Below are 56,057 nucleotides of genomic sequence, written 5' to 3' on the forward strand. Positions count from 1 at the left end.
CGTAGTCATAGCGAATCAATCACTATCGCTTTCAAGCACAAAGTCCAAGCCAAACAAGCGCAAGAAATCCTCAAAAATGCGCCAAATATTGTGCTTATGGACGAGCCTTTGAATAAAATATATCCTATGCCATCAGTGGCTACGGATACAAATCACACTTATGTCGGCAGAATCCGAGTGGATAATTTTGATGATCACATTTTGCATTTGTGGTGCGTGGCTGATCAAATCCGCGTGGGAGCAGCGACAAATGCCGTGCGTATCGCGCAAAAATGGATAGAATTACAGGATTGAGATTGGATTCTTAATCATTCTTATTTAGCTGGCTACTTGCGATGATGCATTTTTTATCGTAGCTTTTTATCGCAACTTTGCTTTGTCATATCTTAGGCTTGCCGAAGAATCTAGAAAATACAAAATCTAGAATCTAGATTCTACAAGCCATAGAATACTAATAAATACCAATCATAGAACACCGCGCGAATGAAGCTTATATTGTCATTGCAATTTTTATTTCATTATTCTAAATTATTTTGTCATTATTCTAAATTATTTTGTCATTGCGAGCAGTTGCAAAACTGCGAAGCAATCCACAGAATCCACAAAGTATCCTTATTTTATTATTCCAAATCACCTTGTCATGTCTTAGGCTTTGCAAAAGCCGAAGAATCCAGACTTTACTTTTATAGACTTTTTTGGATTCTTCGTTCGTTTCACTCACTCAGAATGACTTTTTTTGATTCTGTGTTTTCTTTCTTAATTTATTTCTAGATTCTTCGCTGATGCTTAGAATGACGAAGGGTTATTTTGTGGTGAAGTGGCACAAAATGGATTCTGTGGATTGCCACGCAAGGATAAACCTTGCTCGCAATGACGGCTTGGTTTTAGATTACGCTTAAAAATGACGAGGTGGATTAAAATAATGATAAAGGCTACTTTTAGATTCTGCTTAGCAGATTCTAGGTAGAATCTCGCCTTGTGGGTATTCCATAAATCTTTTGCCGCCCCATTGGGTTTGAAGCACGACACGCGCATTTGGTCGCACTTGCGTGCTATTTTTGATGACTCTGCCGATGATTGAAGCTTTTGCGCCAAGCGGGTGGGATTGTAGTAGGGCGCATATCTCTTTTGCGCTAGATTCTGGGGCTGCTATCACGCACACGCCTTCATTAGCGAGCATATACGCCTCAAGCCCCAAAATCTCGCACACACCCTGCACCTCGTTTTCTATCATTAATGCCTGCTCGTTGATTTCAATCATCTTGTCAGAATCTCGCGCCCATTCATTCAAAACAGCCGAAAGCCCTCCACGAGTAGCGTCTCTTAGAGCGTGAATGCAAAGCTGCTTTTTAAAAATTGGCTCAAGCATTGGGTAGAGTTGCGCGCAGTCGCTTTTGAGATCGCCCTCAATCCCGATTTCCTCTCGCGCCATAAATATCGTTGCGCCATGTGAGCCTATAGGCGCGGAGAGGATTATCACATCGCCATTTTGCAAATGTTTGGAGGAGATGTTGGAGAGTTGTATTTCACCTAGGGCTGTTGTGTTGATGAAAAGTTTATCGACTCCGCCTTTTTGGACGACTTTTGTATCAGCACTTAGGATTTGGATTGAAGTTTTTTGAAGTTCTGTGGCGATACTTTTGATGACTGCTTCAAGCTCACTTAGTGCCAATCCCTCCTCGATGATAAATCCAAAGCTCATAAATCTAGGCTTTGCGCCCATCATCGCTACATCATTGCTACTTCCGCAAACGCTAAGCTTTCCTGTATCTCCGCCTGCAAAAAATAATGGCGTAATCACAAAGCTATCTGTGCTTAAAGCCATATTGCCGCGCGCTTCAAACACGCCTGCATCTTCGCCTTTTGAGAGAAACGCAGAATCTAAATGTTTCAAAAATACCTCATTTATAAGTTTATTTGTCGCCTCTCCGCCACTTCCTTGCGCAAGTTGTATGGTTTGCATTCTTACTCCTTTTGTGAATGATACGCCCCAAAAGCCGCCTGCCCAAACGAGATTCCATTGTCGTTTGTCGGCACTTTTGCGTGAAAGATGTATTGTATATGATGTTGGTTAAACAGCAGAGCGATTTTTTCGCATAATGCTTTGTTTTGAAACACCCCGCCACTTAAGCCTATGAGTTTGAGATTTGGGGTTTGTCGCAAAAATCGCAGGCTAAAGCTAAGTGCGATATGTGCGAGTGTGTTGATAAATTTTGTGGCGATGATATACGGGGCTATGTGATTTTGAGAATCTAAAATGATTTGTGAGATAAAATCAAGCGTGATTATCTCTTGATGTTTATTTGGCTTTTTTGCGTTATGTGTATCGCGCGTGCTTGTGCTTACTTCTTTGGTTTCTTTTATGTAAAACTCATAATAATCATTGATGTGGCTATCATACATTGCTTCAAAAATCCCGCCAGATTCTCCCTCATAGCTTGAATGCTCTAGCACGCCAATAAGTGCTGCCACGCCATCAAAAAGCCTGCCAACTGATGAAGTGTAAATGGTAGAAGTGCAAATGTTGGAAGTGTGAGTAGCGGAAGTGCAAGTGGTATAAAGTGCTTTGTTTGCCATAGATGTTAGCGCGTGCGGAAGCAGGGCTTGATATTTTTGGATCATTTGTGTGTTTTGTGATTGAAGTGCGAGGGCATAGGCTATATATTGTATGTTTTTTATCGCCCTCTCTCCGCCCAAAAGCAAAAACTCCTCAAAATGCCCGACTCGCTCAAATCCACCAAATCCACCATACAAAAACTCTCCACCCCAAATGCTGTTTTTTTTGTATTGGCTTTCTTTTTGACTTTCTCCATATCCGCTTCCGTCCCAGATAATCCCTAGAATCTGCTCGTCTTTTGGCAAGTTAGATTCTGCCAAAATCGCACATAAATGCGCGTGGTGATGGTAGATTTGCAAATGCGTTGGGGCTTGTGAATGCGTATTTTGCGGATTTTTGGTGTTTTGTAGTGCTGTTGTTTTTGGATTTGAGTTATTGTGCTGATTACAAAGATATGTGGCGATACCTGTGGTTTGGTATTGTGGGTGCGCATCACTTATGATAAATGCAGGCGTAAATGAGTAGATTTTTTTAAAAAATGCAAGATTTTGAAAATATTTGTTTTGCGTCTCAAGACTTGCCATATCGCCTATGTATGGGGTGATAAGGAAGTGATGAGCAGAGCCAAAGCATAGATTTACTTTATCTTGTGCGCCAAGTGCGAGGATATTATGATTGGCTTTGAGCGCGGGTGTGGTGATTGTGTGCGGGGTCGCTCCTCTAGCAAGGCGAAATGGGCGCATTTGATTATCAATAAGGCGAAAAATCGAATCATCAATGCCATGATAAATCGCTCTTTTGAAATCCAAAAAATATGGTGTGATAGCCTTAAGCTTTGTTTTTGCGCTTTTTAGCGTTGTGATGATAGGTTCTGATTTGAGATTTGCGCTTGTGTAGATGATAGGAAAGTCAATAAATCCAAACAAAATATGCAAAAGCGGGGTATTAGCAAGTAAGATTCCGATTGTATTAAGATGTGGCGCAATACTTTCAAAATCCACATTCAAAGGGTTTTGTGGGTTTTGGGTGGCGATGATAATCGGGGCAATTTGAGATTTGAGGTATTCTTGCTCAAGAGGCGATAAATTAGCTATATCTAATGCCATTTGTATATCTTTTGCCATAATGGCTAATGGCTTTGCTTCGCGATTTTTGGCTTGCCTTAGAGCCATAATGCTTGAGCGTGATTGCGCGTTGCAAATAAGCACAAATCCGCCTAATCCTTTGAGGCAGATGATTTGATTATCTTTTAGTAAATCCGCACATACGCGTATTGCTTGGCTGTCTTTAGCAAGGATTGAGTTATTTTTATAAAGCATAATTGGCACAGCGCAGTTGTTGCATGAGATAGGCTGGGCGTGATAATAGCGACTCATTGGGTTTGTGTAGTCATCTTGGCAGTCTTTGCAGAGTGTAAAATGCTTCATCGCAGTGTTGTAGCGATCATAAGGCAAGGATTTGATAATGCTATATCTAGCTCCGCAATTCGTGCAGGAAGTGAGGTGGTAGCCAAAGTGGCGGTTTTTGGGGTTGGAGATTTCATCTTGGCAGTCTTTGCATGTTGCCAAATCTTTTGGTAATGCAGAATCTAGCGTGATGTGTTGTTTGTCTGGTTGTTTGATTGAGTGCAAAATTTCAAAATATTGGGGAATGCGGATTTTAGGATAGGTTGGCATAGAGGAGATAGTAAGTTCTGTGATTTTGGCTATTGGCGGAAGTGCTTTGGTGAAAGTGCCTAAAAAAAGATCAAAAAAGCTTTGAAGTTTTGTGTTTGGAAGCAAGATATTTGGCGATTTGATTTGGACTGGATAAAATACGCGTATGTGTGGCATTTGCGCTTGTCGTGGTGATGTGATAAGTGGTGCATACTGCATATCACAAACAATAATCGCATCAGCCCCGATATTAAAAATATAGCCTTTGATGTCAAGCTTTGTGCAGAGCTGATACATAAAAGGTCGGAATCCAACCCCTTGAACGATACCTTTGACTCTAAGCTCAAACATTACACTAAGCTATTTTAGTAAAGCTGCATTGTTACGCAATGCAAACTTCCATGCTGGCGGATAAGCACACTGCAATCAATGCCTATAACTTGATGATTTGGGCATGCTTTAGAGAGGATACTAAGGGCGAGTTTGTCGTTTTTGTCGTTATAAGTTGGCACAAGCAAGGCGTCATTGATAAATAAAAAATTTGCATAGCTTGCTGGAAGTCGCTTGTTTTGGTAGAAAATCGGGCTTGTAAATGGAAGCTTGATGAGATTATAGGGTTTGTTGTCGCTACTTTTGAGTGCTTGTAATTGCTCTTCCATTTTTTTGAGTGCTTCATAGTGCAGGTCGTTTTTGTCATCACAGCTGATATAGGCTATCGTATCTTCACTGATAAAGCGCGCCAATGTATCGATATGGCTATCTGTATCATCGCCTTCCAAAAACCCATAATCAAGCCATAGCACTTGTGATATGCCAAGATTTTGTATGAGAAATTCTTGAATTGTATCTTGTGTGAATTGCGGATTGCGATGTGGCTCAAGGAGGCATTGCGTATTTGTAAGAAGCACGCCTTTGCCGTTTGTATCGATACTTCCACCCTCTAGCACAAATGGCAGTGATATAAGCTTGCCTTTGAGGATATTAAGATTATGGAGTTTTTGTGTGATTTGGTTATCTTGTGTGCTATCAAATTTATTGCCCCAACCATTAAAGATAAAATCCAAAAGCACAATTTCGCTTGTTTTGCTGTTATTGCCATTATCGCTACCATGCGCATCTTCAAGGCTTATCGCTCCAAAATCACGCGCCCAAGTATCATTTGTCTCTATGCCTACAAGCAAGATTCTATCATTAAGCTGCAAACTCTCCATAGCCTGCAATCCCCGCAAAGAAATTTGCGAGAATCTAGAAAACCTCGCAAGTGAAGGTGGCGCATCACAAAATGCCTGCTCCAAAAGTGCGAGTCCTTGTTTATCATCAGGGTGCATACAAATGATGACATCTTGAAACTGCGTGATTGTTTTGATAATGTTGATGAAGCAAATCTGTGCTTCGATAAGATAATGATCCCAATCGCTGTGCTGATGTGGAAATGCGAGTAATATAGCCCTTTGCCGCTCCCATTCTGCTTTGAGTCGCATACAATCTCCCATAAAATTTGATAAAAAATTATTATATCGCTACTTTTTTAAGGAAGTTAAGTTGTTTGTGTGTTTTGCTCTAAATTTTAGATTCTGCTAAATCTATCACAATGAGATTTTTACGCGATTGGATTCTTGCGCGGCATAGATTCTGCGAGATTTAAGATTCTGCGATTAGATTCTGGTATTATTTTGCGTTGTTTCACGCTCAATTCACTTTTTGTTTTTATGATTGCGTGTTTATTTTAGATTATAGTTTTAAAGGATTTATTTGAAATGGCTTGCTAGTGGTGCGCTTCTTATAAGTGCTGTAAGTGTTTTTTTTGTCGGTTGCTCGACTAAATTACCAAGCAATCAAGAATTGCAAGTGAAAAACCACATTCCACAATCATTTAAAAATTCGCTTACAATCCAAAACACAAATCATCAAAACGCAACTACTCAAAATAAAATCGCTCCAAATAAAACCACTCAAAATGTGGCAGACAAAAGCGCAAAGCAAGCAACCAAAAAAGACAATACCCTAGAGCAATTTATGCAACTCATTAGCGATGAGAAATTATCTGCATTACTTCAAATCGCGCTAGAGCGCAATACAAATGTTTTGACAATGGTTTCGCGTATCAATCAAGCCAAAGCGCAAGCCAAAATCTCTACAGCAAATATGTTTCCAACGATAAATGCAGGACTCAATACAAACTACACTGACAGAAGGACACAAAGCCAAAGCCTTGCGGTGCGTCCTGGGACAAATTCTGTAAATGCGAGCTTGAGCGTGAGCTGGGAGTTAGATTTATTTGGTAAGCTTAATGCCTTGCGTCAATCAAGCAAAAAAGCCTATGCACAGGCGCAAGATAATCTTGCTTTTGCGCAAATCTCTTTGATCGCTGAAGTTGGCACACTTTATTTTACGCTTAGAAATAACGCCTTTAGCATCGCTCAAGCCAAAGAAATGCTTGCTAATCTTGAGGAGATAGATTCTATCAATGCGCAAAAATACAACGATGGCTTGATTGATATAAACACTTATAAAACTGCCAAAGCCAATCTCATCACTCAAAAAAACACCCTTGAAACCCTCTCTTATACATACGAGCAAAATAAAAACGCGCTTTTGGTTTTGCTTGATATAAATCATGATGACTTAGAAAAGCAGATTGATTTTTTGGATTCTGGGTTTGAGCTGCCTTTGGTGAATGCGTTTGATATAAATACATTGCCAAGTGAAGTGATACTCAATCGTCCAGATGTCCGCGCAAGTGTAAATGCCCTATATGCGCAACTTTATAAGATCACAAACGCCAAAGCAGCTCGCTTGCCAAGTATTTCTTTGAGTGGTTCTGTCGGGCAGTTGCTTTATAGCAATATGGGCGGAAATTCTTTGGTATTTCAGATTGCAAATGCGATCACGACACCATTACTCAATCGAACGACTCTCAAGCAAACCTACATTATCCAGCAAGAGCTAGGAAAAGAAGCATACTATACCCTCCAAAATACCATAAACACAGCTCTTAGCGAAATAGAAAATGCCCTTTTTAATATGGATTCTCAAAGGCGACAAGTCGCAAACAATAAAATCGCACTTGACATCGGGCAGAGCGCGTATCAAACAGATGAGGTGCGATCTCAAAATGGTATGCTTGAGTTAAGTGAGTTTTTGACAAATAAAAATTCTTATCTTACCTTGCAAACGCAGCTTTTTACCTCCAAAACAAATGAGCTGATTTCTGCTATAACTTTATTTAAGGCATTTGGCGGTGAGATGTATTTTTTTGATGATACACATTTGGAATCTAAAGAAGATGAGACAAAAAATCAAAACAATAAGGAAGCACAATGAATGTTTATGAAACTTTACATGCAAAATCAAACAAAAATTATATCAAATGGGTGATTATTGCCGTTGTTGTCGTGATTATTGCAGGCGTTGGGATTTATTTTTGGAAATTCCATAAGCCAAGCATTGATTATGAGACAATAACCCCAATCCGCAAAGATATACAATCAAGCATTTCGGCTTCAGGCTCGCTCTCGCCGACAAATGAAGTAGAAATCGGAAGTGTTATCTCTGGAATCGTGCTTGAAGTGCTTGCAGAAGAAAACGATCATGTTACAAAAGGGCAGATTCTCGCTCGCATAAATCCTGAAACAATCAACCAAACCCTAGCGCGCTACAAAGCCCAGCTAAACTCCGCTCAAGCGCAACTCAAAGCAAGCGAGCAGACATTGGTTGATAAAAAATGGAATTATGATAGATTGCTTGATTTGTATAAAAAAACAGATGGCAAAGCACCATCAATGCTTGAACTTCAAAATGCCAAAACAGCTTATACTTCGGCATTATCTGATGTGGATATTAAAAAGGCATCGATTATTGAGATTCAAACAAATATCAAAAGCTCAAGCATTGATCTTAAAAATTCTCAAATCGTATCGCCAATTGATGGTGTAGTCCTCACAAAAAGCGTAGAAGTCGGGCAGAGTGTGGCAGCAAGCTTTCAAGCACCTGTGCTTTTTAAAGTCGCTGAGAATCTAGAAGAAATGGTGCTTAAAATCAATATTTCTGAAGCTGATATTGGCAAAATCCAAGAAGGGCAGAGCGTGAAATTTAGCGTCGATGCGTATCCAGATAGGGAATTTAGCGCAAAAGTCAATAAAGTCAATTATGGTTCAGGCGATGGAAGCACTAGCTCCTCTAGCTCTTCAAGCTCCTCAAAAAGCTCAAGTAGCTCAAGCACTTCATCAGATATTATCACCTATATTGCGCGTGTTGAGGTGGATAACAAATCTTTGCTTTTGCGACCAGATATGAGCGCGACAGCAGACATCATCATCGCAAGTGCCAAAAACGCGCTTTTGCTTCCAAGCTCTGTGTTGTATTTTGATCTCAATAAAGCCTTACAAAAATCAAATCCTAAAGCAAAAAATAGCTCTATTGCTTCTGTATTTACTCCTCCTCGCCCGCCACGACAGCAAAGTGGTGGCAATAAAGAATCTCAAAAAATCTCCAAAACAGCGACTTTGTGGATTCTGCAAGATAATGAGCCAAAAGCTATCAATGTCGAAGTTGGCATATCAGATGGGCAATATACGCAGATTCTAAGTGGCATTGATAGCAATACACAAGTCATTAGCGCGATTAAAATGGGGCAATAATGAGCGATTTTATCGTGCTTCGTGATATTCACAAAATCTATGGCAAAGGCGAGGGCGCATTTGAAGCCCTTAAGGGTGTGAGTTTGAGGATTGATAAAGGTGAGTTTGTCGCACTTATGGGACCAAGTGGTTCGGGTAAATCCACACTTGCTAATATTTTGGGCACGCTTGATGTTGGCACAAGCGGTGAGTATTTGTTTTGCGGGGTAAATGTCTTTAAATTAACACAAAATCAGCGTGCGCTTTTGCGTAGAAATTATATAGGCTTTATTTTTCAAGGCTTTAATCTCCTTGCTCGCACGACAGCCTTAGAAAATGTAGAGCTTCCGCTTATCTATCGAGGAATGAAAAAAGAGCAACGACATCAAATCGCCCTTGAAGCACTCGATCGAGTGGGGCTAAAAAATTGGGCGAGCCACACAAGCTCAAAGCTAAGTGGCGGACAGCAGCAACGCGTAGCAATCGCTAGAGCGATCGCTTCAAAGCCGTTGTTTTTGCTTGCTGATGAGCCTACTGGGAATCTTGACACAAAGCGAAGTGTAGAGATTATGGAGATTTTAAAAGATCTTAATACGACTTTGGGGATTACGATTTTGATGGTTACGCATGAGCCAGATATGGCAATGTATGCAAGTAGGGAATTGCACTTTTTGGACGGCAAACTAAGAAGTGATAGTCTTGAGAGTGCAGCCAAACCCATAAATAATCCAAATAACACAAACCACGCAAATAGCACAAATGGTGCAAAAAATAACACAAATAATCCAAATAACACAAAGGGTGCGCAATGATTCTAAATGCTTTTTTGCTTGCTTTGCGACAGATTAAACGCAATTTTTTGCGCGCATTTTTGACGATGCTTGGTGTGATTATTGGCGTTGGTGCTGTGGTTGTGATGATAAGTCTAGGCAATGGCACAACAAAAGCCATAAGCGATAGAGTTTCTTCTCTTGGAAGTAATTTGTTATTAGTCTCTCCTGCGCGCTCGCCAAATAGCTACCTTAGGCGTAATTTTAGCTTGCAAGATGCCAAACAGATAAAAAACCTTATGCGCGAATATATCGTAGCTCTAGCTCCCATATCGCAATCCTCTGTGGTGCTACAATACAAAGCCCAAAATGTCAATACAACCGCACAGGGTGTAGATTCTGATTTTTTTGTCGTAACGCAATGGAATACAAGCGATGGCAGGATATTTGAAGATAACGAATACAAAGTCGGAAGCAATGTATGTGTAATCGGAGAATCTGTGCGTAAAAATTTATTTCTTGATGAGAATCCATTAGGCAAAAAAATCAGACTAAGCACGATTGTGTGCGAGTGTATCGGGGTTTTGGAGACAAAAGGGCAGGGCGGAATGGGAAATGATCAAGATGATGTGATTTTGCTACCGATGAAAGCATTTTCGCGCTCCATTTCGCGCACAAGCTCTTTGCAATCTATCAATCGCTTTATGATTCGCATTCAAGACAATGTAGATTCTGCCGAAGTTACGCAAGTTTTGACAAAAAATTTGCGTAAAATCAGAAATGTCAGAGAAAACGACAAGGATTCTTTTGATATTATGGATACAAAAGAAATCGCTCAAACGCTCACTGCAACTACAAAAATGCTAACTGCTTTGCTTGGGTTTATCGCGGGGGTGAGCTTGATTGTTGGTGGAATTGGGATTATGAATATCATGCTTGTTTCAGTGACGGAGCGTACGCGTGAAATCGGCACAAGAATGGCGATTGGCGCATTGCAAAGTGAGGTATTGCTTCAGTTTTTGATCGAGGCGGTTACATTAAGTTCGCTAGGTGGGATTACAGGCATTGTGTGGGCGTTTTTTGCGTCATGGTTTTTAAGTGATTTTATGAGTATTCCATTTATTTTTGATATACCCACAGCTATTATTGCGTTTTTGTTTTCGGCGTTTATAGGGGTGTTGTTTGGGTATTTGCCCGCCAAACGAGCCTCAAAGCTTAATCCAATCGATGCCTTGCGACATGAGTGATTGCGGTGGTTACAGAGATTCTAAGAATCCAAATTGCAGATTCTAGAATCTAATTTCCAGAGAATGTAAATCCTCTCTTTTTTGCTATGCAACTCTAGGGCTTTGCCCGAACGCTTTGCTTGAGAAGCCACATTTCAGGGAGTTTGAAATTTTTAGCCTGCGATGAACTCTATTGTTACATTTTTTGTGTTTTTGCTTGTCTAAAAATTTCTACACAACCCTGACTAAATCTGCCTAAAAATAGAGGATTTCTTTACACTCTTTTGTGTTTGCATAGAATCTAGATTCTAGAACTCATTTTATGGATTGCCACGCTCGTTTCACTCACTCGCAATGACAAACCCGCCCCCTCAATTACGAGCAAAATTTTCAAATTTTGCGTGGTAATCCACTTTTTGAGTTTTTAGATTCTAGAATCTAGATTCTAGACTGCTTTGGGCTTTATCTCTTGCAGGGATAAAATAATCTTTACTAAAGTATTTCAAACCCCAAAATATTTGCCCATTGCGTATCTTTACCGCATTCTATGACTATGCCATGACCAACAAAGCTTAATAATGGAATATCACTAGAACAATCGCTATATGCATAGCTTTTTTGCAAATCAAATTCTGATACATTAATGCATTCTATAAGCTTATAGAGCTTTCTATGCTCCATAGTGTGGATTCCATCGATATTTCCACTCAAATATCCATTACACTCCTCTAATGCAACCGCTACTACATGAGTGATACCAAAATGTTGCGCAAAAAGTTTGATATATATCTCAAACCCACCAGAGACGATGACAATAGTGTGTTTATTGCGTTGGTGATACTGCAATCGCTCAATGACTTTTGGATTTACTCGTGGCAAAAGCTCGTTTGTTACAAACTCTTTAGCAATGCATTGAGCATCACTAACAGATAAGCCTTTTAATACCTCATAGCGCACTTGCTGCTTGGGAGGGAGATGTATGAATTTGCGTAAAATATTTTTGGATTTATTTGATATTTTGGTATAGAGATTATGAAGTTTGTGGCGCGTTTTCTTTTGGGCTACAAGCTCTAAATATCTCGCAGCACTTTGAAAATCTACTAATGTCTCACAAAAATCAAATAAAGCGAGAATCTTTTTATTATTTAGATTCTGGTTTGTATTGTTTTGAGGGGTGTTTATGTGCTTGTTTATTTGTTGCATTGGTATTCCTTTAGTGTTTGTGCTACATAATCCATTTGCTCTCTTGTGCCTATGCTGATACGACAATGGTTTGGCAAAATGTGTGAATAGTCTCGAATGAAAATCTGCCTTAATTGCAGAAAATCAAGAATCTTATGAATATATGGGTATTTGACAAGCACAAAATTTGCTTGTGATGGATAGATCTTAAAATCACTAAGCAATCGCAAATTTTTAGTAAATTGCTCTCTTGCCAAAGTGACTTCATCGACATATTTTGTCATATAATCAATATCTTGAAGTGCTACGTGTGCGGCGATTTGAGAGAAATGAGTAATGCTTTTTGGGTTTTTGAGCTTATTGAGAGAATCTATATTTGTTTTTGAGCTAAGGCAATAGCCTATGCGAAATGAAGCCAAGCCAAATGCCTTTGAAAATGTGCGCGTAATGATAAGATTATGCGTATGTGGAAGGAGGGCTATCACACTTTGCTTGCAAAACTCATAATACGCCTCATCAATGACAAATAATATATGCTTGTGTTTGGTGATTATATGTGTAAGCGCATTTATATCATGTAGCGTGCCTGTGGGGTTATTTGGATTGCAGAGATATACGATTTTGGGCTTATTGATACAAAGAAAAGAATCTAGGGCATCAAAATCAAGCATATAGTCATCTTGTGTTTGAAAGAAAAGTGTCTTAAGCCCTATACCCTCTGCTCTTGCCCTGAAATTATCATAAGTAGGCGCGATAATACATATCGTATCTTGTGGCATAGCAAATACTTGCAAGATAAATTCATGCGCGCAATCAGAGCTTGCAAATACTTCTATGCATTCTTGAGGAAGTTGAGTATAAAGGCTGATTTGCTCTAAAAGCTCTGTATTGTGCGTGTTTGGATACCAATGGAGGTTGCTTTCTGTGAGGGCATTTTGCAATGCGGCAAAAACTTTTGGTGAAGGGGGAATGGTTGATTCATTCCAATCAAGTTTTAAAACTTGATTAAGGTTTTTCATATTCCATATACTATGCGGAATGGGTCTGTAAGGTTTGAGTGCTGTGATATATTTATTTGGAGTCATTTTTACTCTCCGCATAGCAAGATGAAAAATAGATATATTTCCATAGATTTCCAAGATGTGTATCCCATTCATTTGGCACAACTTTTTCAGTTCCCCCACCATGAGTAAAGGTTAGCTCTCCGACCATAATGCACTCATTAGCATTGTAGAGATCAACTCTCACATATCCAAATGGTTGCGCTAAGATAGAGGCTATGTTTTGGAGCATAGAGAGATTTTTGGGTTTTGTGGGTATGTCATTTTTGGCATTGTCATACACAAAGCCAAATGGGGCAAGATTCCAATTACTATCTAAAATAATGCGTTTGTAGTTTGTAAATCTATCTGTGGTGAGCTGGATATAGCTTTCTTGAGAGGATTTGAAGATGTGAAATTTATATGTAGCTGGATCGCGTCCATTATCACTTATCATCTCCTCCACAAATACTCTAGGCTCTATATTATCATAATGCCACTCTCTAGTCTTTGTATAATAATTTGTATTTAAATGTTTTCTTAATTTATCCATAGATTCTTGAAATACTTTTTTATTATTTAAAAACTCATCTTTATCTTGCACTAAGACTACTCCTCCACAATCATGATTTGTTTTTAAAACAAAGCTTTGTGGAAGATGTGTAAAATCAATCTCTTCTACATTCTTATAGATTCCATAAATCTTTGGCAAAAACTCACAAGTATTTGTCTCAAAGAGTTTGTCTTGTATATCATCAATAGGCATAAAGAGTAAAGAAAGAGTTGCAGAATCTATGGAATGCAAATTAATAGAATCTAAGGAATTAGAATCTGAAAGATTTGAAACAGAATCTAAATTTTTAGAATCTAAATGATTAGAATAAGAAACAGAATCAAGAGATTGAGAATGCTTAGAATCTAAACTAACAGAATCCAACTTGTGAGTAGCAGAATCTAAACTAAAATCTAAATTTTTAGATTTTAAATGATTAGAAAGATTTGAATAATTTGAATTTAAAGAATCTAAGGAATTAGAATTAAAAGTTGCAGAATCTACTTTATGTAAAGATTCTAAATGATTTGAATAAGAAACAGAATCTGAAAGATTTGAATGCTTAGAATCTAAAGCATTACTTTTGCTCTGCCCCCCCCCCCATAGTATTAATAGATATAGTAGTATTAGACATAGTAGCAGATATGTTTGATGTATGAGATATATTTGCAGTATTTTGAAGCTCTTGCAAACAAGTAGCAATATAGATTCTAGCTTTGAGTTTATCAGCTAATGCACTATATATTGGATTTCTATCATAAAGCATTCTATGCACTATTTTTTCATTAAATGTTTGTGGATTCTTAAAATTAGGAATATAACCAAATATATGCTTATGTCTCATTGTTAAAAATGTTTCATCATCAAGTTTTGCAACTTTTTTTTGTTGATAATTTAAACGCCATGGCAAAATATACTCTGTATAGAATCTATTATGTCGCACTATATTCTTTAATGTATTTGGAATACATCGCTTTATACATTGTTGTAAGTAAAATAGCATAAATGCTCCTTTTAGAATAGAATTAAAGCTCTCAAACTTTAAACTTAAACTTAGACTTTAAACTTAAACTTAAATCTAAACTCAAGATTTTTAAACTTAAAATTTGAGATTCTGGATATAGGTGGGTATTGTAGCGTAAATGTGGTTAAAATATTTGGTGTTTTGGTTATTTCGTGGTTGTGATTTAGATTCTGCTTTGTTGTGTTTTTAGTAGGATTTTATTGTGGTAAGCTTTTAAAAATTCAAATAAAATTTATATTTTCATCAAAAAGTCAATAATTATTCAAGATTTAAAGATATTCTTAATATTTTTACCATAGAATCTCAGCATTATTTTTGCATTTGTTGCATAAAAAGGAGAAAAAATGAATGCTGTAAATACATCTTTTGTGATGTTGTGTGCGTTGCTTGTGTTGCTTATGACGCCTGCATTGGGAATGTTTTATTCAGGAATGGTGAGGACCAAAAATAGTCTCAATACCATTATGAATTGTTTTATCGTGTTTGGCGTGATTACGCTTCAGTGGGTTATTATAGGATTTTCACTTGCATTTGGGCAGGATTCTGGCTATGGCATTGTTGGGAATTTTTCAAATTTCGTCCTTGAGGGCATAAGTGGCTACAACGACGCTGGCGTGCCAAATATTTTGTTTGTAACTTTTCAGATGATGTTTGCGCTTATCGCTTCGGCTATTATCACTGGCTCTTTGGTAGGGCGGGTGAAGCTTGGGGTTTTGGTGATTTTTTTGATTGTGTGGAGCACGTTTGTGTATGATGTTTTGGCACATATGATTTGGAGTAGCGATGGGTTTTTACTTAATCGAGGAGGTTTGGATTTTGCTGGTGGCGGGGTCGTGCATATCAGCTCTGGGGTCGCTGGGCTTGTGGGAGCACTGCTTGTTGGCGCGAGAAAAGATAATCCCAAAAACGCTCAAGCGCACTCGATTCCGTATTCATTTTTGGGCGCGATTTTGCTTTTTATCGGCTGGCTTGGGTTTAACGCAGGAAGTGCGGGCGAGGTGAATGATATTGCCGTCAATGCTTTTGTTGTAACTATTTTGTCGGCAGCAAGTGGGTTTTTGGTTTGGGTGTTGGCAGAATGGGCTATCCATAAGCGACCAACGGTGTTAGGTAGCTTGTGTGGATTGGTCGCTGGGCTTGTGGCGATCACGCCTGCTTGTGGATATGTCGGAATCTGGCAAAGTATTGTAATCGGCGGATTTGGCGCGATGTTATGCTATATGGGATTAAGCTATATCAAATATAAACTCAAGTGGGACGATTCGCTTGATGCGTTTAGTTTGCATGGCATTGGAGGCGTTTGGGGAGGAATCGCCACAGGATTGTTTGCAGATTCTAGGATTAATCCACTCATCAAAGGCGAAAACTCTGCTGGCGATGGGCTGTTTGTGAGCGGATCGTTTCATTTGCTTCTTGAGCAATGCTTGGGAATTGTGATTTGTATCGGACTTTCGGCAGTTGTGAGCTTTGTGATTTTTAAAATTATTTCGTTATTTACAACTTTGCGAGTAGAAGATAGTGCAGAGGAAATGGGGCTTGATGTGGCTTTGCATGGTGAGGAGGCGTATAATCTCAACTAGATTTTGATGTTTTGGTTTGTTTTTTTGCGTTTGCTACGATTAGATTTTGTCTTAAGGAGGAATGATTGACAAAGTTTTTGATCATGGCGTGTAGCGCGTATATGTGCTACGCTGGGGCGATTTGTGATTTCAAAATCAAAAGCGCACAAGAAGGCTTGGAGGCGTTTCAAGCCTCACCCAAAAAAGATATCCAAAAAATCCAAAAAGCCAAAGAAGAGCTTGAATCTTTGCGTAAAAATTGCAAAGATGGGGAGATTTTGCAAGAAGTCGAAGAAAACATCAAAGCTACAAAAGCTCGGCTTGATCTAGCAAATCACAAACTCAAAGAAGCCTATCAAAGCCAAGATAATCATCAGATTTTTCAAGCTAAACTTCAGTATAAAATTGCTGAGAGTGAGTATATATCTGCCAAGCAAGAGCAGTTGCGATTTAGGGATTTGCTTAAGTAGTTTAAGTAATGGTAGCGCGAAATGCTCTGTTTGGATTCTAGAATCTAAAATAGATTCCAATTATATATTGTTTTATAGACAATATATAATGACGAGTTAGAGATAGAATCTAAATAAACTTAGATTCTGCTTCCAACTTCAATCATCATCTCACTATCTCACTTCACAATAAAGTGCCGTTTCTGCGATGATTGAATGATCGATTGGCTTGTGGATTTTGAATTTATATCCTAGATTCCAAGATTCTATAAGTGGTTTGATGTCAAAAAAATCACTTCCTTGATGATAGATACTAATAAGCATAGCGGGCTTGTCTCTTGCGATCGTCTCTTTTGCGCCTTTGAGGAATTCCATCTCAAAGCCCTCTATATCGACTTTTATAAAGCCTACTTCGATGTTGTTCTCTTTTGTGTAGCTATCAAGTGTGATGATGTGGGTTTGCTCAATGATGGCTAAATTTTGTGCTTGAGGTGTGGAAGTAATCACACTTGAGCAACCGCCATCTACGGCTATTTGAAGCATTTCATCTTTTGAGCCTAAGCCTTTATTGACAGGGATTATTTTTGTAGCATTGTTGAGTTGTAGTGTTTGGAGCAAAAGTTTATAGTTTGTTTGCGTGGCTTCAAAGGTATGGACGCTTTTATCGGTAAAATCCTGCAAAACAATCGCGCTATCACCTATATATCCGCCTACATCGATGATGTCTTTTTGGCGGAGTTTATCGAGGTTTTCGATGAGATGCATATCGTGCTTGTTGAGTAGGACATGCTCACTAATGTGATTGGTCGGAAAAAAGTATCCATTATAGCTATATATGTTTGGAAGAGGATTGATGACATTTGGGTAAAACTCTGTGTGGAGCTTTGCTAGCCCTTGTAACTCTTCTTGGGTTAAATTCATACAAAAATTGTCATTATCGTTTTTTGCTTGCAGAAGTCTTCCGCATATCCGATAAACGCACTGCTTGCTTGCATTATCAAGCCCGCGACAAAGTGATTCTAGTTTTTCTTTGGCATTGTTTCTCTGAAGTATATCAACGACAGAATCTCGCATCATATCATCGACATAGAGTGTCGCTAGTGAGATTGTCTCCATTCTGCTTGATATTTTGAGTCCGCATATTTTGATGACGACTGCACTAACAATGGTTAGTTCTTGCCCCCCCCCCCATAGAGCCTCTTTTATAGCGAATCCTTTGAATGATTGGTAAAGAAAAAAATCGCAATGTCATTTGACCCATAATTGTAGAATGAATGCCAAAGTTATTCAGCCGCTCGATTCCAAAAATTTTCATTTTTACTCCTTATTTGAGATGTGTAAGGGGGTATTATAGCTAAAATTTTGAGAATTGAGATTTTGCGCAGATAAGATTTGGATTCTAGAATCTAGATTCTGTGAAAACAAAAAGAGCGTGTAAAAAATTCTCTATTTTAAGATGAGTTTGCAAGGGCTTGCAAGGGCTTGATAGATTGTGAAATTTTGAGAAAGGAGATAAGGCTAGTCGCCTATCGACGAAACGAAAAACAAACTCGCAGCTCAAATCGCTTAAAAGCTAGAATTTAGAATCTATGGAAATTGGAATCCAGAATCTAAAATCCAGTAACGCGCACACCAAGCCCAATTCTATTAGACATCATATTGTATTCATACAAGCTATCGCCATAGCCATAGAAATATTGCGCATATAAAGAGATAAATTTCGTCATCGCAAAAGCATAGCCTAGTCGCACTGATGCATGGTATCGAGTATAATCAGAAATCAAAGGCGCAAAATGCACTTCAACAAGATTGCGCTTGTGGCGATAATATAATTTTACATTTGCGTATCCTAGGTATTGATCTAAATCAGGATTATCTCTTCGATCGCTTAGATAAGGCCACGCACTCAAATGCGCGCCAAACCCTTTGACTTCAAAAATAGCCTCAAACATAATGCGATTTGTCCCGCTTCGAGATCGGCAATTTGGTGAGCTATTGTTATTTGCGTCTCTTACGCACTCATCGCCCCCGATTCCATTGCTATAATGTAAAAATCCTATGCGCAATTCTTTGATTCCAAATCTCCCCTCAAACGGATACGAATAAAACACGCTTGGCTTATAATCTGTATCTCGAATAGGGCTAGAATAGCGAAAATTAAATTGCTGAAACCACATTGTTTGCGTATATCCAAAAAATATCGATCCTTTTGTCCAAAGTGCGTTTGTCCAAACCGGAATCTTTGCGCTGACTTGAAATTTTAACTCTGTATTCATATTGTTGCCATAAATATAATACGGACCTAAGCTTTGCCATAGGATCATATATGTGCCTTCATGCTCCAAAAGCTTCATAAGATTATCATAGGATTTGTCTTTTTGTTTGTGTTGTTTGGGTGGGGCTTCTTTAATGCTTTGTGTAGAATCTTGCTCTGCTAGTGTTGGCTGCAAATGAGTCATATTAATTTGTGATGTGTTTGTTTGCGTGTCAATAGCATTTGTGGTAGCATTCGTGGTAGTGGGCATATTTGATGTGGTGGCATGAGATTTTGTGCTAGGTTTTGTGTCAGATTCTACACTAGAATCTATGCTAGAGTCTTTAGATTCTGTGCTAGATTCTGAAGTTGAAGGTGTGGCAGATGATTGCGCTATTTGTGGTAGCAATGCAATAGCACAGACCAAAGCTCGTATATAATGCAGCATAAATTCCCTTTGATTGTCTGATTCTTTTGTGATTGTCTTTAATCTTTGTCAATATTCTTTGATTTTTTTATTTAATCTCTCAAAGTTTTTTATTTTTGTTTTTTATTATTTTTTTGCTTAAATTTTCTTGCTTGGTTTGCCTTAGAGCTTACTTCTGATAATAAGCTGATAACAAGCCGATAATAAGTATGGTTGAATTGTCTTTAGATACTGCTTTATCGCTTGAATAAATCTTGCAATTCTCCCAAAGAATCTTTAACTTTTGATTAATAATGTAGGCAAAATAAGACAAAGTTGCCTTAAAAAAAGATAAAAATATTTATAAAATAATTTGCAATTCCGGGATATTTTTGTATTCTTTAGCGACTTCGTGGAATCTATGCAGAAAAAATTTATTTCGATCTGCTAAATCCTTGACAATATCTTGAAGCATATAGCGAGGAAGTTCATTTGCAGCATTCAGGCAAGCCACAGCAAAAACCTGTTCATCGGGGTTTGTGAGAGAATCTTTGAGGGCTTTCATGTGATATGTGTAGAGTTGCTTTTGTTCTTTTTCTTTGTTTTGCTCTGTCTGAAGGAGCATAAGAAGCTCTTTGAGATCAGCGATAGTAGATGAGTTGAGATAGTGCATACCAAAGCCATGTGAAAGCTCTAAAATCTCTTGAATGAGGTTTGTTTTTTCTTCGCTTTTGTTGTAGAAGCTTTTATAATTTGCCTCAAGCTCGCTTGGTAGATGCTCTTTGATGATCTCAAGCTTTGTATCTGCAATGTCTTGAAGCTGTTGAATGTATTGTTTGTCTTTAGATTTTAGGTAGGTTTCTTTGAGGAGTTTGAGATTGGATTTTTGGCTTTGATAATAATCCATCAACTCATCTCTTTCTTCGATAGGCAAAGCATTGAGATTATTTTCTATTTGCTCAAGCCAAAACTCTTGCAATTCATAGACTTTGATTCTCACCATTTTTTCAAGCTGAGTCATTTTGATATTTTGCATACCCACATAGAGCAATTCAATGAGTTCATTTGGAGCATAAATATCCATAAAATCATCAAGTAATTCATAAAGTTTGATATGGTGCTGATTGATTATGCTAATGATTTGTGGTGTCAGCTCTTTTGGGGTTGTGTGTATGGAAATGCCTGATGGCTCATGACTGGATTCAAATGCTTGGAAGGATTGCTTGTAGTTATTTAGAAAAGTTGTGGCTTTTTGCTGATAGGCATTACTAATTTCTTCATCATTCATTTTTTCGATTTGCGCTTCAGTGAAGCCATTGTTTTTGAGATACGCGCTCATAAGTTGCGTATCATAATACTGCATTTTCATATTTGCTTTGTCCTTATATCCATTTTGTTTGTTTCTTTTGGGTTTAGTTAGGTTTTGGATTCTATCATTTTAGGTTTAAAGTAACTTTATATAACAACATGCTATATTTACGGGCTAGATTTTATATTTACTTAAAGGCTTGTGAAAGGTTTGTGATGTTTAGACGTATGCGTAGATTGCGGTTTAATGCGGGTATTCGTGATTTGGTTAGAGAGACAAGATTGGATATTTCAGATTTTATTTTTCCTCTTTTTGTAATCGAAGGCGAGGGGATAAAAAACGAAATCACCTCAATGCCGGGCATTTATCAAATGAGTATTGATGAGATTCTCAAAGAATGCGAGGAGTTAGAGAGATTGGGAATGACTCATATTTTGCTTTTTGGGATTCCATCACATAAAGATGCGAGCGGAAGAGAGGCGTTAAATCAAAACAATATCGTGTGTCAATGCATTAGAGCTATCAAAAATGCTTATCCAAAGTTTGTCATCACAGCGGATTTATGCTTTTGTGAATACACAGATCACGGGCATTGCGGGATACTTGATATGGGATTAAAATCTGTTGATAATGACAAGACATTGCAGATTCTAGCGCAGCAGGCTGTCGTGCTAGCTCGTGCTGGGGCTGATATTATCGCACCTAGCGCATCTATGGACGGCATGGTGCTTCATATCAGAAATGGACTTGATACGCATAATTTTACGCATATTCCGATTATGAGCTATTCGACAAAGTTTGCAAGCGCGTATTATGGACCATTTCGAGATGTGGCAAATTCTGCTCCAAGTTTTGGCGATAGAAAAAGCTATCAGCAAGACATCGCCAATCGCAGAGAAGCCATACTAGAATCTAAAATAGATGAACAAGAGGGCGCAGACATTATTATGGTAAAGCCCGCACTTGCTTTTTTGGATATCATACGAGATATTAGGGAGCAGAGCTTGCTTCCATTGGCTGCGTATAATGTCAGCGGAGAATACGCCATGCTTAAAGCCGCTCAAAAATCTGGTGTGATTGATTATGAGCGCGTGCTTTTGGAGACTTTGGTAGGATTTAAGAGAGCAGGGGCTGACATCATCATCTCATATCACGCCAAAGAAATAGCAAAGATACTTTCATAATGCGTCTTAATGTATATATATCTCATCATTCTGCGTATTCTAGACGTGAAGCAGATGAGCTCATCAAGCAAGGACGCGTCAATATCGAGAGACAAAAAGCAAATCTAGGCGATAGTATTGATGAGGGGCAGAGGGTTTTTATTGATGGTAAGCCACTTGCAAAGGCTAAAGAAGAGCAATACACAGCGATTGTGTACCATAAGCCAAAAGGTGAGCTTGTAAGCAAAAAAGACGATCGGGGTCGCAGGGTTATTTATCAGAGTTTGGGTAAAAAATACAACGGATTTGTGCCTGTTGGGAGGCTTGATTTTGCAAGTGAGGGGTTGCTTATTTTGAGTGATTCAAAAAAGGTCGTTCATGCGCTTATGCATAGTGATTTGGAGCGAGAGTATATCATCAAAATCGACACATTCATCACGCAAGAAATGATAGAATCTATGCAGCAGGGGCTAAGCCTTAAAGATACCAAAAATGGCGCACATAAATTAAGCAAAATCACAACAATGACTATCGCGCCTTTTGTGCGATATGAGATTTTGAAAAACACCCCTCATCATTCTCGACTCAAAGTAACGCTCACAGAAGGGCAGAATCGTGAGCTAAGAAGGTTTTTTGGACATTTTAAGGCAAATGTCTTGGATCTAAGGCGCGTGCGATATGGGTGGATTCATCTTAATCATTTGCCTGTGGGTAAAGTGCGGTTTTTGCAGAGAGATGAGTATAAGCAGTTGCGTGTATTTTTAGATTCTAGAATCTAATTTCCATGAGATATAAATCCTAGCTTTTAAGTGATTTGAGCTACGAGATTTGTTTTTCGCTTCGTCAATGAACCATGAGTTTTATTTCTTTGAAGTTCTATTTTCTCGCTCTCAAACTTCACAATCTATCAAACTCTTGCAAACTCATCTTAAAATCTAGAATTTTTTTATACGCTTTTGTGTTTGCATAGAATCTAAAATCAAAAAGTGGATTGCCACGCAAAATTTGAAAATTTTGCTCGCAATTGAGGGGGTAGGCTTGTCATTGCGAGCAAGGTTTATCCTTGCGTGGCAATCCAGAGAATCTAGAATCTAAAATATCTCGTCATTTTGAATTAGCAAAATAAAATCCTGCAAGATAAAATCCTGTGGGTTATTTGTATTTCAAAGAAGATTTTGCAAGGGCTATTTTTGCACTACATAATCACGCAATACTTTCAAACAAACGCGTATGGATTTTCTGTTTTTGGAAGAGAATGGCAAAAATTTGCCAAGTATCCAGAGCTGTCCAAAAATAAATGCTTTTATTGTGGGATTTAGTTGGTGTGAGCCCAAAAAAAGCTTATCGCGCGAATCTTTGATAGGGTAAAATCTATCAAAATTCTTAAGTTTATAGATTTTATTTAGCACACTCCAAATGCTTTGATCATGCCTGTTTTCAATGAAGGTTTTATCGTTTGGAATCGAGGAAGGGATTCTGATAAAATCATCAAATAATCCTATTTATAGTGTTTTATAAGACTTTAATTGTAAGAAGTTCCCTTAAAAGTTCCCAAATGACAAAAGTTTTAATTCAGCAAGATAAAAGCTTAAAATTACATTAAATATATAATTTAAGATAAAATCTAAAATTAGATTTTATCTTAAAAATCCTAATCGGTCAAGTAATTTTGCGTAAAGTCAAAATTACCAACATATTTTGTGTGGCAGATACCACACAAATAAATATTGCTTTGATAAATGCCTCGCATTTCTAAAAGCAGAGGAAAAACTCCAAAATAAAAAGTTATTAGGGTAAAGCAGGGTGATTATCAATACCAAATTCTTTTTTGGTGTTTTATTACCATTTTTAGAAAAGCGAAGCTTTTATCAAAATGCCATAATCAAGCCCTATTCTCATCACGCACTTAACTAAAATTTGTTACAATGCTTTACACATATAAAAACAAAGGGGAACTATGACAGTATCCACGACATTTTTTGGCACAATAATCTTTAATTATGAATAACAAATTTGTTCCCCCAAGCTTTTATCAAAAAGCTTTTACTTGTCCATATTGTAAAGTATTAGCTCAAATAGAATGGCAAGCCTTATATGATGGAAATGCTTATAAATTAGGCTATTCTATCCATATTGCGATATGCCAAGTATGCAAGAATTATAGTCTTTGGCAAAGATGTGGATTCTCGCAAAATGGTAAGCCACAATTAGTAGAGGAAATGCTCTATCCCAAATCATCTGCCATTCCTCCAGCAGAGGATATGCCTGAATCCATTAAGGCAATCTATCAGGAAGCCTCTAATGTCTTAGGGGATTCTCCTAGAGCAGCTTGTGCTTTGTTGCGTCTAGCTTTGCAGGAGCTAATGGTGTATTTAAGGGATAATTTTGCAGAATACAAAAGTCTTAAGGGTAAAAATATTAATGAGGATATTAAAGAACTTGTCAAATTGGGACTTTCTCCAAAGGTGCAAAAAGCCTTAGATATTGTGCGTATCGCAGGAAATAATGCGGTGCATTCTACAAAAGAGCTAGATATAAATGATAATCCACGCATTGCCTATAAACTCTTTGAAATGTTGAATTTTATTGTGCAGGAGATGATAACGCGTCCTAAGGAAATTGATAACCTTTTTGAGGATAATATACCAGAGGGTGCAAAAGAAGCAATTGAGAAAAGAGATAAAAAGTAGATGTAAATCTTAAGCCTTTTTTTAACCTCAATTATTTTTCAATTATTTTCTTTGAGTGTATGCTATAATAATTTTATGAAAAAAGTTTATAATTCAAAAAAATATTGTTATTATTGTAATAAAATAAGAGCGAAATATCAGGAAAAAAGACAACGAAAAAGAACAAATAGGGTTCGGAGCAACAATAAACAGGACAATTCATTTGGTTATAAGTCATTAGAGCTTAACCAAAAAGATATACATAAAATTATAAAAGATACAATAGCTCTTTCAAAGAATCCTAAAGGCTTTAAAATTAGCTTTAGAAAATTAAAAAGGTTTGATTTGGGTTTATGCTTGCTTTTTACAAGTTTATTAGAGTATTTCAGTGAAAGCAAGGATATTTCATTCAGATTTAGAGAAGATTTAATGCCTAAAGACAAAAACATAAAAAATATGTTTATCCAAACAGGAATCTTTCAAATTTTATGCAATAAGCCTACCCAAAATCAAGCAGGAAAATTGTGTATCTTAAAAATTTCCCTTGATAACCAAAAAAAATTAAAGCAGGCACTTCTAAGAATCTCTAAAGAGATAGTTCATTTTTCTCTTAATCAAATTAGAGCTGATAATAAAAAAGCAAGAGATTATTTAATGAAAATATTTTTAGAGCTTATGGTTAATATACAACAACACGCTGACACTAATAAAACAATATATCTAGCTGGCGAGGTTCAGCGAGAAGTGATAAAGTTTGCCCTTTTAGATAAGGGAATAGGTTTTGCTGCTGCTATCAAAAAGCGAAGTAGTGTGAAAGATTCTATTAAAGACAGCTTTGATGAAGGAGCTATTCGGAAAAATTATGTAAAGATTATATTTGAATCTAATAATGAAAGGCACAGAAACTATGATGGAGAAAATATTAAAAGAGGTAATGGAACAAAAAGACTAGAAGAGAGCATAAAAAAATGTAAAGGAGCAAAAATGCAAATCGTATCTAAGAAAGACTTTTATGAATTAAATTTTAACAAAGATGAGTTAAAATACTGCTCCAATAGTGATAGGATTAAGGAACATAAAGCAATCGGTACTTTGATAAGCTTTGAATTACCAATAAGAGAGTTTTTGAAAGGATTTCAAGATGATAACATTTAATTTTAACGAATACACTTCAACGCCTTATGCTAGAAATGCAGAGCACGATGAGGAGAGAAATGGTGAGGATTTTGAAAAAAAATATCTCTCTCAATGGATTAAAGATAAACAAGAGACTTTAATCAAGGTTGATAATCTTGAATTGCCATTTTCTGATTCCTTTGTGGATGCAAGTTTTTGCAAATTAATACGACAAGATAGAGAATCATTTGACAAATACATTAAAATAGACGATAAAACAGAAGACGAAAAAGATTTGCTTACTACTATTAAAGAAGTTTTAGCTAGAGATTAAGGCTATGGATTTTATAGTAAATTTAGGTTTTACTCTTGGTGGAGTTATTGACGGTTGGCTAATTACTCATTGTTATTATAGAAGAGTTCAAAAAGAAAATCATAAACAAAAAATTATAGATAAGTTAGAAAGCTTAAATAAAGACATAATGTTTGCATATAAAGAAAAAAATTCAAGCAAGAGAAAAGATAAACTTCAAACCATTGCTTATATAAGCATTCAAAACCAAAGAATCTTGTTTAAGAGTGCAGTAATTAGTGATTTGCAAGATATTCTTTTTAAAAATTTAAACAATGAAGAACAGACAATAGTTGAAATGACACAGGTATTCAAAAAACATTTTGTTGGATATTTTGATTAAAAGTTTCTAATGCCCATATTTTTGCCCACAGCTTGTATCTTTCTTTTGCGATTAGATTAATAGCGTCAAGGATTTCTTTATCTAGAGTGCTGGTTTCTTTGAATACCTCTTTTAGATTCTGATTGTTTTCCTCAATCTCCTCTTGTAACGCTACATAGGCATTAATCGTATCTTTATTGACATCTTTGCCTGATAAAGCTTGTCTGTATGAACTCATTAAGGCGTATTCTTCCTCTTTCTTGTTGGTTTTATTAAAGAATATTTCATCTATTAATGCCAACAGCAAAGGCATTTTTACCTTGTTTGGCTGGATTTCTCCTTGTTTATTTCTTATATCACATATGCTAGCTATTTCCTCTCTCAATGTATCTTCTCTATTTATTTTGAGTATATCAAGTCCAGCTCTGTGATTATAAAGATTTTCAAGCTTTGATAGAAGCTCTTTTGCCTCCTGCTTTTGTGCTTGTGTTAAATTCATCTTAATTCTCCTTGATTGTGGTTTTTCCTTATCAAATTCTGCATTACTGCTTTAAATTAGAATCTTACAGCTTCATTTCCCATCTCCTTATCTTGAGATTTGTATTGCATTTGCGTTGCTGCTAGTTGTGATTTAACATCTGCTCTTGCCACTGCTACACCCTTAAGCCGCATTAAGTCGTTAAAATCACTAATATTTTTATCCGCCATACTTGGCTTAATAACATTGATTTGAGGATACTTTTCTTTACACTTTAATGCGGCATTAAGTCCTGTATTGACTTTATTTTTTAAATCATTATCCGCGCAGATAGTAATTTGTTTATGGGGGTATTTTTCAAGTAGTGCCTCGCATACATTTATTAAATTTCCAGAATCTACCGCCATTATGCTTGGCTTATCAAGCAGAATTTCTATACTCTTAGCAGTTGCAAAGCCCTCGCAGATATAAAACTGATCGTGCAAATCTAATGGTTCAGAGCTGTAAAAGCACCCTTTTTTCCTTGCTGAGTATTCCTCGCCATTTTCTCTTTCTTTTTGAGTTTTGATTACACCGATAATCTTATTGCTATTAGCAGCAATTCGTTGCACACTCCACATCTTACCATCACTATCACTCAAAGGAATAAGTAAATTACCAAATCTATCCACCCTTAAATTTTGAACTTCAATGCCCTTTGCCTTCAAGTAGGGGTGATTGACTTGCGCTATCTGTGCATTATCGTATTCATCTTTTAATCGTGCAGCTGTTTTTTCATTAAGTCTTAACTGCTCTTCCTTTCTTTGAGCTGCTCTTAATTCATTTGTTTTTTTAATGGCTTCAATTTCTGCATTACTTAGAGATTTAACTTGAACTTCTTGTTCTAACTTAAATTTCCAATTAACTCTTTCTCCTGTTTTAAAATTCTCAATATATCCAGCAGGATATCCATCTATATATCCAACATAAGCCCCACTTTTTTCGCTCCCCTTATCGCCACTGACTTTTACTCGTTTGATTTTGCCATCCATTATAGGCAATCCATCAATAATTAATCCGCTCTCACTCAAAGCCTTGTTAAATTGTTTGTATGCTTCATTGATGTCAATTTCATTTTCTTGTGGATATTTCCATTTATTAAATTGATGCAAATCAGTATTGCCAGATACATACCATTTTTTAGATTCGCTATCCCATTTTGCACCAAGACTTTTGGCTTCTTCCTTATCCTTATATGGAACATAAAGATAGTGTTTTTGTATTGGTGGGCGAGGCATTACCTATCCTTTCCTAAACTTGGATTCTGATTGCTTCGCTCCCTTGCTTTACTTTTACTTTTTTTTTGATTTTTAATTGCAATCTCGCTTTTCTTTTTGATCTCATCAATCTTTTCTTGCGAAACTTCAATTTTAGATTCCGTATTTGATTTTTTTTCTATGGTATCTTTTTGATTTTGGGCGTTATCTATAATTTGTCTTGCCTCTTGTGGAGAGATGTTTAATTTTTTTGACATAAGTTGTGCAAACTTATTATTGTCTATTTCAGCTTGACTGCTTGGTGTTTTGTGGTGAGCTTCTCTAATTGCTCCTTGAAATCCAGCTAAAAAACCTGCTAACTCAGGACTAGACAATCCTTTTGCCAAATCTGCCATTTTGCCTATAGTATCCCAGCCTTTTTCATCTAATTCATCTAAGCTTAGTGTCGGTGGCATTTTTAAAGCAGAGCAAAATTTATCTAGTCTAGTATCAGTATGCTCCTTTTCTTTTTGTGCTACTTTGGATTCTAAATCCACTCCAAAATTTTCGCGCAAATGGTTTATACCTTTTTCAAAATGTCCCATACCCAATGGCACAGACATATATTCCTCTACTCTCCTGCCATTTAATCCATAGGCAATACTAAATTCTATATTTGGTGTGTCTATATTGCCATTACTTTTTATATTTTCTTTGCGTGCAACATCAAGTGCGACTAGATGAGAAAGCACACTATCAATTTCATCTTTATTATTGTTTTGTCCATAAGTATCTTTATGTTCATTCACTAAGCTAAGTGTTTTATTGGTCTCATTAGATTCAAAGCTGATTTCAAAAAAATCATCGTCTGTCTTTTTTAAATTATTGAAAATGCTCATTCTTTATCCTTTATATTAGATTTTGTATTTTTTGGTGTAGTTTCATTAAATATTGCTACCAACTTTTGAAAAGATTCGTTGATTTTTGGAGAAGACTTGATAATGTTATTAAGCTCTTCATTGTTTTGTGCCTCATTAAAAATGCTAAGTGAAAGATTTTTATACAAAGTATTGAGCTTTGCATTTTCTTTTGCAATTGCTTTTTTCATAGCAGCCGCATACTGTTCCCTCAAAGATTTAATATATGGCGTCTCCATTTTAAGTTACCTTTCCTTTAGTGTTATATAAAAATAATATCAATTTATATCATAAATTTAAAAATATATAGATATAAAATATCAAAAATACTTGACTATTTGATATTTATATGAAATAATGCGTTTTTAAGAATATGTAGAATATGTAGAATATGTAGAATATGTAGGATAGGGAAAAAGGTGCAAAATGTAATACATTTTTAAGCCTTTTTTCCACAAATTTAAAAATTTGTCCTGTGTCTTGCGAAGCTCTTAAGTCTCAATTTTGTAAAACACAAATTTGAGAAAAGTCCTAGCAAAGATTTTGCTAGGAAGTCGTTTTGAAAAATCAAAACGAAGTGTTTTTATTTGATAATACTTTTGCATTACCAAACAAAATAGCAAACACCAAACATAAGGATGAGGGTAGGGAAGTGGCAAACAAAAATACGATTATTTCATTTAGAATCTCTTTGCAAAATGCAGATGTTTTAAATCAATTATCCAAAGAATTGCATATGTCAAAATCAAGCATACTTAATGATTTGCTGTATAAACATTTGCAAGGCTCACAACACTTTAAAAGAATAGAATCTGTCAAAGAGTCTTCTAAAGAAGTTTATAAGACTATTAAAATCTCATTCACAAGGAAAGAATACGATTTGCTGAAATGTATAGCGCAAAATACAACTACAAGCTCCGTGCCAAAGTTTATAAAATTCCATACACTTAATATGATTTACAATTCCAAAATCCTTGACAATAAAGAGATTGAAGCACTTGCACTTACTCGAAGCGAACTTAATAAAATTGGTGTCAATATCAATCAAATTGCGCGAGTGTTAAACACACAAAGTGAAGCAGACATAGCTTCTAATCTGCTTACAACATTAGAGCACTTAGATAGCAAACTTACACAAATGTCTAGTGAGATTAAAGCACTATGTCATAATTCACAAGGAATTTTACAATGAGTGTTACTCCAAAAAGATTTAGCGATGATGAACTTGAGTGGAAAGCAAAGAAAATAAAAAATGTGCGAATTGAGCACGCCAAAATTAATCAAATCAATCTCGCAAGAAAAAAATCAAAACCACTTGTCTCTTTCAAGCAAATTGTCCAAAGCAATCCAGCAAAAGCTAAGCTTTTAAAGCGTGAAAAATTATCAAACAATGGCTATGAAGTAGTATTTAAAATTACTTCAAACGCAAAAAATACAAAGCAATTGAGCGCACATATTAACTATATTTCAAGGCAAGGGAGTTTAGAGCTAATAGATTCTGATTTGAATATTTATACCAACAAAAAAGACCTTGTGTATTGCCTTGAAAATTATCAAAATGGCTATGTTATCCCAAATGAAAATGAAAATAAAACAGAGCGGAGAGAAACTTACAATATGGTTTTTTCAATGCGTGATTATGATGACTGCGATGAGAGTTCGCTTAGAAATGCTGCATTTGAAACGATAAAAAATCTCTATCCAAACACACATTTTACACTTGCCTTTCACAATGATACAGATAATCCTCACTGCCATATTTGTTTAAAGGCTACCAACAACGATGGTTCGCGCATTGATATTAAAAAGGCAGATTGCTTGAAAATTCGTAAGAGCTTTGCCGACAATCTTAACAAGCGTGGAATCTATGCTCTCGCCACAAGCAGAAGAGATAAGGTTCGCGGAAGACAAATCGCAAACAATAATCTAGAATATGTAGAACCAAAAACCTTGCACGAACATAATGCCAAACCACATTATTATAGAGTGCTAGATTTTGGTGAAGCACCATACAATAATGATATTCTCAATAAACCTAGCTATTTTATTAGCTATTACACACGCAAAGGCAATGCAACCATTTGGGGAGAGAATCTGCGGCAGATTGTAGAGGATTCTAAATTACAAAAAGGAGAATATGTGCGCATTGCAAAAATAGGCTATGAGTTGCGTCCTTATGAGTTTGAGAAAAAAATTAAAGGCAGACTTTATACTATTAGCACAGCAACAAAGGTTGCTAAGTGGGATATATCTGTAATGAATCGCGCAGAAAAAAGCTTCATAAAGCTCCCTAAGGTTAAAGTAGTAACGACTATGAAGCTAAAAGAAAGCAATATAAAAAGCACAGATTCTACAAACATCACAGAGAATGCACCAAAACGCTATACTAAACAAGAGTGGGCAAATTATTACGCCAAAAAAGCAAATTTAACACAAAGGATAGAAAATGCAAAACCTAAGTCAAGAAAATACACAAGAGAACAATGGGCAAAATACAATGCAGAACGAAAACTTGGAGGACAAGGAGGCATCATTAAACCAAATTCCACTTTATACAAGTCCAACGCTCCTTCTCTTAGAAATCGACCCAAATCCTATGCCGATATGTGCGGAATGTCCAAGGGCAATGTGGCATATAAGCAAAGTAGCAGACCAAGCAATGATAAGGTGCTTTTGCCAAGCAATGCACAGCATAACCTACGAAGCAATACAAAGCAAGAATCCAAAGGGCGAAATGATAATAGAGAATTGCGATGGACAACTAGCGGCGATACAGGAACTACTAGAGAATGATGATAATTGTTAGATTTTATTATCTCAAGATAAATGGGGGGGGGGTAAATACTAACAAATTGCACTGAATAACCTACTAGCTATACAAAGATAGCTGGTAGGTTAAGGTTAATTACCTGAAACAATGGTTGTATAAGTGCTATAAATGCCAAGCACACTAAATGCTTTAGTATCTACAGCCTTAATTGATTGAATGCGCCCATTTTTTGCTGCTGTCTCAATAGAACAATCACCAATAGCTACAAGAGCTAAAATGCTTGTGCAAGTCGCCTCTCCTTTTTCAACCTCGTTCCAATAAAGCGTGCTTTTCCCAGCACCATTAACACCAGCAAAGATAAAGGCTGTTTTATTTTGATTCATCTTTGTCTTCCTTGTTTTCAAACCCCTTACTATCCAGCCACGCATTGAGTGCTTGAGTGAAAATATATGTTTGTGTCTCTATTCTTTTGGCATTTTCACTATTTTGGTAGCGTTTTAGACGCTCTATGAGCTCTATGGGTAGCAAAACGCTAAAAACTTTAGTTTTTACTACACCCTTTGTTTCAGCCCTACCGCCATTTTCAAATTCACTCTCACTTACACCTTTACTTTGTAGAGGCTGTGCTGTTTGTTTTTTAAATCCACCCATTTTTATTCCTTAATTAAAATATTTAAAACATTTTACAATAATTTTATTTACAATATTTTATAAGTATTTATAATGTTTTTCCAAATGCCACGATTTCCTCGCATAAAGCTTGAAATTCGTTCTCTGCCTTATCATCGTTAAACTCATCTAGACTTTTACCATCTATTACAGCCCTCTTATATGCTCTGCGCTCATAAATCAATGATTTTAGAATGGCTACTTCCTCCAAGCTCTTATCTTTAATAGCAGATTCTACAAACTCCTTTAACTCATCTAACTCTTTATGCAAAAATGGATTTGGACTAATTTTGTTAAAGAGAATAAGACAATGAAGCTTTGGATTATTCTCTTTTGCCAAGTTAAACACTTCTAGCATTCTATCTAGCACCACTACATCATATTGTGATGGGATTGTGGGGATAATAAGCAAATTTGCCCTATTCATAGCTATTCGCATCTCTTTACTATCAGCTCCTCCTGTATCAATAATTACACAATCGTTTTTGCTTTCTTGCAAAGTGATTTCATCTTTTAATGAACTGCCCAATTTACTTATATTTGAAAACAACGGCTTTAATTCACTATCGCTTCTATTATTGCTAAAAACTTCACTGCTCCGCTGTGGGTCTGCGTCAATAAGTGTTACTTTATCACCTTGTTTGGCTAGATAGCACGCTAGATTTACTGCCATTGTAGTTTTGCCACTACCACTCTTTTCATTTGCTATGGCAATTATCATTCCTGCTCCTTTGCTTTAATATTTTTTACACACTCTTTAATGAGCATTTCCATATCAATGTTTTCACAACCAGCATTGAGCCTACTGCCAATTTCTCTTAAAATATCTCTTTGCAACACTTCCTCAAATCTCTCACTTAATTTTTCTCTATCAAGCCCAGAGAATCCTTCCCACTCTTCATCATTTATATATACAGCTATGCTGTTTATCACACCATTGTCTGTATAAACTTCAAGGTTAATTCGCTTAATATGATATATACTAAACAAATCATTTGTATATTTGCTCTCCAACACGACAAAGTCATTTTTTTGTTTATTCATTTTTTATCCTTTATTTTACAATTATTTATAATTTTATAAAATAAAAATAAATGAAAATAAATTATTTAAATCTAAATATAAATAATTATAATTTAATATTTTTAAATATATATAAATAATTTAAAAAAATTTAATATAAAATATATTACTTGTTAATACTTTTTAATTTATTTTTCTACTTGTATTTTTCTGGCAGTTTCATTTATAGCTTTAATTTCAAATGATTTGGGCGCAAAAGTGCTTACATAGCCTTTCTGTTGGCTCATTTTTTGGATTTCTTTTATTATTTGGTTGTTATCTCTGCGTAAAGCGTCTAAATATGTGGCGTTTGGATATTCATTGTGCTTGATTTGCTCACTTAAATATTCTATAATTTCTGTATTTTTTAGCAATTTTACTTCTTGGCTTTGTATGTGTTCGTAGATATTGGAGAAAAAATTATTAATTCTCGCCCACAATCCATTAAACTTAATCACACTTCTAAAATCGTTCTCTAGTATGTTGCTTGTGTTGATTCTATATGATAGATTATCAGGCTCAATATAGTTATAGCGGCGATATTTGCCTCAAATCTAGTTCGTAAGCCTTTAACAACTATATCTTCACCTAATTTATAATTTTCCCCAACAACAATGTGTTCTTCTTCGGCTATCAAGCTTGGAGCTTCACCCCTTTGCCTTGTGGCTACGAAATTTGGTATTTGTGTGGATTGTGGAATATTTGTAGTTTGCGAATTAGAATCTGCTTTTTGCTCTGTCTCATCAGTTCTTTGGGTTTGATTTTTGGTAATATCCTGTAGTTCTTGCGTGGTAGCATCGCCACGCATTGAATTTTCTAATAATTCCCCTCTGTTAGATTCTCTTTGTGTTCGCTCATTAGAATGTCCCATATATTGTTGTGATTGGGACTCATACGCATTTGTTGCTTCATCCACTCTAGGCAATGTTGATTGGGGCTTACTCCCATCACTTCCAACACTCCATAAGGTGTTAGGTTCGCTATGTTGGGTAGAAGTGATGCCTGCATAAACGCTTCTATCTCCACTTCCAGCTGCTTCTCCGCTAAATAAGTCAGTCTGTCGTAATCCGCCACCTTTATTGCTTTGGGATAGAGATGTTTCGCCCACCGCAAGAGTATTACCATTATCCATCTGTGATGATAGTTCGCTTGTATTGCCGAGTTGAGATCTTCCCACGCTAGTGGATTGAGATATTGGGGCAGAATCTGCCAATCGTCCTCTATTATCGTCCAAATCCTCCTGTCGAAATAAAACTCTATCGGTGGATTGACTAGAATCTGAGGCAGTTTTCTCTCCAATTTGCTCACTTCTATCTCCCATATCTCCTCGTGTATGGTCATATTCCCATACCCGTCGTATCCCTCCTCCTTCACTTTCTTTAGAAATGCTTCCTGCTCTTGCTGTGTCGCCTGAAAGTTCCCTCTGCTTTTGAGGAGTTCCGCTAGTCTCTCCTTGTCCTTGAAATACTGCTCTATCTGCTCTTTGGTCTCTATATCTATTACTTGGGTTGAAGACATCATTTTGAAGCTCTCCTTTCTCATCATAGTAGTCAAAGACACTAAAAAGAGTTGGTCCATTTTGCACTTTTTGTGTTTTTGCCATTATAACTCCTTTAAAGTAAATAAAATTAAATATAAGTAAATATAAGTAAATATAAGTAAATATAAGTAAAATATTTTATTTACTTATTGTATTTAAAACAGGTTTGCCATTTTTCTCTACCGCAGTAAATTTGCAGCCATTGCTAAACTCACTGCACCCATAAAATGCACTCTTGCCACTTTTAATTCTACGTAAATGCCCTTTTTTGCATTGTGGGCATACAATCGCTCCTGAGATTTTTATCTCTAGATTTGCCTTTTTGATATTCTCAATCTCAAGCCTTACAGAATCCAATACATCACGCAAGAACTCTTCTTTACTCATCTCACCCTTTTCAATGCTTTTTTGGTATTCAAACCATAAAGCAGTCATATCAGGGTTTGAGAGCATAGGACTTACGCATTTAATCAAATCACGTCCTAGTTGAGTGGATTTGATACTTTGCTTTTTATCACTGCTGCAAGTGATAAAGCCTTGTGTGATAAGCTTGTCTATCATTTCACTTCGTGTTGCAGGTGTGCCAATTCCACCACTTTCGCCTTTCTTATCTTTATCTTTTTCCACAAGAAGCTTTTTAATTTTTTCATTTTTGACATATTTTGCGACTTGATTGAGGTCTTTTAAAAGTGTGGTCATTGTGTATTGTGGCAGTGGCTTTGTTTGGAGTGTCTTTATCTCGCTAGATTGCAAAGTAGCGGTATTACTTGTGATGTTTTCTAAATCTAGCTCTATTTCACTCTCTTCCTCACTAGATTCAGTAAAGATAGCCTTAAAGCCGCTTTTTGTAGTTTTAGAAGCACTTGTGTTAAACTTTATGCCACTATATTCTAGCTCTACACTATATGCGATATACTCCCTTGCTTCATAAAACTGCATAGCAAAACGTTTAGCTATCAGCATATAAATGTTCTTTTCTGCTTCACTTAATCCTGAAAAATCAAACTTGCTATTGAGCGGAATTATTCCATAGTGAGCAGAGAGATTTTTATCGTTAAATGCTTTGCTTTTAATGCTTAGATTGGCTTTGCTTAAAAAGTCTTGTTCGCCTATGTTTGCTTTTAATGCTTCTAAAATTCCTTTACTTTGCTCATAAATCTTTTCAGGCAGATATTGGCAATCGCTTCTGTTGTAGCTTATGGCTTTATATTTTTCTCGCAGTGTTTGTGTATAGGTTAATGTATCTTTTGGAGAATAGCCATAGAGCTTTGCCGCTTCAGTTTGCAAAATCAAAAGATTATAGGGCAGAGGAGGATTTTCTTTTTTTGGTGTTTTGTTAATCTTAATATTGAATTGCTTAGATTCTGTAGCTGCCTTTATGTTTTCAATTTCAGCTTTAACTAAAATTTTTTGTTCCGTCTTTAGATTGGCTTTAATCTTTAAAGAATCTACTACAAACTCACCACTCAAACTATAATAATCTATGCTTTTAAAATTCTCATTTTGTAAATCTCTTTCTACAATGAGGCTTAAAATAGGTGTCATCACACGACCAACCCTTAGTGTAGTATTGCCTCCCTTAGCACGATAGGCACAAGTGTATGCTCTTGTAAGGTTTATACCTACAATCCAATCTGCAATACTTCTAGCAAAGCCTCTATCGCTCATTGTTTTAAACTCAGCATTAGGTCTTGCTTTTTGAATCTCCTCACGCACTGCTTCAGGCGTGATGTCATTGATTAACACACGTTTTATAGGCTTTGTGTTTTTAGCATAGTCTAAAATCTCATCAACAAGAATCTGTCCCTCATCATCAGCATCACCGCAGTGCATAATCTGCGTTATTTCTTTTTTATTGATTAGCTTGATTATTTCTTTAAGTTGTTCTTTGGTCTGCTCTTTTGGTTTGTGTTTGTATGTATCTATCTTAAATGGCAAGTGTTCTATTTGCCATTTCTGCCACTCTTTATTGTAATCGTGAGGCTCACAAAGCTCTAATAGATGACCAAAGCTCCAAGTTATATAGTCATCGCCTTTTGTGTAATATCCAATACCTTTATTTGAATGGCTCTCAAATTTGCCATTTAAGGCAGATACAATTGCTTTTGCCAAATCTGGTTTTTCTGCTATAAAAAGTCTCATTTGCTCTCCTTTTGTGTGATTAAATTTGCACATTTCATCTATCTTTTCCTTTGTCAATAGATTGTTCTTTAGCGTTTGTGTTAGGTATAAAGCCTTTTTGTACAAACTTTTCTATCTTTTGCTTCATTTTGACAATGGCAGATTCTGAAACATTAGGCAAGGTTACATTTGTATTTTTATTATTTTGTGCTATAGTTTCGTTAGCAGAGCCACGAAAATCGGGGTCATTAAAATAGGTAGCAGAGCTGACCCTGTCTGCTTGCCTCTGCGTTCTTTCCCCTCTTTCTGTTTTACTATGGGCTGTTAAAAGCCTATTGATTTCCTTATCATCTTTGATATACTCTCTGCTTCCATAAGCCAAAACACTTTCATCATTTGCTTTTACTTTCCAAGTGTGGTCATTAATTTCTGCGTTATATTCCGCTTCCACATTCTTAGCTACTTTAGGATAAGGGAGCATTTCTTCTGTGGTTACCATTCCTCTTAATGCTGGATTATCAAGATGTTTGTGTATTTCTTTTTCCATAAACTCCCTATCTACAACCACATCTCCAACATTGCTTCTTACAATAGTGCTGGGCTTATCATTCTCTAGCACTTTATACATCTTGCTGCTTTCTTTTTTGGATTCTCTCTCCCAAGCAATGTCTTTAAGATTTTGGATTCTTTCTTTGATAGATTGAATAATCTCTTTAGTAGAATCTTCTAGTCTTTTGACTTCATTTTCTAAAGCTAGGATTTCTTGTTCTAATTCTTTATCACTCATTGCTGTTTTTATCCTACCAACTTCTTTATTAGCTCTTTAAGTTCTAATAGCTCTTCTTTACCTTTTGTTTCTTTGATTTCATATCCTCCCTTTACAAGCTCATCATTCAAATGAAGCTTATATTCATCTTTTAATAGAGCATTCAGTGCGTCTAAAATCTCTTTAGAAAGAATTGAGCTTTCTTTATAGACTTCCTTGATAGAATCATTATTTTCCTTAATGCTCTCATCGCTGCTTATGTAGCTCTTAATGCAATCTTCATTGACTTCTTTATTGTTAATAGCAAGCTTATAATCTTCCATAGTGCTTGCTTTGATTTCCTCTTTGTTAGGCTTATCTCTATAAAGCTCATCTAAAATGGCATTTACCAAAGGCATTTTGACTTTTGAGCTTTGCGTTTCTCCTTGTTTGTTGATAATATTGCAAGCACTTGCTATTTCTTCTTTAAGATTTTCTTCTCTATCTTTTTTAAGCACTTCTAGTTTTGCTCTCTCTTTATAGAGATTGCTTAGCTTTGCATAGAGACCTTTAAGCTCTTTTTGCTCTTCTTGGTTTAAGTTGATTGTATTGTTATTCATAGTCGCCCTCCTTTGTCAATAGATTGTTCTTTAGTCTTTGTGTTAGACATAAAACCTTTTTGTGCAAATGCATCTATTTTTTGCTGCATTCTTTTAAGTGCAGATTCTGAAACTTTTGTGAGATTGGTTTTGTTTTCTAATGGTTGAGATAAATATTCTTCGTTTTTAGTTCCATAACTTATCTAGCTTTAGGAGCAATCATAATGAAAAAAATCTTAACATTTGCCACAATACTTGGATTGATACTTACATTAAGCGGTTGCGGAGATTCGCCAAGAAGCATAGAAGATCTACAAAAGCTTTCAAAGGCTGAGCTTAAGTCGATGGGTGAAGAGTGCTTAGGCTTTTATTATGGTACGGGTTTTAAATCAAAAAAAGAAGCAGAGGAACAATGGGGGGAGATAGAGAAGATAGCCGCAAATATTAGTCAATTTCGTGGAAAAGAGTTACGTAGTGCCAAAAGTTTTTCGTATAAGAGTGTAACCGATGACGAATTTGCTAAATTTGGCAATGGCAACGAATTTTTTAAAAAAATCATAGAATGCGGTAGATTGCCGAAATAATAGCGGAAGCAAAAACAATGGGAGCAGATATAACGTGTCAGAAAAATACAAAAATGTAGGCAAAGATAAAGAATAAAAAACATTTAAATTAAAACATTATATTTACTTATAAATACAATATTTTAAAATAAACTTTCCGCCCTTTCCACGATTTATCAGAATCTGATAGCAACAAATAATCTCACCGCTCAATGTCTTTCTTAGTTGCTTTTATAGAATCTTTATTTAGATTCTGTGATTTAGCCATATTATCTATTTTTTGCTGCATTCTCTTAATGGCTAAGTCTTGTTTGCCTTCCAGCCTTAAATCTTGTGCGATAAATTTATCTTGTAATTGTTGTGTGTAGTCAATCATTACAGGTTGGTCATAGCCTCTTATACTTTTGACACATTGAGGTAGCCAAGTGAGTGTATCACTCATTTTCAAAATTAATACGCCCAATTCATCATCATTAAACTTGGTTGTAGAATCATACACAGAGCCTTGCGTGTGCTCAAAATGATGTTTATGCAAAAAACTGCCTATATCATTATAGGCGTTATGCCAATCACCCTTAGTATAATGCTCTTGTAAGACTTTGGTATCTAAGTCAAAGGCTATGGATTTAAGCTTTTTCTCACTCACGCCCAAACACCTATTTTTTCCTTTTTAAGCAATGCAATCATATCCCCCACATAGTTTTCATTATTGCTATCCCCTAGCCATTCCCAGCTTTTGACATTTGTAGTGAACCAATCACATTTTGATAAGCAATTAAACACTAAAATCCCCAAATGTGCTTGAGCATTCTTTTCCCCTCTAAACTCATAGTGATTCTTAGAGACTTTTGTTAGCCCAGCTCTTTTTGTGGCAAACTCCTCTATCTTTGTATACATCATATCAAGGTCATATATGTTCTCTCTTAAGATTTTCTCCTCGTCAAGTTCAAATCGTGTGCCAAATATTGCCTTTTGTGTCGCAGGTGCTGTCATAAGTTCTCCTCATAATTTCAAAATATATAGGCAATTATAGCAAATTAACCCACCATTATTTCACTATTCATACTTTTATTGGAATCTAGCAGTGGCAAATATATTTTAGTAATACCATAACCACTTTTTCTATATGTCTTTTCTGCCCTATAAAATACTCCATCATACTTATCAAGTAGCTTCCATAATGAATTTTTGCCCACGATTTCTAAGTTGTTTGTCGCCTTTTTGCAAACTAGCTCTGCTAAATCTTTTTGTGCAATTCCATTTTTAGATTCCGTGATGACTGCTTTAATGAGATTGAGCGTATTTTCTATTTTAGTTTCAATTTTATTTGATGTTTTAGATTCTATGGCAGTATTAAGTGGAGTGTAGATTTTTCGCACACCACCACCTTTTGGCGTGAAAGTATGGATTTTAAAGAGTTTGTTTTCAAATTCAGCAAGTAAATTCCATAATGAATTTTTACCTACAATCTCATAGTAATTTGCATTTGCAATCTTTACTATTTGTCTCGCTAAATCACTTTGAATAATGCCATTTGGATTAGCATTAATAACTTCTTGAGCAAGTTCAAGTGTTATTTGCTGCTTTTGACTTAGTCCTATCCTAATATCATCACGAAAAAATATCGTATGTGTCTTATTATCTATAATTGCTCTTTGTGCTTTTGTATCTAACCTATATTTTTGTGGCTCTAAATCTAGGCTAAGAGTTTTGGAGTTACTATTTTGAATAAAGGATTTTGATACATACCACGCTTCATCTACGCTATCTATAAAGGCTGTTGCACCTTTATACATCTTATTATTCTCTTCACCATATTGTTTTGGTTGATGGTGCAAGAAAATAATAGTCGCTCCTTTGCTTCTAAGTTTTTGCAATCTTTGCAGATAGCGAGTTACCTTGATGTCATCTTTAATATCAAAATTAATAAAGTTGCGAATGCTATCTATGATAAGCACGACATTTTCTAGGTTGTATTCTTTGAGTTTATTAAAGATACTAAAATATTTATGAGGATTTACAAAGTAATACTCCAGCTTTGCACCGCTAGATTCTACAATCTCATTTAACCCGCGTGCAGTTAATGCAGCTTCACTATTATCGCCATCTAGGTAAATGACTTTTGATACATTTGGCTTTTTAGCTAAAAAATAGGCTAATTCAAGTGATAAAAGTGATTTGCCCACTCCTGCAGAGGCATAAACCATATTTAAACTGCCGCGCATTAAAAAGTTATCTATTAACCATTTTGACCTTTCTGTTGCCTGAGCCATATATTCCTTATTAGCCAACTTGGCACAATTGCTAAATATTCCATTTACCAGAGGTAAATTTTCTACTTTTTCTGTTTTCATTGTATCTCCTTTATATTGAAATTCATATCTATTTGCTCTTTACCAAATAGCTCAATCTCTTGTGGATTCTCTGCTTGGATAGTAAATTTCTCTTTTGCCTTTAGATTGAGTGATTCTCTTATTTGAAAATCATCTAGCATATAGAGGATTCTTTTTTATCTCTTGACAAGAATAGATGAATTGTTGCTATTCTCTTATTTTTAGTATCAAGTAAATCCCAAATTTTAAAGGATTTTGTATCCTTTGCCATCAAGAATCCTACACATTCTTGTTTTTCATTGTAGATTTTCATTTCACTCCCTTAACAACTTACTATTCTTGTGGATATTACCTATTACTTCAACCTCATAATATTCAAAATCAAAAACATCATTATTATTTGTTGTTTTATACATCATAAAATACAAAGGTATAGAATCATCGTGATATTTCTTGACTATTGCTATAAATGGCTCTGCTTCCTTTGGATAATCTGGGTCTATAATTCTTTCTTTAGCCTTTACAATATCCCCTTCATAAATCTTTACACCATTTTTATCTTTAAGCCTTATCCATAGTTCAATTTCACAATCTTTAATTTCTTGATGTCCAAGAAGCTCATTAAATTCTGTTACGAAAGGCTGTTTGCTACACTCTGAAATTCCTATCGCAATAGGTTCATTCCCTGCATACAAAAGCCTTTTATTCTTATTATCCCAAATCCTAAAGTCAAGTTCTTGTGGTTTCATTCTTTACTCCTTAAAAAATACACAAAAATGTGAGGTCTTACTCGTCTTTTGCATAAGCAAAGGCTCTTTATTAAAACAATTTAGAATCTCACTTAAACTAATTTGTGCTTCACTCCACTTAAAAATCAAAGTGCCATTTACCTTTAGCACTCGCATACATTCCTTAAAGCCCTTAGCTAAATCCTCTTTATAAGTTTTATTCAATTTGCCATACTTTTGCACCATAAAGGATTTATCACTACCATTTTTTATATGTGGAGGGTCAAATATTACAAGAGAGAAACTCTCATTTTCAAAAGGTAAATCTCTAAAATCTGCTATCACATCTGGCTTAACACTAAAATGCTCATCTTTTTGCTTACTCTTTTTAAAGATAGTTTCAAACTCACGCTTATCGCAGAATAACACATTAGGATTTTGTTTATCTGCATAAAACATCTTGCCACCACAGCATACATCAAGGATAGGTTTCATTTTGTATTTCCCTTTTCTTGCCTTCATTCTACAACATTAGTTTGATTTGTTTCCCTTTCTTGCAGTTTAGAAAACCAATCCATAATTGCCTCGCGCTGATAGCAAACCTTGTTTCCTACCTTGAAGAATGGTATTGCGTAGTCGCCATCGTTTTTCTTGCTTTTACGTGTTCTTAGTTTGGATTGTGTAGCCACACTGATACCAAATTCTATCTCAAATTGTTTTGGGCTTAGTACAGCTGGGTTGTTAGGCTCTCTCCTCGTTCTTACCAACATATTATCTCCTTTTTATATCTGCTATTAAGATATTAAATGATATTATTTTAACTATACCTAAAGAAAATTAACAAATTAATTTGTTAAGATATAATTATGTTAAAAATACGCAAGAGGAAATTATGGAAACAAAGCAGACAGAACAAATCAATAAAGCTGAAAAGTTGCGTAATCTACGCTTATTTTTTGGAATCTCACAAAAAGAGTTTGGTAAAAAGCTTGGTTATACAAGAGAAACACTAAATGCCTATGAGCGAAAAGTCAATCCTGTGCCACCTATCTTAATTGAAAAGATTAATAAAACTATGGGGATAGGGCGAGAATATTTTGAAACTGATATGACCCTACAAGAAGCAGTAGAGAAATATCATATAAAACCTAGCGATATTGATATGCTAGGTGATTTTGGTGAGACAAACTGCTTTGTCTATGATGGCATTGAAAATTATGCTAAAAATACTTCCATAGAAAAAAATAATCTAAAATTACATTTTTTTGAGCTACTTTTTAGGCTAAACTACAAGTCTAGCTATCATTTCATAAGACTAAATGATACCACCAATGAGCCATTTGCAAGCAATGGAGATATTTTAATTGTGCTAAAAGATACAGCGGCTGTCAATGGAGACTTTGTTATTGTTTGTTTCAAGCGAAGCTATATCATTTTTCAATATTTTATATCTGGGCTTGATGAAGTGTTATTAAAAGGTAACAATGGCATAGAAATTAAATTAAGTGGTAATGATATTGATAAAGTAGAGATTCTAGGGATAATAAAACAAAAGGTTGTTGTGTCAATGTAAAAAGTGCTAATATAGACTTTTAAGCTGGTTTCTTGCTATCTTTCCCCAATCCAGCTCACAGCAGTGATTTGCAAAGTTTCTTTATAATATACAACTTTTAATGAGTTGGTTTTGACACGAAAGATTCCTGGTGGATATTCATGTTCATTGTCTAAAATCTCTTTCGCTTGCCTTTTGATACCCCCACATATTCCAGCGAATGGTTTTAAAAATTTCTCTTTATGTGTATTGTAGAGCTGATGTATTGATGTCTCGCAATCTTTTGAAATATTATCAAAGTATTTCCACAAATCATTAGGATTATCAATTTTAGCCATTTACGTCATCTTGTGTTGCAGGAATAATATCCTGTAAGAATACTGATTCTAAGGGCATTATTTTTCCTTGCTCTATGGAGTTCCATAACTCATCGTGCGTTTGGTTAGAGATTTGTTTTGCAGATTTATTTTGCAATTCCACAATAACCTTGTCTAATATACTTATCTCTTGTGCGCTAAATTGGTTTAAATCAGGCTCTTTTAAGCACAAAAAACATTGTTGCTTATATCCATACTTTGAAGTATCAAATGGCTTGATAATGCCCTTTTCTTGCATATTTTTTAGAATCTTTTCTATATTTGTAGGCATAGGACCTTGTGGCATTTTTCTATACTCTAAATCGGTGAGTTGTTTATAGTATTTATACATAAACTCCCTATCTGCAAACCACAGAATTTTAACAAGCTTAACCTTGCCTAGCTTATTTGCTATGCCGCTACACTGAAAATAATTAATAATATAAGCAATGATTGCTTTTGTTTTATCTGATACAATTTGTGATTTTGTCATTTTGCACACCTCTTTTAGTCCTCATATATGAGGAATGTAACTCAACTTTGAGATATAAAGAAAATATTAAAGTAAAGACCGCCTTAAGAAATCTTGGTGCATATGCTAATATAAAAGGCTTTGCTAAAATGGTAACATATTTTGTAAAATAAATGCTTAAATTATGTTTATTTTGGTCGTGTGTAAAGAGTTTTGATACATACAAGAAAATATAGACTTTAAAAAATGTGAGTTAGAAATAAAGGGATAAAAGACTAGAAAATAAGCTTTTATATATTTTAGCTCTATGTCTTGCAGAATTGCTTTCTATTAATACACCTTTGCACACGCTTATAGACAAAAAGTACTTTTTCAATACTTTTATATGCTTAAAACATCAATAAATAGGCACTTTTAGGCTTTAAAATTATTACTACCTACACACATATATATAAAAAGTGTAGATTTTTACACCCTATAAATACTGCCATATATGTAATTTTGCACCTTTTGTTTTTTATAAATTGTGTCATAAATACGCGTAAAATAGGGCAGGGCAATTAAAATGTGCTTAGAGCTTAAAATCACACAAAGCATTCAAATAATCCCCATACCATTGCATTAGAATCCTCTGCTGTTGCAGTGTGCTTTTTTCTCGCTCATACGCATATTTAATACTATTTGTCTCTTTATGTGCCAAACAAACCTCAATCACTTCATCACTAATACCCATTTGTAATAATTCCGCTTTATGTAAAGTGCATATAGTTCTAAATGTGGCTCTAAATCCGTGAGTAGTAACCTTACCTTGCCATTTGCCTTTATTTAGTCGTCTTAAAGCCTTGCTTAGTGTGTCTCTATGAATATGTCCCTCTTTGCTAAGAGTAGGGAATACAAATGAGCTATTAAGCATACCAAAGTCTGCTTTTTGTAGCTCTAGGATTCTTAAGGCATAAGAGCTAAGAGCAATAGTAAAAGGCTCTCGCATTTTCATTTCTTTGGCAGGTATGCTCCACACTTTAGTTTCTAAATCTATGTGTTGCCATTTGCTACCTGCAGTATTTGCTGGGCGATTTACACATAGAATCTGCAAATATAATGCCCTCTTAATTTGTTTTTCTATATGTGCCGCACTTAAATCTTGCAAAAACTCACGCAAATCATTCTCTTTAGTCAATGCTGCAAGGCGTGGGTCAATATCATTGTCTATGTAATACCTCTTAATGCTTGGAAATTCTTTTTCTAGCCCTAGTGTTGGGTCATACTCTATATAGCGGTCTTTTAATGCAGGGGCTAGGATATTTCGCAAGGCAGTCTTTGCTCTTTTAATTGTCTCTAGTCTAGGTAAGCGTGGATTGTTAGAATCAAATATCGTATTAAAGACTGATAGAATATTTGAATACTTAATCTCTCTTGCGTCCAAATGTCCAAAATGAGGCAATAAATGCCTATTGCATAAATTTTCTACAACTCTAATTGTTCTTTGAGTTTGTCCTTTTTTACGCTTTTGTGCGATGAAATCCTTGTAAAGATTCTAAAGAGATACTTGTCTGTATCTAACTCACCACCACTTTCAATAATTCTAAGCTTTTCTGTAGCTTCCTTTCTTGCTTCTGCTACACTATAAATACCTTGCCTAAATCGTTTGAGTGGGATATTTTTTTCCTTATTACCATTTCTCAAACGCAGTGCAAAGGTTTTTGTGCCACTTGGATACACAAACAAGATGAGCTCACTAGGATTACCTACAACTACACGATATTTCTTTTCTTTTGGTTGTAATGCTCTTATATCTTTATCAAAAAGGATTGTTTTGGCTATGCGGCTCATTACTTACCTCTCTTAAATAAAACTTTTAAGATAGTATAAACAAGTTCCCTTAAAAGTTCCCAAATAAAAAGAAATCAACTGATATTAAACCATATTCAAATGAAAAAATAAAAGCTAAAAATAGTGCTATTTGTGTAGTTTTTGAAAACAAAAAGAAATAAAAGGAAAGTAGTCGTGGCAGAGAGCTTGGGGAGTCTGCAACAAGATCAAAGTGATTTACAAAGCAATCAAGCCATTTTTGGATAATTTCAAGCGTTTTTGGGGTTTTTTCATATATATGATTGTAGTGTGATGTATCAGTGATTTTTGGATTATTAAGGACGCCAAAGTGAGCAAAAATATCTGATTTTGTCCAAGTTTTTGCTTTATGCTCTAATAAATCAATGCTCATCATTTCATTTTTATCAACTTCTGCGATTTGCTCTAGCAACACCTCTCTGCCTTTTTTATCAAAACTGCACCCAATATCAGCATAGATTAAAATATCATTATCGCGTATTTGTCGTAGCGTCTGTAAGATAATCTGCGGCTTCCAGCACCAATAGCCATAGCCTCTACTTATTTGCCCCCCCCCCTAAATAGATCTTATCTTTCATTTGCTCTCTAAAGCTTAAATCAAGATTTGTTTCATTATAGAGAAAAATCTCATCAAAAACCCTCAATTCCTTTGCTTCTTGGTAGAATCTAAAGCTTGATAAACAAAGCCTGCTATCACCAAAACTGCATAGATAAACTTTTTGATTCATTGTTTTTCCTTATTTTTTGCTTGATTTATTTCTGCAAGAATTTATTTTTTTGCTAGATAAATTAAAGCCATTGCTCTTGGCAATGACTTGAGTAAGATAAATTGTCGGAGGATTAATGTAGATCGTTCCAGATTTTTCTTTTCCAAAGGTATGCCAAAATAGACATAACGACGAAAAATATAATAATCTTAAAGCCTAAACTCTCTCGCTCTGCTTTTTTGGAGTCGCCCACAGATTCTAGATAAGCAATGATTTGTTTTTCAGCTTTTTGGGTAGCTCCTACGCGTGGCATAGAAGTATTTGCCAAAAGCTTTTGTGGATCATTTATAAATTTCTCCAAATAATCCGCACCTCGTGATCGAATCATCATAGAAAGATCAGGAGCTTTTTTGCCAAGGTATCGCTCAACATCGCTAGGATTACTAAGTGCGGGCACAGAATCATAATTCACACTATGGCAACGTGCGCAAGATTGCTCAAATGCTTCTTTGTCGCTTAGTTCTTTTGGTGCGATAGATTCTAGATAGACTACAACATCTGCAAGCTCTTTATCGCTGAAGTGCATGTAAGGAGGCATAGCGTGGTTAAAGTCATCTTTTTCCCAAAGCTTAGAAGCAAGGATTGGGTTTTTTATAAAATGCGCAAGATAATTTCTATCTAGCACAGATGCGATATTTGAGAGATCAGGAGGTAGCACTCCATAGGCTGCTGCCACTTCTTCATCAGACTGACCAGTAATGCGTGTGAGCCCCTGTGAAGCAACATTATGGCAAGTAAGGCATTGCTCCATTATGATTGCTTTGCCTTCTTGTGCGTTTCCTTGAGAGAAATCAATATCATTCCAAAATGCTTCAAGCTGTGCTAAATTGTTTTGTAATTTATCAAGCTTTTTTTGCGCTTGCTTGATTTCTTTGTCATCTTTTGCCTCTTTAGCTGCTTGAAGTTTTTGCTCTGCTAGAGGTATTTGCTTTTTGATTTGCTCTATCGCTTCTGCGTCAGCTTCTTTGAAATCATAATTTGCTGCGCTTACTTTTGGGTGCATAATGCTATGTGCAAGAGGTTCTACACCCCAATATATAATCCCCACAACAACTGCAACAATGACTAAAATCTTAAACTCTCTCATTGTGCACCTCCTTGTTTTTTGCGCTCACATATAGTGATAAGCGGTAGAGCGACAAAAATAAGCAACAAAAATGAGATTGAAGCTACACAGCCGATGTAGGTATTGATCCCTTCTGGTGGAAGTTTGCCATAAATAGTCAGCACAATAAGATCAACAACAAGAGCCCAAAACCATATAAAATAGCCATTTCTTTGATGAGCAGGGCGCACTACAGGGCTTCTATCAAGCCAAGGCAAAAAGAGGAATGCAACTTGTGCGATTCCAAATGCTACAAGCCCTATATCTGCCGCTTTAATCGGTCCTACATTAAAGAAAAATCCACGCAACACTTCATAACTCCATAAGAAATACCATTCAGGATAAATATGTGTCGGAGTGGCGAGCTGATCGGCTGGATCGAAGTTAATAGGATCCATAGCAAAATCAAAGTGATAGCACACAAGATAGAAAAACAAAATCATAAAAAGACATATCACAAAAATATCTTTTGAGAGAAACACTGGCCAAAATGGAATAACTCTAGATTCTGCTTTTTTGCCTTCTTGGTATTTTTTTGCTTCAGCTTCAAAGTCGATTTCTTCGCCTTCTTGGTTATTGACATGAGGAAAACGCAAAGAATAAAAGTGAAATGCAATAAGAAGCATAATCACCACTGGCAAAAGCACGACATGGAGCATAAAAAATCGAGTCAATGTAGCGTCTGCTACGACATAATTTCCTCGTATCCATTCTGCAAGCTCAGCCCCGATAAATGGCACGCCTGCAAAAATTTGTGTAATAACCGTTGCAGCCCAATAGCTCATCTGTCCCCAAGGAAGCATATATCCACTAAATGCTTCTGCAGAGAATATCACAAAAAGCAACATTCCGCCAATCCATACCATTTCGCGACCTTTTTTGTATGAGCCATAATAAATCGCTACAAACATATGGATATAGATGATCACAAATATCACACTTGCTGCCACTGCGTGAATATGTCGCCATAGCCAACCATATTCGACTTCTTTCATAATCGTGTAATTCACACTATAAAATGCCAAATTTGCATCAGGTTTGTAATACATCAGCAAAAACAATCCGCTAATAACAAGCAATGTAAAAAGAACCAACAAAACAACCCCCATTGCCCAAAGGAAATTGATGTTTTTTGGAATCCAATATTCTGTCATCATCACCTTAAAAAATGACTTGATAGCAAGCCGCTGATCAAGCCAATCTACAAAGCCATTTGCTTTTTTTATCTGTGCCATTGTCTCTCCTTATGCTTGCGCGATCATTTTTTCGTATTCTGCACCACTTACACCGAGTGTTAAGATTGTGCCTTCTATCTTAAAGGGTGGAATATCAAGCGGTCGAGGAGGAGGCGTGCCAGCTATATTGATACCATCAGTTGTGAATCGTCCCCCATGACAAGGGCACAAAAACTCACCCTCATCGGCTTTATAAAAAGGTATGCACCCCAAATGTGTGCAAATTTGCAGTCCTAAGGTATAAATATCCTCACCGATTTTAAAATCTCGCTTTTCATCAAAATGATCGCCTTTGATTTTTTTGATGATAAATACAGGTTTTCCTCGCCACTCTACTCGAGAAAAATCCCCTTCTTTCATATTTCCAATATCAATTGTGGTAATCCCCGCTGAGATGACACTTGGAAGCGGATCCCAAGTTTTTTTCATCGCAATGAGCGAAGCGATAGCACCCACAGCAGTAACTCCGCCTAATGTCATGCCTAAGAAATCGCGTCTTTTGACTTCAGCCATTTTGCATTTTCTCCTTTTCCTTTAGGTTTGTATAAACTAGCTATTTTAGCCCTAAAGTCTTAAAACTATCTTTAAAATAACAAAGAAAGCGATGAGAATAAGAGATGAATTTACACATTTTGTGTTTTTTGTTTTTAAGCGTTTGCGCGCATTTGATAATGGCTAAAAACGCTCTTTATTCCAGATTCTAGTGTGATTTGTGGGCTCCAGCCTAGAGCGTTGATTTTACTAGAATCTAAAAGTTTTTGATATGTGCCATCGGGTTTTGATGTATCAAACACCAACTCACCCTCAAAGCCTATGATATTTTGGATAAGCATAGCAAGCTCTTTAATGCTTAAATCCGAACCAAAGCCGATATTTATATGTGTATTTTTGACTTCAGTGTTTTGGGTTGCTACATCGCTAAAGTCGATATTTTCCATGATATACACGCATGCTTTTGCCATATCCAAAGCATGCAAAAATTCTCGTCTTGGATTCCCGCTTCCCCAGATTTTGACAGAATCTTTATCAATGCCAAATGAACGCAAGTAATCTTGAAGTGATGAGCCACTGAGTTTGGTATTTTGCTCGATGGTTTTTGTGTTGTTTTGGCTTAGGAGTTTGGCAAGATAGATTTTGCGTATAAGTGCAGGCAAAACATGTGAGGTTGCAAGATCAAAATTATCATTATTGCCATATAAATTTGTCGGCATCACGCTTAAAAAATTACAACCATATTGTAATGAAAAACTCTCGCACATTTTGAGCCCCGCGATTTTGGCTATCGCGTAGGGTTCGTTTGTGTATTCAAGCTCGTTTGTGAGGAGATATTGTTCTTTGATTGGTTGGGGTGCGTTTTTGGGGTAGATACAAGAGCTTCCCAAAAATAGCAATTTTTTTGCATTATATTTATAAGCATTAAAAATAATATTGTTTTGGATAGTGAGATTCTGATAGATAAAATCCGCACGAAAGGTGTTATTAGCATGTATGCCACCGACTTTGGCTGCTGCCAAAAAAACATATTCAGGCGCAAGGGTTTTAAAAAATTCCTCTGTCGCGACAGAATCTATCAAATCAAGCTCGCTATGTGAGCGCGTGATGAGATTTGTATAGCCTTTTTGTTTTAAAACCTCTATGATACTCGAGCCGACAAGTCCATTATGCCCAGCTACAAAAATTGCAGAATCTTTCTTCATGTGATTGTCTCTAAATTTAAGATTAAGGCTGAATTATAGCGTAAAAGCGTGTGATTTATTGTATAATTCTAACCTTTTAAATTTTGTCATTTATTGTGTTTGGAGATTGAGATATGGGACAGACAATTACAGAAAAAATTTTTTCTCAGCATTGCGGAAGAGAAGTGTATGCAAATGAGATCATAGAATGCGATATTGATATGGTGATTGGCAATGATATTACAACGCCACTCTCCATTCGTGCATTTGAAAACTCAAAAGCAAAAGCCCTTGCAAAGCCCGATAATTTCTGTATTGTTATGGATCACTTCATTCCAGCCAAAGATATTGCCTCTGCAAATCAAGCGCGTATTAGCCGAGATTTTGCCAAAAAACATCAGCTGAAGTATTTTTTTGATGAGCGAGATATGGGGATTGAGCATGCGCTATTGCCAGAGAAAGGATTGGTTGTAAGCGGAGATGTGATTATCGGGGCTGATTCACACACTTGCACGCATGGCGCATTGGGCGCATTTAGCACAGGAATGGGAAGCGCAGATTTGGCATACGCGATGATTACAGGTAAAAATTGGTTTAAGATTCCAGAGAGCATTAAGGTTGTGTTTGTAGGAGTGTTACCAGATAAAATCTATGGCAAAGATTTAATCCTTGAAGTGATCCGACAGATTGGGGTTGATGGTGCGCTTTATAGGAGTTTGGAATTTTGTGGCGAGGCGATTGAAAATCTCAGTATGGACGATCGTTTTTCATTGTGTAATATGGCGATTGAAGCGGGTGCAAAAAATGGTATCATCGCTCCAGATTCTGTAACAAAAGCATTTTTGGCTCAAGTTGAGAAAGACAATAAATCTTTGCGCGCAGCACCGAGATTTTTCCAAAGCGATACAAATGCGCACTATGTCAAAGAAATCGTGATTGATGTATCAAAAATGGAGCCTATGGTTGCATATCCATTCCTTCCTAGCAATGGCAAAACAATCTCTCAAGCTGTGCGCGATAATCTAAAAATCGATCAGGCTTTTATCGGAAGTTGCACAAATGGGCGATTGAGCGATCTTAAAATCGCTTCAGAAGTGTTGAAAAACAAAAAAATCCATCAAGATGTCCGACTTATCGTAACTCCGGGCACTCAAAAAATCTACAAACAAGCTTTAGAAAAAGGATATATCGATATTTTGCTTGAAGCAGGCGCGCTTATCTCTAATCCTACTTGTGGTGCGTGCTTAGGTGGCTATATGGGGATACTTGGCGATAATGAGCGATGTATCTCAACGACAAATCGTAATTTTATCGGGAGAATGGGATCGCGAAGCTCTGAGGTGTATTTGGCAAATTCAGCTGTGGTCGCGCAATCCGCAATACTCGGGAAAATCGCCGATCCAAGGGAGCCATAAGAGATTATGATGAATTTTTCTGCTGTGCTAAAGATTTTGATTGGGCTTGTGGTGGTGCTTGTTGCTTGTTTTATTTATACATTTGATTTTGAGACAAAACCCCTAAGCTTAGAGGCACGCATTTATGTGGATTCTACGACAGAAATTCCTTTAGATGAAATGAGCGCGTGGAATCCAAAGAGAAAAATAGCCATTTATGCTCAAGATTCCGTAGGAATTAAATCCTATAAAATAAAAGCAACGACACAAGATGGGCTTGTGGTGTATGACAAAGAAGAAATTGTTTTAAACAAGCCAAAATCTATTAAATTTTGGCTTCCAAAGCCAGAAGTCGCCTTGCCAAACAGAACAAAACTCCATTATCAGATTTCTGTTACAGATTGGAGTAATGCAAATTTTTTTAGTGGCAACACAATAACAAAACATTTTGAGCTCACGATAAATACCAAAACGCCCGTTATTAATGTCATTGCTAATTCAAATAGAATCAGTTATGGTGGAAGTGCGTTGCTTGTATTTCAAGTCAAAAGTGTGGATATAAAAGAGATTCAAATCAGCAATGGCAAGCAGTTTTTCACGCCATTTCAATTTATCAAAGACGGATATTATGCAGTGATTTTGGCTTGGCCTATTGGTAATCCTCAATTTACCGGCACAATAAGCATAACAGATACCGCACTCAATACCCAAAAAATAACCATTCCTTTTGTGCGCGATAATTCCGTGCGCTATGCAAATGCAACTATTCAGCTCAAAGATGATTTTTTGGATAGCAAAATGGATTCTCTAATGCAAGATATTCATCACACATACCCAAGCCATATCACAAACAACTTTGATAAATTTAAATATATCAACGAAACGATACGGCTTGATGATGAAAAGACTATCACCAAAGCTATGATCGAGAATCCATATTTGGATTTTGGGCTAGATTCTTGGGGAATGTGGCGGGCTTTTGCTCCATTGAAGGGATATGTCGTGGTTGGCAAATTTGGCGAAAAGCGCACATACATAGCATCTGATAAGCAAAAAAGCCAATCCGTGCATTTGGGATTAGATATGGCAAGTATCAAAAACGATCAAATCATCGCCACAAATCGTGGCAAAGTGATTTTGCAGCAGCAGCTTGGAGTCTATGGAAGGACATTGCTTTTGTATCATGGCTTTGGGCTTTCTACGCTATATTCTCATCTTGAGCATTTTTATACCACTTTGCATCAAGATATTGCAAGCGGGGATATTTTGGGATTGACAGGGCAGAGTGGTTGGGCTTTTGGCGATCATTTGCATTTTGGGGTTTATGTGCAAGGATTAAGCGTCAAAAATTCTGAATGGATGGATCAAAAATGGGTGAAAAACAATGTTTTAGATGTATTTGAAAAAGCAAAAAAACTAATCGAGTTACAACAATGAAAATGCGACAAAAACAGCAAAAAATGTTTATTTTTGAAGATGGCACAGAACAAGAGTATGAAACATTTATTCAGAGCAATACCGCGCTTTTAGAATCTGGCTTGATTTGCTTTCAGACAGAGATTTCTCAAGAGCTAGAGCAAAAGCTTAGAAATCTTTCATTGAGCTTTTTGGTGCAAAATGTAGGATTTATGCAGCCTACAATAGATTCTACATTAGATTCCGCAAAATCTACCATAGAATCTAATGCGCCCAAAGATGAGATTTTTTATAAAGTGCGAAGTGGTGAGGAGATAGAATCAAAAGGTAATGTGATTGTTGTAGGAGATATTGCAAGTGGTGCAAATATTAAATCCAATCACAATATTATTATCTTTGGAGATTGTTATGGGGTGATTGAATCGGGCGGAGAGTTTGTGATTTTGAAGCAACTTAAATCAGGGCATATCAGCTTTGGTGGCGAGGTTTTACCAAAAGAAGTGCTTGCAAAAATAAATATTAATTCTTGTTTAAAAATTATTGTCAAAAAAGGCGATAATATTTTAATAAAGGAAATCATATGAAACAAAGAAGTATTCAAAGGCGCGTAGAGCTTACTGGGATAGGATTGCATAAAGGTGTGCCAGTTACTATGGTTTTAGAGCCATTAGAAGCAGAGGGTGGCATAGTATTTTATCGGAGTGATTTAGGCGTAACTATACCTATGAATCCTCAAAATATTATCGATACAACAATGGCTACGGTTATTGGCAAAGACAATGCCAAAATATCTACAATAGAGCATTTGATGTCTGCGATATATGCGTATGGGATCGATAATATCAAAATAAGTGTCGATAATGAGGAGATTCCGATTATGGACGGAAGCTCGATTTCGTATTGTATGCTTCTTGATGAGGCGGGTATCACAGAGTTTGACACACCGCGAAAGCTTATTGAGATCAAAAAGCCAATCGAAGTGCGAGAAGGAGATAAATTTGTGCGTTTAGAGCCAAGCGCAAAAACGATTTTTGATTTTGCTATTGATTTTAAGCACCCAGCGATTAAAGAGCAGCACTACACTTTTACATTTTCAAAAAAAGCATATATTGATGAAATAGCCAAAGCCCGGACATTTGGGTTTTTGGAAGAAGTAAATTATCTGCGATCTATTGGTTTGGCAAAAGGTGGCAATCTCAATAATTGCATTGTGCTTGATGAATCAGGCATCATGAATAAAGATGGATTGCGCTATACAGAAGAATTTGTCAGGCATAAGATTTTAGATGCTATCGGCGATATGGCGATACTTGGAATTCCACTCCTTGGAAGCTATATCTCTTTTGCAGGAAGCCATAAGCTTAATTCACTTTTGACCCAAAAGCTCTTAAGCCAAAGCGATGCGTATGAAGTTGTGAGCGTTGAGGGAAGCGAAAAAGTCATAGAATTTGAAAAAGCACTTGCCATTAATTAATGTGTGAATTATTGATTTTTTGCGTGCATTCTCCTTTGTATTATGGAATCTACAAAGACAAAAAGCTAGATTCTACTTATACATTAAGCGAGAAAACCTCACGCGCACTTTTGCAGCTTTATACACATACCAAAAAAGAATACAAGATCCAAAATATTTATTATGCAAATGGTCCGGGAAATCTAAGCACACTCAAGCTTTTGCATACTTTTTTGCATACTTGGGCTTTGATAGAGGATATAGGGCTTTTTGCAGCAGATAGTTTTACACTTATGCCAAATGCACCAATTTATGCGTTTGGCAATAAATATTTTGTCAAAAATGATGAAAAAATCGAGTTTGTCGCACTTGATATGACGCCCCAATGCGCGTTTTTGTTTCCACAAATACTCAATCCTGCACTTTTTGACAAAAAGCCCGAGCCTTTTTATGTGCTACCCGCGATTTGATTTTGTGCGATTTGATTTTGGCTTTGTGAATTTTGTTATAATACAAATTAAAAAGGCTTAAAATGACTATAAGCGTTCCTGCGACGACAGCAAATTTAGGACCGGGTTTTGATTGTTTGGGGTTGAGTTTAGAATTTCGCAATGAATTTAAATTGCTTCCTGCGCAAAATACAAGCGTGCAGATTTATGGAGAAGGAGAGGGTGTTGAGCGGTTTTTGATTGATAATATGTTTGTAAAAATTTTTCGAAAAACACTCAAAGAACTTAGTATTCCAAAGCAGCATTTTAGCTTTATTTTTACAAATCAGATTCCAGTCTCTCGCGGAAT

Annotated in this window: 66 protein-coding genes (2 of these 66 cut by a window edge); 23 read left to right on the forward strand and 43 right to left on the reverse strand. The window is 36.1% G+C overall.

The window, feature by feature from the left end; translation table 11 throughout:
• On the forward strand, positions 1–294 hold the 3' portion of the coding sequence (locus DY109_RS05660; RefSeq protein ID WP_023945919.1) for an aspartate-semialdehyde dehydrogenase. 732 nt of this gene lie to the left of the window's left edge; only the last 294 of its 1,026 coding nucleotides appear in the window; its start codon lies off the left edge, out of view; the stop codon is at positions 292–294.
• 250 nt (positions 295–544) lie between these two features.
• Here DY109_RS05660 and DY109_RS11465 read toward each other — a convergent pair whose 3' ends face one another.
• The 4 genes from DY109_RS11465 to DY109_RS05675 all read right to left on the reverse strand — a co-directional run bounded on the left by DY109_RS11465 (position 545) and on the right by DY109_RS05675 (position 5,705).
• Positions 545–721: a hypothetical protein gene (locus DY109_RS11465; RefSeq protein ID WP_158412999.1), complete on the reverse strand. Its 177-nt coding sequence runs from the start codon at positions 719–721 to the stop codon at positions 545–547.
• A gap of 228 nt (positions 722–949) precedes the next feature.
• Complete coding sequence (hypE, locus tag DY109_RS05665) at positions 950–1,963, reverse strand: hydrogenase expression/formation protein HypE (protein ID WP_115737819.1); 1,014 nt, start codon at positions 1,961–1,963, stop codon at positions 950–952.
• A gap of 2 nt (positions 1,964–1,965) precedes the next feature.
• Positions 1,966–4,563, reverse strand: coding sequence for a carbamoyltransferase HypF (gene hypF, locus DY109_RS05670; protein WP_023945922.1), 2,598 nt, complete (start codon positions 4,561–4,563; stop codon positions 1,966–1,968).
• 14 nt (positions 4,564–4,577) lie between these two features.
• Positions 4,578–5,705 carry an agmatine deiminase family protein gene (locus tag DY109_RS05675; RefSeq protein WP_034548933.1) on the reverse strand — a complete coding sequence of 376 codons (1,128 nt, stop codon included), beginning with the start codon at positions 5,703–5,705 and terminating at the stop codon, positions 4,578–4,580.
• 259 nt (positions 5,706–5,964) lie between these two features.
• On the opposite strand from DY109_RS05675, the gene DY109_RS05680 reads away from it, so the two are divergent.
• The 4 genes from DY109_RS05680 to DY109_RS05695 are packed head-to-tail and all read left to right on the forward strand — an operon-like array spanning position 5,965 to position 10,848.
• Positions 5,965–7,536, forward strand: a complete 1,572-nt coding sequence (locus DY109_RS05680) for a TolC family protein (protein ID WP_023945925.1) — start codon at positions 5,965–5,967, stop codon at positions 7,534–7,536.
• Positions 7,533–8,852, forward strand: a complete 1,320-nt coding sequence (locus tag DY109_RS05685) for an efflux RND transporter periplasmic adaptor subunit (RefSeq protein ID WP_023945926.1) — start codon at positions 7,533–7,535, stop codon at positions 8,850–8,852. Before DY109_RS05680 ends, DY109_RS05685 begins: the two co-directional genes overlap by 4 nt.
• Entirely contained in the window at positions 8,852–9,643 is a 792-nt protein-coding gene (locus DY109_RS05690) for an ABC transporter ATP-binding protein (protein WP_023945927.1), read from the forward strand. The genes DY109_RS05685 and DY109_RS05690 overlap by 1 nt, the downstream gene beginning before the upstream one ends.
• Positions 9,640–10,848, forward strand: a complete 1,209-nt coding sequence (locus DY109_RS05695) for an ABC transporter permease (RefSeq protein WP_023945928.1) — start codon at positions 9,640–9,642, stop codon at positions 10,846–10,848. The genes DY109_RS05690 and DY109_RS05695 overlap by 4 nt, the downstream gene beginning before the upstream one ends.
• Before the next feature lie 471 nt (positions 10,849–11,319).
• On the opposite strand, the gene DY109_RS05700 is transcribed toward DY109_RS05695, so the two are convergent.
• The 4 genes from DY109_RS05700 to DY109_RS05715 all read right to left on the reverse strand — a co-directional run bounded on the left by DY109_RS05700 (position 11,320) and on the right by DY109_RS05715 (position 14,605).
• Positions 11,320–12,030, reverse strand: a complete 711-nt coding sequence (locus tag DY109_RS05700) for an HAD-IB family hydrolase (RefSeq protein WP_023945929.1) — start codon at positions 12,028–12,030, stop codon at positions 11,320–11,322.
• Complete coding sequence (locus tag DY109_RS05705) at positions 12,018–13,094, reverse strand: pyridoxal phosphate-dependent aminotransferase (protein ID WP_023945930.1); 1,077 nt, start codon at positions 13,092–13,094, stop codon at positions 12,018–12,020. Before DY109_RS05705 ends, DY109_RS05700 begins: the two co-directional genes overlap by 13 nt.
• Complete coding sequence (locus tag DY109_RS05710; RefSeq protein ID WP_081714837.1) at positions 13,081–13,815, reverse strand: ATP-grasp fold amidoligase family protein; 735 nt, start codon at positions 13,813–13,815, stop codon at positions 13,081–13,083. The genes DY109_RS05705 and DY109_RS05710 overlap by 14 nt, the downstream gene beginning before the upstream one ends.
• A 364-nt stretch (positions 13,816–14,179) precedes the next feature.
• Entirely contained in the window at positions 14,180–14,605 is a 426-nt protein-coding gene (locus DY109_RS05715) for a hypothetical protein (RefSeq protein WP_235148491.1), read from the reverse strand.
• A gap of 365 nt (positions 14,606–14,970) precedes the next feature.
• Between DY109_RS05715 and DY109_RS05720 the strand changes: the two genes are divergently transcribed.
• Positions 14,971–16,206 carry an ammonium transporter gene (locus tag DY109_RS05720; RefSeq protein WP_023945933.1) on the forward strand — a complete coding sequence of 412 codons (1,236 nt, stop codon included), beginning with the start codon at positions 14,971–14,973 and terminating at the stop codon, positions 16,204–16,206.
• A 65-nt stretch (positions 16,207–16,271) separates the two neighbouring features.
• A complete protein-coding gene (locus DY109_RS05725) occupies positions 16,272–16,655 on the forward strand; it encodes a DUF1090 family protein (RefSeq protein WP_023945934.1) in 384 nt (127 codons plus the stop codon).
• Between the two features lie 153 nt (positions 16,656–16,808).
• On the opposite strand, the gene DY109_RS05730 is transcribed toward DY109_RS05725, so the two are convergent.
• From DY109_RS05730 to DY109_RS05740, 4 genes are all read right to left on the reverse strand, one after another.
• The gene (locus DY109_RS05730; protein ID WP_023945935.1) at positions 16,809–17,750 is read right to left on the reverse strand and encodes an FkbM family methyltransferase; all 942 of its coding nucleotides are present in this window, start codon (positions 17,748–17,750) and stop codon (positions 16,809–16,811) included.
• Positions 17,751–17,793: 43 nt separating this feature from the next.
• On the reverse strand, positions 17,794–17,949 hold the full coding sequence (locus DY109_RS11470; RefSeq protein WP_181461807.1) for a hypothetical protein: 156 nt from the start codon (positions 17,947–17,949) through the stop codon (positions 17,794–17,796).
• A 295-nt stretch (positions 17,950–18,244) separates the two neighbouring features.
• On the reverse strand, positions 18,245–19,336 hold the full coding sequence (locus DY109_RS05735) for a phospholipase A (protein WP_244916658.1): 1,092 nt from the start codon (positions 19,334–19,336) through the stop codon (positions 18,245–18,247).
• Between the two features lie 319 nt (positions 19,337–19,655).
• A complete protein-coding gene (locus DY109_RS05740) occupies positions 19,656–20,663 on the reverse strand; it encodes a hypothetical protein (RefSeq protein ID WP_023945939.1) in 1,008 nt (335 codons plus the stop codon).
• Between the two features lie 155 nt (positions 20,664–20,818).
• On the opposite strand from DY109_RS05740, the gene hemB reads away from it, so the two are divergent.
• The 6 genes from hemB (at position 20,819) to DY109_RS05775 (ending at position 26,246) form a co-directional block, all read left to right on the forward strand.
• Positions 20,819–21,787 carry a porphobilinogen synthase gene (hemB, locus tag DY109_RS05745; protein WP_023945940.1) on the forward strand — a complete coding sequence of 323 codons (969 nt, stop codon included), beginning with the start codon at positions 20,819–20,821 and terminating at the stop codon, positions 21,785–21,787.
• Positions 21,787–22,545 carry a pseudouridine synthase gene (locus DY109_RS05750; RefSeq protein ID WP_023945941.1) on the forward strand — a complete coding sequence of 253 codons (759 nt, stop codon included), beginning with the start codon at positions 21,787–21,789 and terminating at the stop codon, positions 22,543–22,545. Before hemB ends, DY109_RS05750 begins: the two co-directional genes overlap by 1 nt.
• Positions 22,546–23,766: 1,221 nt before the next feature.
• Positions 23,767–24,456 (forward strand): DUF4145 domain-containing protein, encoded by a 690-nt coding sequence (locus DY109_RS05760; protein ID WP_023945944.1) that lies wholly within the window; start codon positions 23,767–23,769, stop codon positions 24,454–24,456.
• Positions 24,457–24,531: 75 nt separating this feature from the next.
• Positions 24,532–25,590 (forward strand): hypothetical protein, encoded by a 1,059-nt coding sequence (locus DY109_RS05765; protein ID WP_023945945.1) that lies wholly within the window; start codon positions 24,532–24,534, stop codon positions 25,588–25,590.
• Entirely contained in the window at positions 25,577–25,885 is a 309-nt protein-coding gene (locus tag DY109_RS05770; RefSeq protein ID WP_023945946.1) for a hypothetical protein, read from the forward strand. The genes DY109_RS05765 and DY109_RS05770 overlap by 14 nt, the downstream gene beginning before the upstream one ends.
• A gap of 4 nt (positions 25,886–25,889) precedes the next feature.
• Positions 25,890–26,246, forward strand: coding sequence for a hypothetical protein (locus tag DY109_RS05775; protein ID WP_034548940.1), 357 nt, complete (start codon positions 25,890–25,892; stop codon positions 26,244–26,246).
• Here DY109_RS05775 and DY109_RS05780 read toward each other — a convergent pair.
• From DY109_RS05780 to DY109_RS05795, 4 genes are read right to left on the reverse strand one after another with little or no spacing between them, the layout of a single operon-like run.
• A complete protein-coding gene (locus DY109_RS05780; RefSeq protein WP_023945948.1) occupies positions 26,215–26,724 on the reverse strand; it encodes a hypothetical protein in 510 nt (169 codons plus the stop codon). The genes DY109_RS05775 and DY109_RS05780 overlap by 32 nt on opposite strands.
• A gap of 56 nt (positions 26,725–26,780) precedes the next feature.
• Entirely contained in the window at positions 26,781–27,980 is a 1,200-nt protein-coding gene (locus tag DY109_RS05785; protein WP_023945949.1) for a DUF5710 domain-containing protein, read from the reverse strand.
• Entirely contained in the window at positions 27,980–28,837 is an 858-nt protein-coding gene (locus tag DY109_RS05790; RefSeq protein ID WP_023945950.1) for a hypothetical protein, read from the reverse strand. Before DY109_RS05790 ends, DY109_RS05785 begins: the two co-directional genes overlap by 1 nt.
• Entirely contained in the window at positions 28,834–29,046 is a 213-nt protein-coding gene (locus DY109_RS05795; protein WP_023945951.1) for a hypothetical protein, read from the reverse strand. The genes DY109_RS05790 and DY109_RS05795 overlap by 4 nt, the downstream gene beginning before the upstream one ends.
• Before the next feature lie 368 nt (positions 29,047–29,414).
• On the opposite strand from DY109_RS05795, the gene mobC reads away from it, so the two are divergent.
• Both mobC and mobP1 read left to right on the forward strand, forming a co-directional pair.
• Positions 29,415–30,047: a plasmid mobilization relaxosome protein MobC gene (gene mobC, locus DY109_RS05800; protein ID WP_023945952.1), complete on the forward strand. Its 633-nt coding sequence runs from the start codon at positions 29,415–29,417 to the stop codon at positions 30,045–30,047.
• A complete protein-coding gene (mobP1, locus tag DY109_RS05805; protein WP_023945953.1) occupies positions 30,044–31,648 on the forward strand; it encodes a MobP1 family relaxase in 1,605 nt (534 codons plus the stop codon). The genes mobC and mobP1 overlap by 4 nt, the downstream gene beginning before the upstream one ends.
• A gap of 108 nt (positions 31,649–31,756) precedes the next feature.
• On the opposite strand, the gene DY109_RS11475 is transcribed toward mobP1, so the two are convergent.
• From DY109_RS11475 to DY109_RS05850, 9 genes are all read right to left on the reverse strand, one after another.
• Complete coding sequence (locus tag DY109_RS11475; RefSeq protein ID WP_023945954.1) at positions 31,757–32,008, reverse strand: TRL domain-containing protein; 252 nt, start codon at positions 32,006–32,008, stop codon at positions 31,757–31,759.
• Positions 31,995–32,276 carry a hypothetical protein gene (locus tag DY109_RS05815; RefSeq protein ID WP_023945955.1) on the reverse strand — a complete coding sequence of 94 codons (282 nt, stop codon included), beginning with the start codon at positions 32,274–32,276 and terminating at the stop codon, positions 31,995–31,997. Before DY109_RS05815 ends, DY109_RS11475 begins: the two co-directional genes overlap by 14 nt.
• A gap of 67 nt (positions 32,277–32,343) precedes the next feature.
• Complete coding sequence (locus DY109_RS05820) at positions 32,344–33,015, reverse strand: AAA family ATPase (RefSeq protein WP_023945956.1); 672 nt, start codon at positions 33,013–33,015, stop codon at positions 32,344–32,346.
• Positions 33,012–33,338, reverse strand: coding sequence for a hypothetical protein (locus DY109_RS05825; protein WP_023945957.1), 327 nt, complete (start codon positions 33,336–33,338; stop codon positions 33,012–33,014). The genes DY109_RS05820 and DY109_RS05825 overlap by 4 nt, the downstream gene beginning before the upstream one ends.
• A gap of 167 nt (positions 33,339–33,505) precedes the next feature.
• On the reverse strand, positions 33,506–33,730 hold the full coding sequence (locus DY109_RS05830) for a hypothetical protein (protein WP_023945958.1): 225 nt from the start codon (positions 33,728–33,730) through the stop codon (positions 33,506–33,508).
• A 101-nt stretch (positions 33,731–33,831) separates the two neighbouring features.
• Positions 33,832–34,959 (reverse strand): hypothetical protein, encoded by a 1,128-nt coding sequence (locus tag DY109_RS05835; protein WP_023945959.1) that lies wholly within the window; start codon positions 34,957–34,959, stop codon positions 33,832–33,834.
• A gap of 75 nt (positions 34,960–35,034) precedes the next feature.
• On the reverse strand, positions 35,035–37,038 hold the full coding sequence (locus DY109_RS05840; RefSeq protein ID WP_023945960.1) for a DNA topoisomerase: 2,004 nt from the start codon (positions 37,036–37,038) through the stop codon (positions 35,035–35,037).
• 34 nt (positions 37,039–37,072) lie between these two features.
• Positions 37,073–37,804 (reverse strand): hypothetical protein, encoded by a 732-nt coding sequence (locus tag DY109_RS05845; protein ID WP_023945961.1) that lies wholly within the window; start codon positions 37,802–37,804, stop codon positions 37,073–37,075.
• Between the two features lie 8 nt (positions 37,805–37,812).
• Positions 37,813–38,382, reverse strand: a complete 570-nt coding sequence (locus tag DY109_RS05850; RefSeq protein WP_115737820.1) for a hypothetical protein — start codon at positions 38,380–38,382, stop codon at positions 37,813–37,815.
• A gap of 203 nt (positions 38,383–38,585) precedes the next feature.
• Between DY109_RS05850 and DY109_RS05855 the strand changes: the two genes are divergently transcribed.
• Entirely contained in the window at positions 38,586–38,945 is a 360-nt protein-coding gene (locus DY109_RS05855) for an EexN family lipoprotein (protein WP_023949701.1), read from the forward strand.
• Positions 38,946–39,126: 181 nt separating this feature from the next.
• Here DY109_RS05855 and DY109_RS05860 read toward each other — a convergent pair whose 3' ends face one another.
• Genes DY109_RS05860 through DY109_RS05885 form a run of 8 tightly spaced genes read right to left on the reverse strand, consistent with a single transcriptional unit; the run spans position 39,127 to position 42,755 of the window.
• Entirely contained in the window at positions 39,127–39,570 is a 444-nt protein-coding gene (locus DY109_RS05860; protein ID WP_235148602.1) for a VapD, read from the reverse strand.
• Complete coding sequence (locus DY109_RS05865; RefSeq protein ID WP_023949703.1) at positions 39,567–39,917, reverse strand: hypothetical protein; 351 nt, start codon at positions 39,915–39,917, stop codon at positions 39,567–39,569. Before DY109_RS05865 ends, DY109_RS05860 begins: the two co-directional genes overlap by 4 nt.
• Positions 39,918–39,961: 44 nt before the next feature.
• Entirely contained in the window at positions 39,962–41,278 is a 1,317-nt protein-coding gene (locus DY109_RS05870) for an AAA family ATPase (protein ID WP_115737821.1), read from the reverse strand.
• Positions 41,275–41,418, reverse strand: a complete 144-nt coding sequence (locus tag DY109_RS11480) for a hypothetical protein (RefSeq protein ID WP_023949705.1) — start codon at positions 41,416–41,418, stop codon at positions 41,275–41,277. The genes DY109_RS05870 and DY109_RS11480 overlap by 4 nt, the downstream gene beginning before the upstream one ends.
• Entirely contained in the window at positions 41,412–41,570 is a 159-nt protein-coding gene (locus tag DY109_RS11485; RefSeq protein ID WP_023949706.1) for a hypothetical protein, read from the reverse strand. Before DY109_RS11485 ends, DY109_RS11480 begins: the two co-directional genes overlap by 7 nt.
• A gap of 1 nt (position 41,571) precedes the next feature.
• Positions 41,572–42,006 (reverse strand): YopX family protein, encoded by a 435-nt coding sequence (locus DY109_RS05875; RefSeq protein ID WP_023949707.1) that lies wholly within the window; start codon positions 42,004–42,006, stop codon positions 41,572–41,574.
• Positions 42,007–42,009: 3 nt separating this feature from the next.
• Positions 42,010–42,480 carry a class I SAM-dependent methyltransferase gene (locus tag DY109_RS05880; protein WP_023949709.1) on the reverse strand — a complete coding sequence of 157 codons (471 nt, stop codon included), beginning with the start codon at positions 42,478–42,480 and terminating at the stop codon, positions 42,010–42,012.
• A 23-nt stretch (positions 42,481–42,503) separates the two neighbouring features.
• The gene (locus DY109_RS05885; RefSeq protein ID WP_034327161.1) at positions 42,504–42,755 is read right to left on the reverse strand and encodes a hypothetical protein; all 252 of its coding nucleotides are present in this window, start codon (positions 42,753–42,755) and stop codon (positions 42,504–42,506) included.
• 122 nt (positions 42,756–42,877) lie between these two features.
• On the opposite strand from DY109_RS05885, the gene DY109_RS05890 reads away from it, so the two are divergent.
• Complete coding sequence (locus DY109_RS05890) at positions 42,878–43,558, forward strand: helix-turn-helix domain-containing protein (RefSeq protein WP_023949711.1); 681 nt, start codon at positions 42,878–42,880, stop codon at positions 43,556–43,558.
• A gap of 35 nt (positions 43,559–43,593) precedes the next feature.
• Here the strand turns inward: DY109_RS05890 and DY109_RS05895 are convergent, their stop codons facing one another.
• The 10 genes from DY109_RS05895 to DY109_RS05935 all read right to left on the reverse strand — a co-directional run bounded on the left by DY109_RS05895 (position 43,594) and on the right by DY109_RS05935 (position 51,017).
• Positions 43,594–43,875, reverse strand: a complete 282-nt coding sequence (locus DY109_RS05895; RefSeq protein WP_023949713.1) for a hypothetical protein — start codon at positions 43,873–43,875, stop codon at positions 43,594–43,596.
• Positions 43,868–44,386, reverse strand: a complete 519-nt coding sequence (locus tag DY109_RS05900; RefSeq protein ID WP_023949715.1) for a Panacea domain-containing protein — start codon at positions 44,384–44,386, stop codon at positions 43,868–43,870. Before DY109_RS05900 ends, DY109_RS05895 begins: the two co-directional genes overlap by 8 nt.
• 550 nt (positions 44,387–44,936) lie before the next feature.
• The gene (locus DY109_RS05905; protein ID WP_414629183.1) at positions 44,937–45,881 is read right to left on the reverse strand and encodes a tyrosine-type recombinase/integrase; all 945 of its coding nucleotides are present in this window, start codon (positions 45,879–45,881) and stop codon (positions 44,937–44,939) included.
• Positions 45,830–46,195 carry an Arm DNA-binding domain-containing protein gene (locus DY109_RS12020; RefSeq protein ID WP_023949718.1) on the reverse strand — a complete coding sequence of 122 codons (366 nt, stop codon included), beginning with the start codon at positions 46,193–46,195 and terminating at the stop codon, positions 45,830–45,832. Before DY109_RS12020 ends, DY109_RS05905 begins: the two co-directional genes overlap by 52 nt.
• 49 nt (positions 46,196–46,244) lie before the next feature.
• Positions 46,245–46,625: a hypothetical protein gene (locus tag DY109_RS05910; RefSeq protein WP_147291174.1), complete on the reverse strand. Its 381-nt coding sequence runs from the start codon at positions 46,623–46,625 to the stop codon at positions 46,245–46,247.
• Positions 46,626–46,749: 124 nt separating this feature from the next.
• Complete coding sequence (locus DY109_RS05915; protein ID WP_023949720.1) at positions 46,750–46,941, reverse strand: hypothetical protein; 192 nt, start codon at positions 46,939–46,941, stop codon at positions 46,750–46,752.
• Positions 46,942–47,053: 112 nt separating this feature from the next.
• Positions 47,054–48,067: a c-type cytochrome gene (locus DY109_RS05920; RefSeq protein ID WP_023949722.1), complete on the reverse strand. Its 1,014-nt coding sequence runs from the start codon at positions 48,065–48,067 to the stop codon at positions 47,054–47,056.
• Positions 48,064–49,320, reverse strand: a complete 1,257-nt coding sequence (locus DY109_RS05925) for a cytochrome b (protein WP_023949725.1) — start codon at positions 49,318–49,320, stop codon at positions 48,064–48,066. Before DY109_RS05925 ends, DY109_RS05920 begins: the two co-directional genes overlap by 4 nt.
• Before the next feature lie 9 nt (positions 49,321–49,329).
• Positions 49,330–49,833 carry a ubiquinol-cytochrome c reductase iron-sulfur subunit gene (gene petA, locus DY109_RS05930; protein WP_023949726.1) on the reverse strand — a complete coding sequence of 168 codons (504 nt, stop codon included), beginning with the start codon at positions 49,831–49,833 and terminating at the stop codon, positions 49,330–49,332.
• A 134-nt stretch (positions 49,834–49,967) separates the two neighbouring features.
• Entirely contained in the window at positions 49,968–51,017 is a 1,050-nt protein-coding gene (locus DY109_RS05935) for a GDP-L-fucose synthase family protein (RefSeq protein ID WP_023949727.1), read from the reverse strand.
• Between the two features lie 113 nt (positions 51,018–51,130).
• On the opposite strand from DY109_RS05935, the gene DY109_RS05940 reads away from it, so the two are divergent.
• From DY109_RS05940 to thrB, 6 genes are all read left to right on the forward strand, one after another.
• A complete protein-coding gene (locus DY109_RS05940) occupies positions 51,131–52,411 on the forward strand; it encodes a 3-isopropylmalate dehydratase large subunit (RefSeq protein ID WP_023949728.1) in 1,281 nt (426 codons plus the stop codon).
• A gap of 9 nt (positions 52,412–52,420) precedes the next feature.
• A complete protein-coding gene (locus tag DY109_RS05945; protein WP_034550448.1) occupies positions 52,421–53,827 on the forward strand; it encodes a M23 family metallopeptidase in 1,407 nt (468 codons plus the stop codon).
• The gene (locus DY109_RS05950; protein ID WP_023949730.1) at positions 53,824–54,390 is read left to right on the forward strand and encodes a septum site-determining protein MinC; all 567 of its coding nucleotides are present in this window, start codon (positions 53,824–53,826) and stop codon (positions 54,388–54,390) included. Before DY109_RS05945 ends, DY109_RS05950 begins: the two co-directional genes overlap by 4 nt.
• Positions 54,387–55,280, forward strand: coding sequence for a UDP-3-O-acyl-N-acetylglucosamine deacetylase (lpxC, locus tag DY109_RS05955; protein ID WP_023949731.1), 894 nt, complete (start codon positions 54,387–54,389; stop codon positions 55,278–55,280). The genes DY109_RS05950 and lpxC overlap by 4 nt, the downstream gene beginning before the upstream one ends.
• Complete coding sequence (locus tag DY109_RS05960; RefSeq protein ID WP_034550450.1) at positions 55,280–55,729, forward strand: hypothetical protein; 450 nt, start codon at positions 55,280–55,282, stop codon at positions 55,727–55,729. The genes lpxC and DY109_RS05960 overlap by 1 nt, the downstream gene beginning before the upstream one ends.
• Before the next feature lie 62 nt (positions 55,730–55,791).
• A protein-coding gene (thrB, locus tag DY109_RS05965) for a homoserine kinase (RefSeq protein ID WP_023949734.1) crosses the window boundary here: on the forward strand, positions 55,792–56,057 show its 5' end (the start). Its footprint extends 637 nt past the window's final position; the window shows 266 of its 903 coding nt (coding positions 1–266); the start codon lies at positions 55,792–55,794; the stop codon falls past the right edge of the window.

The organism is Helicobacter fennelliae, from assembly GCF_900451005.1.
Lineage (GTDB): Bacteria > Campylobacterota > Campylobacteria > Campylobacterales > Helicobacteraceae > Helicobacter_B > Helicobacter_B fennelliae.

What these genes read in the sequence shown, in the direction of transcription:
- hypE (WP_115737819.1), bottom strand. Translation starts at nt 1,963, where the DNA reads ATGCAAACCATACAACTTGCGCAAGGAAGTGGCGGAGAGGCGACAAAT.
- hypF (WP_023945922.1), bottom strand. Translation starts at nt 4,563, where the DNA reads ATGTTTGAGCTTAGAGTCAAAGGTATCGTTCAAGGGGTTGGATTCCGA.
- DY109_RS05675 (WP_034548933.1), bottom strand. Translation starts at nt 5,705, where the DNA reads ATGGGAGATTGTATGCGACTCAAAGCAGAATGGGAGCGGCAAAGGGCT.
- DY109_RS05685 (WP_023945926.1), top strand. Translation starts at nt 7,533, where the DNA reads ATGAATGTTTATGAAACTTTACATGCAAAATCAAACAAAAATTATATC.
- DY109_RS05690 (WP_023945927.1), top strand. Translation starts at nt 8,852, where the DNA reads ATGAGCGATTTTATCGTGCTTCGTGATATTCACAAAATCTATGGCAAA.
- DY109_RS05695 (WP_023945928.1), top strand. Translation starts at nt 9,640, where the DNA reads ATGATTCTAAATGCTTTTTTGCTTGCTTTGCGACAGATTAAACGCAAT.
- DY109_RS05700 (WP_023945929.1), bottom strand. Translation starts at nt 12,030, where the DNA reads ATGCAACAAATAAACAAGCACATAAACACCCCTCAAAACAATACAAAC.
- DY109_RS05705 (WP_023945930.1), bottom strand. Translation starts at nt 13,094, where the DNA reads ATGACTCCAAATAAATATATCACAGCACTCAAACCTTACAGACCCATT.
- DY109_RS05710 (WP_081714837.1), bottom strand. Translation starts at nt 13,815, where the DNA reads ATGCCTATTGATGATATACAAGACAAACTCTTTGAGACAAATACTTGT.
- DY109_RS05715 (WP_235148491.1), bottom strand. Translation starts at nt 14,605, where the DNA reads ATGCTATTTTACTTACAACAATGTATAAAGCGATGTATTCCAAATACA.
- DY109_RS05720 (WP_023945933.1), top strand. Translation starts at nt 14,971, where the DNA reads ATGAATGCTGTAAATACATCTTTTGTGATGTTGTGTGCGTTGCTTGTG.
- DY109_RS05730 (WP_023945935.1), bottom strand. Translation starts at nt 17,750, where the DNA reads ATGGAGACAATCTCACTAGCGACACTCTATGTCGATGATATGATGCGA.
- DY109_RS11470 (WP_181461807.1), bottom strand. Translation starts at nt 17,949, where the DNA reads ATGAAAATTTTTGGAATCGAGCGGCTGAATAACTTTGGCATTCATTCT.
- DY109_RS05735 (WP_244916658.1), bottom strand. Translation starts at nt 19,336, where the DNA reads ATGCTGCATTATATACGAGCTTTGGTCTGTGCTATTGCATTGCTACCA.
- DY109_RS05740 (WP_023945939.1), bottom strand. Translation starts at nt 20,663, where the DNA reads ATGAAAATGCAGTATTATGATACGCAACTTATGAGCGCGTATCTCAAA.
- hemB (WP_023945940.1), top strand. Translation starts at nt 20,819, where the DNA reads ATGTTTAGACGTATGCGTAGATTGCGGTTTAATGCGGGTATTCGTGAT.
- DY109_RS05750 (WP_023945941.1), top strand. Translation starts at nt 21,787, where the DNA reads ATGCGTCTTAATGTATATATATCTCATCATTCTGCGTATTCTAGACGT.
- DY109_RS05760 (WP_023945944.1), top strand. Translation starts at nt 23,767, where the DNA reads ATGAATAACAAATTTGTTCCCCCAAGCTTTTATCAAAAAGCTTTTACT.
- DY109_RS05765 (WP_023945945.1), top strand. Translation starts at nt 24,532, where the DNA reads ATGAAAAAAGTTTATAATTCAAAAAAATATTGTTATTATTGTAATAAA.
- DY109_RS05770 (WP_023945946.1), top strand. Translation starts at nt 25,577, where the DNA reads ATGATAACATTTAATTTTAACGAATACACTTCAACGCCTTATGCTAGA.
- DY109_RS05775 (WP_034548940.1), top strand. Translation starts at nt 25,890, where the DNA reads ATGGATTTTATAGTAAATTTAGGTTTTACTCTTGGTGGAGTTATTGAC.
- DY109_RS05780 (WP_023945948.1), bottom strand. Translation starts at nt 26,724, where the DNA reads ATGAATTTAACACAAGCACAAAAGCAGGAGGCAAAAGAGCTTCTATCA.
- DY109_RS05785 (WP_023945949.1), bottom strand. Translation starts at nt 27,980, where the DNA reads ATGCCTCGCCCACCAATACAAAAACACTATCTTTATGTTCCATATAAG.
- DY109_RS05790 (WP_023945950.1), bottom strand. Translation starts at nt 28,837, where the DNA reads ATGAGCATTTTCAATAATTTAAAAAAGACAGACGATGATTTTTTTGAA.
- DY109_RS05795 (WP_023945951.1), bottom strand. Translation starts at nt 29,046, where the DNA reads ATGAAAAAAGCAATTGCAAAAGAAAATGCAAAGCTCAATACTTTGTAT.
- mobP1 (WP_023945953.1), top strand. Translation starts at nt 30,044, where the DNA reads ATGAGTGTTACTCCAAAAAGATTTAGCGATGATGAACTTGAGTGGAAA.
- DY109_RS11475 (WP_023945954.1), bottom strand. Translation starts at nt 32,008, where the DNA reads ATGAATCAAAATAAAACAGCCTTTATCTTTGCTGGTGTTAATGGTGCT.
- DY109_RS05815 (WP_023945955.1), bottom strand. Translation starts at nt 32,276, where the DNA reads ATGGGTGGATTTAAAAAACAAACAGCACAGCCTCTACAAAGTAAAGGT.
- DY109_RS05820 (WP_023945956.1), bottom strand. Translation starts at nt 33,015, where the DNA reads ATGATAATTGCCATAGCAAATGAAAAGAGTGGTAGTGGCAAAACTACA.
- DY109_RS05825 (WP_023945957.1), bottom strand. Translation starts at nt 33,338, where the DNA reads ATGAATAAACAAAAAAATGACTTTGTCGTGTTGGAGAGCAAATATACA.
- DY109_RS05835 (WP_023945959.1), bottom strand. Translation starts at nt 34,959, where the DNA reads ATGGCAAAAACACAAAAAGTGCAAAATGGACCAACTCTTTTTAGTGTC.
- DY109_RS05840 (WP_023945960.1), bottom strand. Translation starts at nt 37,038, where the DNA reads ATGAGACTTTTTATAGCAGAAAAACCAGATTTGGCAAAAGCAATTGTA.
- DY109_RS05845 (WP_023945961.1), bottom strand. Translation starts at nt 37,804, where the DNA reads ATGAGTGATAAAGAATTAGAACAAGAAATCCTAGCTTTAGAAAATGAA.
- DY109_RS05850 (WP_115737820.1), bottom strand. Translation starts at nt 38,382, where the DNA reads ATGAATAACAATACAATCAACTTAAACCAAGAAGAGCAAAAAGAGCTT.
- DY109_RS05855 (WP_023949701.1), top strand. Translation starts at nt 38,586, where the DNA reads ATGAAAAAAATCTTAACATTTGCCACAATACTTGGATTGATACTTACA.
- DY109_RS05865 (WP_023949703.1), bottom strand. Translation starts at nt 39,917, where the DNA reads ATGACAGCACCTGCGACACAAAAGGCAATATTTGGCACACGATTTGAA.
- DY109_RS05870 (WP_115737821.1), bottom strand. Translation starts at nt 41,278, where the DNA reads ATGAAAACAGAAAAAGTAGAAAATTTACCTCTGGTAAATGGAATATTT.
- DY109_RS11480 (WP_023949705.1), bottom strand. Translation starts at nt 41,418, where the DNA reads ATGCTAGATGATTTTCAAATAAGAGAATCACTCAATCTAAAGGCAAAA.
- DY109_RS11485 (WP_023949706.1), bottom strand. Translation starts at nt 41,570, where the DNA reads ATGAAAATCTACAATGAAAAACAAGAATGTGTAGGATTCTTGATGGCA.
- DY109_RS05875 (WP_023949707.1), bottom strand. Translation starts at nt 42,006, where the DNA reads ATGAAACCACAAGAACTTGACTTTAGGATTTGGGATAATAAGAATAAA.
- DY109_RS05880 (WP_023949709.1), bottom strand. Translation starts at nt 42,480, where the DNA reads ATGAAACCTATCCTTGATGTATGCTGTGGTGGCAAGATGTTTTATGCA.
- DY109_RS05885 (WP_034327161.1), bottom strand. Translation starts at nt 42,755, where the DNA reads ATGTTGGTAAGAACGAGGAGAGAGCCTAACAACCCAGCTGTACTAAGC.
- DY109_RS05890 (WP_023949711.1), top strand. Translation starts at nt 42,878, where the DNA reads ATGGAAACAAAGCAGACAGAACAAATCAATAAAGCTGAAAAGTTGCGT.
- DY109_RS05895 (WP_023949713.1), bottom strand. Translation starts at nt 43,875, where the DNA reads ATGGCTAAAATTGATAATCCTAATGATTTGTGGAAATACTTTGATAAT.
- DY109_RS05900 (WP_023949715.1), bottom strand. Translation starts at nt 44,386, where the DNA reads ATGACAAAATCACAAATTGTATCAGATAAAACAAAAGCAATCATTGCT.
- DY109_RS12020 (WP_023949718.1), bottom strand. Translation starts at nt 46,195, where the DNA reads ATGAGCCGCATAGCCAAAACAATCCTTTTTGATAAAGATATAAGAGCA.
- DY109_RS05915 (WP_023949720.1), bottom strand. Translation starts at nt 46,941, where the DNA reads ATGAATCAAAAAGTTTATCTATGCAGTTTTGGTGATAGCAGGCTTTGT.
- DY109_RS05920 (WP_023949722.1), bottom strand. Translation starts at nt 48,067, where the DNA reads ATGAGAGAGTTTAAGATTTTAGTCATTGTTGCAGTTGTTGTGGGGATT.
- DY109_RS05925 (WP_023949725.1), bottom strand. Translation starts at nt 49,320, where the DNA reads ATGGCACAGATAAAAAAAGCAAATGGCTTTGTAGATTGGCTTGATCAG.
- petA (WP_023949726.1), bottom strand. Translation starts at nt 49,833, where the DNA reads ATGGCTGAAGTCAAAAGACGCGATTTCTTAGGCATGACATTAGGCGGA.
- DY109_RS05935 (WP_023949727.1), bottom strand. Translation starts at nt 51,017, where the DNA reads ATGAAGAAAGATTCTGCAATTTTTGTAGCTGGGCATAATGGACTTGTC.
- DY109_RS05940 (WP_023949728.1), top strand. Translation starts at nt 51,131, where the DNA reads ATGGGACAGACAATTACAGAAAAAATTTTTTCTCAGCATTGCGGAAGA.
- DY109_RS05945 (WP_034550448.1), top strand. Translation starts at nt 52,421, where the DNA reads ATGAATTTTTCTGCTGTGCTAAAGATTTTGATTGGGCTTGTGGTGGTG.
- DY109_RS05950 (WP_023949730.1), top strand. Translation starts at nt 53,824, where the DNA reads ATGAAAATGCGACAAAAACAGCAAAAAATGTTTATTTTTGAAGATGGC.
- lpxC (WP_023949731.1), top strand. Translation starts at nt 54,387, where the DNA reads ATGAAACAAAGAAGTATTCAAAGGCGCGTAGAGCTTACTGGGATAGGA.
- DY109_RS05960 (WP_034550450.1), top strand. Translation starts at nt 55,280, where the DNA reads ATGTGTGAATTATTGATTTTTTGCGTGCATTCTCCTTTGTATTATGGA.